The 57,671-nt window shown below is 45.2% G+C and carries 44 protein-coding genes and 1 tRNA gene (1 of these 45 running past the window's edge); 15 read left to right on the top strand and 30 right to left on the bottom strand.

Annotated features, from left to right (window positions below; genetic code table 11):
* Nucleotides 1-34: 34 nt before the first annotated feature.
* From urtC to urtA, 3 genes are all read right to left on the bottom strand, one after another.
* Nucleotides 35-1,177, bottom strand: coding sequence for an urea ABC transporter permease subunit UrtC (urtC, locus tag QUB25_RS01035; RefSeq protein WP_333181629.1), 1,143 nt, complete (start codon nucleotides 1,175-1,177; stop codon nucleotides 35-37).
* Nucleotides 1,178-1,204: 27 nt separating this feature from the next.
* Entirely contained in the window at nucleotides 1,205-2,359 is a 1,155-nt protein-coding gene (locus QUB25_RS01030) for an ABC transporter permease subunit (RefSeq protein ID WP_333181627.1), read from the bottom strand.
* A gap of 291 nt (nucleotides 2,360-2,650) precedes the next feature.
* Nucleotides 2,651-3,970: an urea ABC transporter substrate-binding protein gene (gene urtA / locus QUB25_RS01025; protein ID WP_333181625.1), complete on the bottom strand. Its 1,320-nt coding sequence runs from the start codon at nucleotides 3,968-3,970 to the stop codon at nucleotides 2,651-2,653.
* Between the two features lie 332 nt (nucleotides 3,971-4,302).
* On the opposite strand from urtA, the gene QUB25_RS01020 reads away from it, so the two are divergent.
* The gene (locus tag QUB25_RS01020) at nucleotides 4,303-4,479 is read left to right on the top strand and encodes a hypothetical protein (RefSeq protein WP_333062868.1); all 177 of its coding nucleotides are present in this window, start codon (nucleotides 4,303-4,305) and stop codon (nucleotides 4,477-4,479) included.
* A 16-nt stretch (nucleotides 4,480-4,495) separates the two neighbouring features.
* On the opposite strand, the gene QUB25_RS01015 is transcribed toward QUB25_RS01020, so the two are convergent.
* From QUB25_RS01015 to QUB25_RS00955, 13 genes are all read right to left on the bottom strand, one after another.
* Nucleotides 4,496-4,568: transfer RNA gene (locus QUB25_RS01015), tRNA-Ala, on the bottom strand.
* 120 nt (nucleotides 4,569-4,688) lie between these two features.
* Entirely contained in the window at nucleotides 4,689-5,417 is a 729-nt protein-coding gene (locus QUB25_RS01010; protein ID WP_333062870.1) for an HAD family phosphatase, read from the bottom strand.
* A 123-nt stretch (nucleotides 5,418-5,540) separates the two neighbouring features.
* Nucleotides 5,541-6,440 carry a methyltransferase domain-containing protein gene (locus QUB25_RS01005; protein ID WP_333062871.1) on the bottom strand — a complete coding sequence of 300 codons (900 nt, stop codon included), beginning with the start codon at nucleotides 6,438-6,440 and terminating at the stop codon, nucleotides 5,541-5,543.
* A 240-nt stretch (nucleotides 6,441-6,680) separates the two neighbouring features.
* Nucleotides 6,681-9,107: an ATP-binding protein gene (locus QUB25_RS01000; protein WP_333181623.1), complete on the bottom strand. Its 2,427-nt coding sequence runs from the start codon at nucleotides 9,105-9,107 to the stop codon at nucleotides 6,681-6,683.
* A 433-nt stretch (nucleotides 9,108-9,540) separates the two neighbouring features.
* The gene (locus QUB25_RS00995; RefSeq protein ID WP_333181621.1) at nucleotides 9,541-10,266 is read right to left on the bottom strand and encodes a TVP38/TMEM64 family protein; all 726 of its coding nucleotides are present in this window, start codon (nucleotides 10,264-10,266) and stop codon (nucleotides 9,541-9,543) included.
* Between the two features lie 99 nt (nucleotides 10,267-10,365).
* Entirely contained in the window at nucleotides 10,366-11,352 is a 987-nt protein-coding gene (arsS, locus tag QUB25_RS00990; protein WP_333181620.1) for an arsenosugar biosynthesis radical SAM (seleno)protein ArsS, read from the bottom strand.
* Between the two features lie 201 nt (nucleotides 11,353-11,553).
* Nucleotides 11,554-11,949 (bottom strand): arsenate reductase, glutathione/glutaredoxin type, encoded by a 396-nt coding sequence (arsC, locus tag QUB25_RS00985; protein ID WP_333181619.1) that lies wholly within the window; start codon nucleotides 11,947-11,949, stop codon nucleotides 11,554-11,556.
* 64 nt (nucleotides 11,950-12,013) lie between these two features.
* On the bottom strand, nucleotides 12,014-12,673 hold the full coding sequence (arsH, locus tag QUB25_RS00980) for an arsenical resistance protein ArsH (RefSeq protein WP_333181617.1): 660 nt from the start codon (nucleotides 12,671-12,673) through the stop codon (nucleotides 12,014-12,016).
* A 7-nt stretch (nucleotides 12,674-12,680) separates the two neighbouring features.
* Nucleotides 12,681-13,385: an MIP/aquaporin family protein gene (locus QUB25_RS00975; RefSeq protein ID WP_333181615.1), complete on the bottom strand. Its 705-nt coding sequence runs from the start codon at nucleotides 13,383-13,385 to the stop codon at nucleotides 12,681-12,683.
* Nucleotides 13,386-13,489: 104 nt separating this feature from the next.
* Entirely contained in the window at nucleotides 13,490-13,831 is a 342-nt protein-coding gene (locus QUB25_RS00970; RefSeq protein WP_333181613.1) for a metalloregulator ArsR/SmtB family transcription factor, read from the bottom strand.
* 139 nt (nucleotides 13,832-13,970) lie between these two features.
* Entirely contained in the window at nucleotides 13,971-15,086 is a 1,116-nt protein-coding gene (locus tag QUB25_RS00965; RefSeq protein WP_333181611.1) for an inorganic phosphate transporter, read from the bottom strand.
* A gap of 236 nt (nucleotides 15,087-15,322) precedes the next feature.
* The gene (locus QUB25_RS00960; protein WP_006633832.1) at nucleotides 15,323-15,577 is read right to left on the bottom strand and encodes a hypothetical protein; all 255 of its coding nucleotides are present in this window, start codon (nucleotides 15,575-15,577) and stop codon (nucleotides 15,323-15,325) included.
* 177 nt (nucleotides 15,578-15,754) lie between these two features.
* Nucleotides 15,755-16,429, bottom strand: a complete 675-nt coding sequence (locus tag QUB25_RS00955) for a HEAT repeat domain-containing protein (protein ID WP_333181610.1) — start codon at nucleotides 16,427-16,429, stop codon at nucleotides 15,755-15,757.
* A gap of 259 nt (nucleotides 16,430-16,688) precedes the next feature.
* Here QUB25_RS00955 and QUB25_RS00950 point away from each other — a divergent pair, with 259 nt between their 5' ends.
* Nucleotides 16,689-19,148 (top strand): CBS domain-containing protein, encoded by a 2,460-nt coding sequence (locus QUB25_RS00950; RefSeq protein ID WP_333181608.1) that lies wholly within the window; start codon nucleotides 16,689-16,691, stop codon nucleotides 19,146-19,148.
* Between the two features lie 223 nt (nucleotides 19,149-19,371).
* Here QUB25_RS00950 and QUB25_RS00945 read toward each other — a convergent pair whose 3' ends face one another.
* From QUB25_RS00945 to QUB25_RS00925, 5 genes are all read right to left on the bottom strand, one after another.
* The gene (locus tag QUB25_RS00945; protein ID WP_333181606.1) at nucleotides 19,372-21,729 is read right to left on the bottom strand and encodes a polysaccharide biosynthesis tyrosine autokinase; all 2,358 of its coding nucleotides are present in this window, start codon (nucleotides 21,727-21,729) and stop codon (nucleotides 19,372-19,374) included.
* A 1,040-nt stretch (nucleotides 21,730-22,769) separates the two neighbouring features.
* On the bottom strand, nucleotides 22,770-24,200 hold the full coding sequence (locus tag QUB25_RS00940; RefSeq protein WP_333181605.1) for an MFS transporter: 1,431 nt from the start codon (nucleotides 24,198-24,200) through the stop codon (nucleotides 22,770-22,772).
* A 213-nt stretch (nucleotides 24,201-24,413) separates the two neighbouring features.
* Complete coding sequence (locus QUB25_RS00935; protein WP_333181603.1) at nucleotides 24,414-24,971, bottom strand: Uma2 family endonuclease; 558 nt, start codon at nucleotides 24,969-24,971, stop codon at nucleotides 24,414-24,416.
* 59 nt (nucleotides 24,972-25,030) lie between these two features.
* Nucleotides 25,031-25,585: a hypothetical protein gene (locus QUB25_RS00930; RefSeq protein ID WP_333181602.1), complete on the bottom strand. Its 555-nt coding sequence runs from the start codon at nucleotides 25,583-25,585 to the stop codon at nucleotides 25,031-25,033.
* A gap of 110 nt (nucleotides 25,586-25,695) precedes the next feature.
* The gene (locus QUB25_RS00925; protein ID WP_333181600.1) at nucleotides 25,696-26,373 is read right to left on the bottom strand and encodes an ATP-dependent Zn protease; all 678 of its coding nucleotides are present in this window, start codon (nucleotides 26,371-26,373) and stop codon (nucleotides 25,696-25,698) included.
* A 57-nt stretch (nucleotides 26,374-26,430) separates the two neighbouring features.
* Between QUB25_RS00925 and QUB25_RS00920 the strand changes: the two genes are divergently transcribed.
* From QUB25_RS00920 to rpsN, 6 genes are all read left to right on the top strand, one after another.
* The gene (locus QUB25_RS00920) at nucleotides 26,431-26,592 is read left to right on the top strand and encodes a hypothetical protein (protein WP_333181598.1); all 162 of its coding nucleotides are present in this window, start codon (nucleotides 26,431-26,433) and stop codon (nucleotides 26,590-26,592) included.
* Nucleotides 26,593-26,627: 35 nt separating this feature from the next.
* A complete protein-coding gene (rseP, locus tag QUB25_RS00915) occupies nucleotides 26,628-27,722 on the top strand; it encodes an RIP metalloprotease RseP (RefSeq protein WP_333181596.1) in 1,095 nt (364 codons plus the stop codon).
* Between the two features lie 221 nt (nucleotides 27,723-27,943).
* Complete coding sequence (gene nth / locus QUB25_RS00910; protein WP_333181594.1) at nucleotides 27,944-28,621, top strand: endonuclease III; 678 nt, start codon at nucleotides 27,944-27,946, stop codon at nucleotides 28,619-28,621.
* Nucleotides 28,622-28,752: 131 nt separating this feature from the next.
* Nucleotides 28,753-29,004, top strand: coding sequence for a hypothetical protein (locus QUB25_RS00905; protein WP_333181592.1), 252 nt, complete (start codon nucleotides 28,753-28,755; stop codon nucleotides 29,002-29,004).
* Entirely contained in the window at nucleotides 29,004-29,195 is a 192-nt protein-coding gene (locus QUB25_RS00900) for a hypothetical protein (protein ID WP_333181591.1), read from the top strand. The genes QUB25_RS00905 and QUB25_RS00900 overlap by 1 nt, the downstream gene beginning before the upstream one ends.
* A 321-nt stretch (nucleotides 29,196-29,516) precedes the next feature.
* The gene (rpsN, locus tag QUB25_RS00895) at nucleotides 29,517-29,819 is read left to right on the top strand and encodes a 30S ribosomal protein S14 (RefSeq protein WP_333049990.1); all 303 of its coding nucleotides are present in this window, start codon (nucleotides 29,517-29,519) and stop codon (nucleotides 29,817-29,819) included.
* A gap of 117 nt (nucleotides 29,820-29,936) precedes the next feature.
* Here rpsN and QUB25_RS00890 read toward each other — a convergent pair whose 3' ends face one another.
* Nucleotides 29,937-30,266, bottom strand: coding sequence for a hypothetical protein (locus QUB25_RS00890; protein ID WP_333096388.1), 330 nt, complete (start codon nucleotides 30,264-30,266; stop codon nucleotides 29,937-29,939).
* A gap of 46 nt (nucleotides 30,267-30,312) precedes the next feature.
* Here QUB25_RS00890 and aat point away from each other — a divergent pair, with 46 nt between their 5' ends.
* The 3 genes from aat (at nucleotide 30,313) to leuS (ending at nucleotide 38,059) form a co-directional block, all read left to right on the top strand.
* On the top strand, nucleotides 30,313-30,909 hold the full coding sequence (aat, locus tag QUB25_RS00885) for a leucyl/phenylalanyl-tRNA--protein transferase (RefSeq protein ID WP_445251917.1): 597 nt from the start codon (nucleotides 30,313-30,315) through the stop codon (nucleotides 30,907-30,909).
* Nucleotides 30,910-31,176: 267 nt separating this feature from the next.
* Complete coding sequence (locus QUB25_RS00880; protein ID WP_333181588.1) at nucleotides 31,177-34,863, top strand: HEAT repeat domain-containing protein; 3,687 nt, start codon at nucleotides 31,177-31,179, stop codon at nucleotides 34,861-34,863.
* A 640-nt stretch (nucleotides 34,864-35,503) separates the two neighbouring features.
* Nucleotides 35,504-38,059 carry a leucine--tRNA ligase gene (leuS, locus tag QUB25_RS00875; protein ID WP_333061803.1) on the top strand — a complete coding sequence of 852 codons (2,556 nt, stop codon included), beginning with the start codon at nucleotides 35,504-35,506 and terminating at the stop codon, nucleotides 38,057-38,059.
* 82 nt (nucleotides 38,060-38,141) lie between these two features.
* On the opposite strand, the gene QUB25_RS00870 is transcribed toward leuS, so the two are convergent.
* Complete coding sequence (locus QUB25_RS00870) at nucleotides 38,142-38,945, bottom strand: helix-turn-helix domain-containing protein (RefSeq protein ID WP_333061804.1); 804 nt, start codon at nucleotides 38,943-38,945, stop codon at nucleotides 38,142-38,144.
* A 171-nt stretch (nucleotides 38,946-39,116) separates the two neighbouring features.
* Here QUB25_RS00870 and QUB25_RS00865 point away from each other — a divergent pair, with 171 nt between their 5' ends.
* Nucleotides 39,117-40,121 (top strand): site-specific DNA-methyltransferase, encoded by a 1,005-nt coding sequence (locus tag QUB25_RS00865; RefSeq protein WP_333061805.1) that lies wholly within the window; start codon nucleotides 39,117-39,119, stop codon nucleotides 40,119-40,121.
* A gap of 102 nt (nucleotides 40,122-40,223) precedes the next feature.
* Here QUB25_RS00865 and QUB25_RS00860 read toward each other — a convergent pair whose 3' ends face one another.
* Complete coding sequence (locus QUB25_RS00860) at nucleotides 40,224-41,033, bottom strand: SAM-dependent chlorinase/fluorinase (protein ID WP_333061807.1); 810 nt, start codon at nucleotides 41,031-41,033, stop codon at nucleotides 40,224-40,226.
* Nucleotides 41,034-41,051: 18 nt separating this feature from the next.
* Here QUB25_RS00860 and QUB25_RS00855 point away from each other — a divergent pair, with 18 nt between their 5' ends.
* Complete coding sequence (locus tag QUB25_RS00855) at nucleotides 41,052-41,900, top strand: DUF3598 family protein (RefSeq protein ID WP_333061808.1); 849 nt, start codon at nucleotides 41,052-41,054, stop codon at nucleotides 41,898-41,900.
* A gap of 98 nt (nucleotides 41,901-41,998) precedes the next feature.
* On the opposite strand, the gene QUB25_RS00850 is transcribed toward QUB25_RS00855, so the two are convergent.
* The 3 genes from QUB25_RS00850 to QUB25_RS00840 all read right to left on the bottom strand — a co-directional run bounded on the left by QUB25_RS00850 (nucleotide 41,999) and on the right by QUB25_RS00840 (nucleotide 44,702).
* Nucleotides 41,999-42,676, bottom strand: a complete 678-nt coding sequence (locus QUB25_RS00850) for a GIY-YIG nuclease family protein (protein WP_333061809.1) — start codon at nucleotides 42,674-42,676, stop codon at nucleotides 41,999-42,001.
* A 143-nt stretch (nucleotides 42,677-42,819) separates the two neighbouring features.
* The gene (locus QUB25_RS00845) at nucleotides 42,820-43,683 is read right to left on the bottom strand and encodes an aldo/keto reductase (RefSeq protein WP_333181584.1); all 864 of its coding nucleotides are present in this window, start codon (nucleotides 43,681-43,683) and stop codon (nucleotides 42,820-42,822) included.
* 224 nt (nucleotides 43,684-43,907) lie between these two features.
* On the bottom strand, nucleotides 43,908-44,702 hold the full coding sequence (locus QUB25_RS00840) for an ABC transporter permease (protein WP_445242199.1): 795 nt from the start codon (nucleotides 44,700-44,702) through the stop codon (nucleotides 43,908-43,910).
* A 448-nt stretch (nucleotides 44,703-45,150) separates the two neighbouring features.
* On the opposite strand from QUB25_RS00840, the gene QUB25_RS00835 reads away from it, so the two are divergent.
* Nucleotides 45,151-46,224 carry a radical SAM protein gene (locus QUB25_RS00835; protein ID WP_333181582.1) on the top strand — a complete coding sequence of 358 codons (1,074 nt, stop codon included), beginning with the start codon at nucleotides 45,151-45,153 and terminating at the stop codon, nucleotides 46,222-46,224.
* A gap of 868 nt (nucleotides 46,225-47,092) precedes the next feature.
* On the opposite strand, the gene QUB25_RS00830 is transcribed toward QUB25_RS00835, so the two are convergent.
* From QUB25_RS00830 to QUB25_RS00820, 3 genes are all read right to left on the bottom strand, one after another.
* Complete coding sequence (locus QUB25_RS00830; RefSeq protein ID WP_333036521.1) at nucleotides 47,093-48,682, bottom strand: glycoside hydrolase family 57 protein; 1,590 nt, start codon at nucleotides 48,680-48,682, stop codon at nucleotides 47,093-47,095.
* Between the two features lie 540 nt (nucleotides 48,683-49,222).
* A complete protein-coding gene (locus QUB25_RS00825) occupies nucleotides 49,223-52,432 on the bottom strand; it encodes an EAL domain-containing protein (protein WP_333181581.1) in 3,210 nt (1,069 codons plus the stop codon).
* A gap of 371 nt (nucleotides 52,433-52,803) precedes the next feature.
* A complete protein-coding gene (locus QUB25_RS00820) occupies nucleotides 52,804-56,079 on the bottom strand; it encodes a PAS domain S-box protein (protein ID WP_333181578.1) in 3,276 nt (1,091 codons plus the stop codon).
* 546 nt (nucleotides 56,080-56,625) lie between these two features.
* Here QUB25_RS00820 and gatB point away from each other — a divergent pair.
* Nucleotides 56,626-57,671 carry the 5' portion of an Asp-tRNA(Asn)/Glu-tRNA(Gln) amidotransferase subunit GatB gene (gene gatB / locus QUB25_RS00815; RefSeq protein ID WP_333181576.1) on the top strand. The gene runs 457 nt beyond the window's last position, so only the first 1,046 of its 1,503 coding nucleotides appear in the window; the start codon lies at nucleotides 56,626-56,628; its stop codon lies beyond the right edge, outside the window.

The following is a 57,671-nucleotide window of genomic DNA, read 5'->3' as shown; positions in this document are numbered from 1 at the left end:
CAGCCTACTTATAAATTACACAATCTTTTTGCACTCAATGTTCAAGTTCTTCTTTTTCGAGCTGCACTTGGGGGTCTTGTTCCAGGCTGGGGTAAGTAGATACGTACTTAGGTTTTCTGAACAGGGCGCGGATTTGGTCGAAACTTTGATCTTGCAGCCATCCGACTATGCCGTCGGGCAGGACGGTTACTACTATTAAGAATAGCGCGCCTTGGAAAAATAGCCACACTTCTGGAAATTGTTCGCTCAAGAAACTCTTGCCAAAGTTGACTAGCAGCGCTCCTAATATTGCTCCAGATAATGTGGCGCGACCTCCCACTGCGACCCAGATTACCATTTCAATTGAAAAGGCAATATCCATTGCTTTTGGCGAAATGATTCCGGTTTGTACGGTAAATAATGCGCCTGCAATCCCGGCTAAACCGGCGGAAATTGCAAAGACTAAAACTTTATATCCTGTGGGATTGTAACCTGAGAAACGCAGGCGCACTTCGTCGTCGCGAATGGCTACTAGCAGGCGGCCGAAACGCCCGCTGGTCAGCCATCGGCAGAGGGCGTAAGTTGCTGCTAGAAAGAGTATGGTGAGAATGTAGAAAATATATTGAGTATCTCGGTCATTTACTGTGGCTCCGAACAGGGTTTTAAAGTCGGTGAGTCCGTTGGTGCCGTTAATCAGTTTTTGCTGGCCGTTAAAGAAGTTGAAAAATACAATGGTTGCTGCTTGAGTGAGAATTGAAAAGTAAACGCCTCGAATTCGATTGCGGAAGACTAAATAACCTAAAAGTGCGCCCAAGATGGCGGGGATGAGAACTACTGCTAATGCTGAGAAAGGAAATGAATAAAATGGTTGCCAAAACCAGGGGAGTTCGGTAACGCCGTAGAGGTTCATAAATTCTGGCAATTGACTGCTGGCGGTTGGGGGAATTTGCAATTTTAGGTACATGGCGAAAGCGTAACCGCCGATCGCAAAAAACACCCCATGCCCTAAACTAAGTAAACCCGTGTATCCCCAAATCAAGTCTATGCCGAGGGCGGCAATTGCTAGTGCTAAAAATCGCCCCAATTGATTGAGCCGAACATCGGGGAGTATTCCTGGGATCAGTAAGATGAATGTGAGGGCGATCGCGCTGACAATTGCCGCTTCTTTTAGCCAGGGTTTTTGATGTTTGTTCTGCATTTTTCGCTACACTCGCAGTTGTAATTTTTAATTTTCTACCGTCCGCCCTTTTTGCGGGAAAATCCCTCCCGGCTTCACTTGCAGAAAAGCCATAATTAAGGCGAATACCATTACTTTTGCCATGCTGGTTGTGGCGAAAAATGTGAAGAAGTCGGCTAAAGGCTTGACGGGAGCGAACATTATTGCTAATGTTCCCGAACCAATCAGGTAATTTGCAGTGCCGATCGCGATCGCAGCAACTACACTCCCCACAATCTTGCCGACACCGCCCACAACCACCACCATAAACGTATCGACTATATAATTTTGTCCGGTATTTGACCCTACCGAACCAATCAAACTAATCGCGCACCCAGCGACACCTGCCAACCCCGAACCCAAAGCAAAAGTCAGCGCGTCTACTTGTTCGGTAGGAATTCCCAAACACGCACTCATGCTGCGATTTTGTGTCACGGATCTAATCCGCAATCCCCACACAGACTTTTGCAAAAATAGGTAAATTCCCGCCAAACAAATTCCGGTAAGGACAATAATAAAAATTCGGGCGTAGGGCAACTGAAAATTTCCCAGCGGTATGCCACCCCGCAACCATTGCGGTGCAGTTACATCCACGTTTTGAGCGCCAAACCAAGGTTGAGTTACTGCCAGTTTGTAAGTTTGCCCTAAAAAAGCGCTCACCGCCCAGGAAATACCCAAAGATAAAGGCAAAATTAGGGCGATAATTTTGCTGCGAATGCGATCGAAATCCAGGCGCGATTTCAGCAACCGCAAACCGCCAAAAAAAAGCAAACAAAACACCGCAATCCCAATTACCAGCACCCAACTAACGCTGCGGACAAACTGCTGCAAAATTAAACTTACACCCCAAGTTGCCAGCAGAGTTTCTAGCGGCCGCCCGTAAAGATAGCGAATCACTCCGCGTTCGAGAATCAATCCTACCAATGCAGCTACTAAAAAAGCTAGGGGAATTGCAAATAAAATATAGGTTTCAAAAGCAAATCCTCCGATACCTTTGAAGACATTTTGCACCACGAAAGTTGTATAAGCCCCCAGCATCATCAACTCGCCATGAGCCATATTAATCACGCCCATCAGCCCGAAAATAATCGCTAATCCCAGGGCTGCAATTAGTAAAACTGCGCCGATGCTAATGCCGTTAAATAAACCATCTAATATCGCCAATTTTGTTACTCCTGCATCAAGTCTGTTAACTTTGTTCGCGGATAATTAGGGGCGGATTTTACCCCGTTGGTGTCAACTTAAGCGTCAAGTTTTCTATAAATTATGCTTAGAGTGAGTCTCTCGATACCCCTAAATCTCCCTTAGTTAGGGGGACTTTGAAGACTCCAGTTCCCCCTGATTAAGGGGAGTAGGGGGTGACGCAAGAACGCTCTTGTCCCCCCCTTATTAAGGGGGGCTAGGGGGGATCGAAGATACGTTGCCAACGTTAAAAAAATTGGTATTACCTACTTATCAAGCTTTGAATTTGCCACCTTTTGCGGGGTCTGACCAATCGCAAGCAAAGCCTTTTGTTTCAGCGACAAATTGATTCCAAGGTACCGGCTTCACTGCTTCTGGTGTAGCAAAAGCGATGTTAAATAAACCGTCGTCTCTCACTTCGCCCAAGCGCACAAATTTAGAAAGGTGATGGTTAACATCCATCGTTACTGTGCCCCCCGGTGCGTCAAAGGTTTGACCCAAAGCTGCTGCCCGCACTTTTTCCAAATCGTCGGCTGTCCCTGCTTTTTCGACGGCTTGCTTCCACAGGTAAACCATAATATAAGCTGCTTCCATCGGGTCGTTAGTCACTCTATCGTTGCCGTATTTTGCTTTGAAAGCTTGCACAAATTTTGTATTAGCCGGAGATTCCACAGTCATGAAGTAATTCCAGGCGGCATAATGGCCTTTAAGATATTCTACGCCGATCGCCTTTACTTCTTCTTCAGCAATACTGACGGACATTGACGGATATTTGTCCGCGCCCAAACCTGCACCCTGCAACTGTTTGAAAAATGCTACGTTACTGTCGCCGTTGAGGGAATTGAAAATGACGCCGCCGTCTGGCAAAGCTGCCTTAATTTTAGTAATAATTGGCGTGACTTCTGTCCCGCCCAAAGGAATGTAATCTTCCCCAACTAATTCGCCGCCTTTGGCTGCTAGCTGTGCTTTGATAATGGTATTTGCCGTGCGGGGGAAAACGTAGTCAGACCCGACTAAGAAGAATTTTTTGCCTTTATTTTCTAGCAGCCAGTCAACTGCTGGTTCGATTTGCTGGTTCGGCGCCGCCCCGGTATAAAAGATGTTCTTGGAACACTCTTGACCCTCGTATTGTACGGGGTACCAGAGCATATGATTTTTTTCTTCAAATACCGGTAATACTGCTTTGCGACTAGCGGAAGTCCAGCATCCGAAGACGGTCACAACTTTATCTTGGTCGATCAATTTTTTGGCTTTTTCGGCAAAAGTCGGCCAGTCTGAGTTCCCATCTTCTACGACTGCTTCGATTTGTTTTCCGAGGACGCCACCAGCTTTATTAATTTCTTCGATCGCTAATTGTTCGGCATCGACAACGCTTTTTTCGCTGATTGACATCGTGCCGCTCAAGGAATGTAAAATTCCTACTTTGATCGTGTTTCCGCCCCCGGCTGCTGCTGGTGTAGTTCCTGTTGATGTGGGAGAAGCGGCGGGAGTTGCTGTTGGAGTTGGAGTTCTACAAGCTTTGAGAAATAAACTTGATGTTAGGGTAGCAGAACTGTATAAAATAAATTTCCGCCGATCGAATCGCTTTGTCATTTTTTCTTGTTACTCTTGAATAGATGAGTCAGATGATTGAGAATAATAACACATAGCGACTTGATATTAAGACTCGCTTCAGCAGACTGTTGTATTTTTAGCTACAAAACTTATTGTTTTTGAGAAAATGAATGTTTTGTGGGGATTGAGGGCAACTGCGGCCGAAACCGGAGTGATACCTTGTTAGATTTTAGATTGACTGATGACATCAGGGTGGGGATCACGGGCTTACCGGATTTTTTTGGGAAACCGGGTTTAGACACCAAAATACGTCTTTTCAGCAATTAGTCTGTAATTAGAAACTCGGTTTCTTTACATAAATTATCTTATTGATGCTACCAGTTAGGCAGCAACCGGGTCGATCGCACAAAATAGAAAGCGGGTTTCTCGCTCTCCACAGGTTATTGATGCTAAAACTTAGGCAGCAACTGAGTCGATCGCACACTCATAGGCGAGTATCAAAGCAGGTGACGATCGCACTTCGCTTTGAGTACGATCGTCACCTGTAGTAATGCCCCTGATTTATGGAGAATAGCGGACTCGAACCGCTGGCCTCTGCGGTGCGATCGCAGCGCTCTACCAACTGAGCTAATTCCCCTGATTGAGTTTTAATTTAGCATTTTAGATGCCGGATTGCCGAATCTAAAATGCTTACAGGTCTTGCTGGCTCTCACGTTCGCAGACCGTCACTTACACTACCACGTAACTGCTAAAAAGGTCAAGAGTTTTCTGCGGCCGGCTCAGTGGGGGCGATCGAGCAAAGTGCCGCCACTCTATCCAACTCTAAATCAGCAAAATAGTCCACCGTCCAATTAGCTTGGCGCTGGATCATGTGAAACGGGTAAGTGTGAGTCACACCCGCAACCTGAATCCCCGCTTTTTTCGCTGCTTCAATCCCCGCAAAAGTATCTTCCACCGCCAAACACTCGATCGGTTGCAGGTTAAAGTCGGGATATTTCTGGTTGAGAAGTTCCACAGCCAATAAATAGCAATCCGGTGCTGGTTTGCTCGCCGTCAAGTCGTCGCCTGCGACAATTAACTCAAAGTTTGCTGCCAAACCGGCCCGATCTAACACCAATTCTATATCCGATCGCATTGCCCCGCTAACTACGGCCATTTTCAGTCCGGCAACCCGAATTTTATCAATAAATTCTGCCAAACCGGGATAAATCGGCAGTTTCTCCAAAGTATCTATTTGAGCTTTGTAAGCTTCTGCCTTGCGCTGCAGCAGTCGATCGAGATATGTTTCTGTTAGATATCGTCCTCGGCGCTTGAGCAGTTCGGTAATGCAAGCGCGATCGCTCCTTCCCAAACAAACTTCTCGAAACTCCCCACGTTTGAGCTGGAGATTTTCATCGAGCATCAATTGAGCGATGATTTTCTCGTGAATCGGCTCGTCATTAACAATCACGCCATTAAAATCAAATAAAACAGCTTTTAGAGTCATTAGTTAGGAGTTAGGAGTTAGGAGTTAGGAGTTATTAGTTATTAGTTATTAGTTATTATTCAGTCCGCGAAGGCGGACTTTATTTGTGTAGCCCCGACTTCCAGTCGGTGGTTATTCTGTAAATCAAGCGGGAGCTGGAATGCCCGGTAAATCGCCATCAAAATCAGGAGTTCGATCGCCCCAATTCCACCCCCTCGCCACATTTGCCTGTTCCAAATCTTCCCCAGGCAAAGGTTTCACGCCCTGCGTCACCTGATTCACCCACCAGTGTTCGTGAGTTTGCACCGCCGCGAATCCAGCCGCCCCCGCCCAAGCATCGAGGCTGCCAGCCGCGTAAGACTTAATATAAGGCTCTTCAAAGATATCAGTCAGCCACTCTGTTTGCCGCAAAGTTTTTTGATTTCCGTCCAAAATTGCCACTTGTCCCCCAACCTTCAGCAGTCGGAAGCTTTCTCGCAAAATTGCCCGCGATACAGCAGGTGGCGTCTCGTGAAATAGCAAGGAAGCTGCGACTAAATCGAAGCTGGCATCGGGGAAAGCAACGCTTTCGGCATTTCCGTGCAACCACTGGATATTTAAGCCGGCTTTTTGCGCTTTCATGTCGGCAACTACCAGCATATAAGGCGACAAATCCAGCCCGACAACTTCCGCTGCGGGAAAAGCCTGCTTGAGCATGAGCGTTGTCGAACCGGTGCCGCATCCCAAATCGATAATTCGGCGCGGTTTCACCCGCACAGCGTCAATTAAGCCTTGCCTGACGACTGTTTCATGGGGAGGCAAAACATATTGCGTGATGGGATCGTAGGAAACGGCGGCACTGGGGTTGAGGTAGCCACGTTTAATGCCGTGAAAGTTTTGGCTGGTGTAATATTCGGGATAAACTAAATCGGGTTGTCGGTAGCGATCGCCCGCTGTTTCCCAGTCGATACCTTCGTATAGTCGTTTCAGTGCTTCTTCGTCGATAGCCAGTCGAACCAGGGGCGACAAAAAGCGCTCGAAAATTGTATCCTTGCCAACAGCCATAAAACACCTTTAACAAAAACTCTTCTAATTTTAGCCAACTGCCGTCAACTTAGGATTAATTAAAACTGTTTAGCCCCTCTTCCCTCTTCCTTCTAGCCCTTACCTCCGTTACAAAATCCGTGAGCTTCCTTTCCACTTCCTTCTTATACCAGTTTTTCCAAAAAATGCAACTATATACCAGCTTAAAAAGCTTGTTTTATCAGGCATTTGAAAATCTCAAATCTCAAATTTTAAATTGTATTACTTCTCGTTAGTAATAGGAATTTTTACCAAACACTCCGTACCCCCGCCAGGAGGTCGAGAAATTGTGATGCTGCCGCCGTGTCCATCTACTACAATTTTGTAGCTAATTGCCAACCCCAAACCCGTGCCTTTGCCCACCTCTTTAGTAGTAAAAAATGGGTTAAAAATTTGGTCTTTAACGCTGTCGGGAATGCCGGGGCCGTTGTCGGCGATCGCCACTTTCAGAAATTTAGCGCCATGTTCCCGAACTACTCCCGTGGAAATAGTAATAATTTTATCCAGGCGATCGATCTCGTTCAAGGCATCGATCGCATTACTCAGCAAGTTCATAAACACCTGATTGAGCTGAGAGGGATAGCACTCGACTGAAGGCACTTTTCCGTATTTCTTGACTATATAAATTCTATTTTTAATGCGGTTGGAGAGCAGCAGCAAGGTATTTTCTATACCTTCGTGAATGTCCGCTAGCTTTTTGTCAGATTCATCCAGGCGAGAAAAGTTTCGTAAAGAAAGAACTATGCTGCGAATGCGTTCGGTTCCTATTTTCATAGAATTCAATATATGCGGCAAATCTTCCTCGATAAATTCTAACTCGATTTCTTCGCTAAAATCTGCGATTTCCTGGGGAACCTCTGGGAAGGCTTCTTTGTATAAACTCACCAACTCTAATAAATCTTTAGTATATTTGCTGGTATGAGGCAAATTAGCTGAAATGAAGTTAACGGGGTTGTTGATTTCGTGCGCTATCCCAGCCACCATTTGACCGAGGGATGACATTTTTTCGTTCTGCACTAAATGAGTTTGAGTTTTTTTCAGTTCATTTAAGGCACTATTAAGCAGTTTTACTTGGTCTTGGGTTTGACTGTAAAGGTGAGCTTGAGTAATTGCGATCGCCAATTGGTCTGCTACAGCTTTTAACAGTTGGATTTCCTCCCTGCTCCAAAGCCAATGAGTAGCGTGGCTACAAATTAAATAACCCTGCGGTTGATTCTGAGTCTGGACAGGTACGGCTAAATAGCTATTAGCTTTAAGTTCGGGCGGTTGAGTTACACCCTTCGCCCAAGTGTCCATCGAAAGAATAATTGGTTCGCCTTGACCACTCCGTACTAACACATTTTCGAGAAAGTAAGGCTCAAACTTTATGCCTTGTGTCGGAGAATCAGATGGGCAACATTCCCACAGGATTTGTAACGTTTTTTCTTGCGGTTTGTACCAACCAAAAGCCGCCAGTTCTAGGTGCAGCAAACTTACTATTTCTTCGACTGTACTTTGCACAATTTGGTCTAATTCTAGGGAAGCGCGAATGCGTCCAGCAATCCGGTTGAGCATGGCTTCTCGCTCCGCTTGAGCGCGATTGTTTTCGGACGAGTAAATTAGCCAAATTGCTGCTAGCATTGCCGGGATGAGCAGTCCAGCGACTACGGAGGTCAGCAAATTTAATGCTTGCAGTTGGGATTCAATATTTTCACGGGGAATTACTAAAGCCATCGACCAGTTAACTTCCTTGAGTGGAGCATAGGCCACATACGCCCATTTGTTATCTATTTTTACCAGTTTGATGTTCGTCTGGCGGTCGATCATCTGCCGCGCAATTGTGGAGAGAGCGGGGTCTTTTGACTGTAAAAAGCTTGGCGCCTCCTGGTCGATATTTCCGATTAAGTTATTGTTGGGATGAACAATTGGCACTCCTTGTGAATTGAGCGCAAAAGCATAACTGTCGGAACCGTACAGCAAGCTGTTAGCGACAGATGTTACTCGGTCTAATTTAATGCTGCCTGAGAGGACTCCAATTACTTGATTGGGAGCAGGAGGTAAGGCCCAAATAGGAGCTGAAATAATAATCGTAGAAACTTTTGTACTGCGGCCGATCAGCGGGTCGGAAACGTTGAGCTGCCCGGCCATTGCTTTTTGAAAGTGTTGGCGGTCTTTGCTGTTCGCGCGGTGGCCTAAAGTGTTGATAAATAAGCCGTCGGGTTGAGTTAATGACAGGACGAAATACTCTTTTAATCTGTATATTTCTCCTTGTAACCGGGGCTCGACTAATTGCCAATTGAGAGTGCCAACCGTAGGATCGTAAGCAATGGTTTCTATTTCTGCTTTGCGGCTGCTGAGCCAGCGGTCGATTTCATCGGTGCCTTTTTCTAGTTTTAATAGTGCTATTTGCTTTAAATTGTCAAGAATTAGTCCGCGTACAAAAAAATAGCTGATGCAAGCAGTTGTGCTAATGGTTAAAGCGGTGGTGCCCAGAATTAGCAGGGTCAGCAAATGGCGGCGCTGCCGTCTGTGCTGCCAAAGACTGTGCGCTTGCTGCCACTGCGATTGAGCAGAATTGCTGATGTTGTCCCAAAAGTGGCGCAGCTTTTTTGTTTGGTGTGGCGGCGGCGCAGACACAGATCCGGCTTGATTTGCTGGGTTTTGCATCATCAAATGTTCTCTCCGAATCAAATTCATCAAACGGTAATGGTCATTCTGCAGAATTAATATCAGCCAAGTCGTGAGACCAGTTTCAGAAAAATAATGCAACTGTAGGCCGGTGATCCCAACCCTGGTAGGCATCAGTCATTCCAATCTCAAATCTCAAATCTCACATTTAAAATGGTATGACTTGCATTCCTGACTGCAAACAATTCTTATTCCGATCGCACGCTTGCCTTCTATTTTGGCATCAGCTTTATATTTTGACCTTCGGTTTACCTAATTGAGGTTACTGCTTTACGATATCTTTAATATCTATCTCGTTTGTATAACAAAATAATTATAAATAACACAGAGAAAACACGGAGTTTTTTAAATTACCCATGTATTATAAGGTATAGGTAAATACTTATTGACAATTTTACTAATTTGCGCTGTGGTTTCAAGGGGAAATTTTTTCGTCTAAAGCTTTTTTTGCCAAGCGGGTTGCATAAACGGTGAGGGCGATCGTTGCTACCAAACCAATGCCGTAGAGAGTCCACTCAGCATTAGTGCGCGATCGCCCGCTAGATCCGAGTGCAGCCAAACTCCCGGCCAGGGAACCGATGTAAACATACATCACAGTTCCAGGAATCATACCGATCCAAGATGCCAAAAAATAATCTTTTAAAGATACCTGCGTGACTCCAAAAGCATAGTTAAGCAAATTAAACGGAAAAATGGGAGAAAGTCGCGTCAGCAGCACAATTTTCCATCCTTCAGAGGCAACTGCGGAGTCGATCGCCTTAAATTTTTGATTGCCCTCTATCTGTTTGGAAACCCAGTCGCGAGTTAAATACCGCCCTACCAAAAAAGCGCAAGTTGCGCCTAAAATCGAGCCGATGGAAACACAAACCGAACCGCCAACGACTCCAAACAAAACCCCAGAACCGAGAGTCAGCAAAGAACCGGGGATAAATAGAACCGTTGCTACAATGTAAATTAGAATAAAAGCTGCCGGGCCCCAAGGGCCGAGACTCGCGATCGACTCCAAGGCATTTTTCAGAATTCCTTGGAAGTTAAAAAACCTGGTAGCTGCAATTAAAGCCACAGCTAAACCAATCCCTAAAATCAGCTTCCACCTGTTGGATGGCGGCGAATTTTCACCGGGCGATCGCGAATCATTCATTACCTAAACTCTCCATTCATTCATTGCATACACCGTAAGGTTTGTAGTTGCGCTTTAGCGCTAAAAAACTTTGTAATAAAGCGCAACTTTTCCCTTAAATTAAATCAAAGTACCGCCGCAGCTAGAACCGCAACCTGCCGTACATCCATAACAATAAGCAGCAGTTTGCACCTCTTGAATCACATCTAAACTACCAGATTCGAGCAACTTAGCAACAGTTATCTTTTCCCCGCTGCCAGTTTTCGCTGGCAGATTTTCCATTTGGTTAAAATCGCAGTCGTAGACATTGCCCAAATAGTCGATCGACAATTCGTTGCGGCACATTAAATGTTCCAGAGTACCGGGATTAAAATTATCCTCCAAAAACCCCAGATAAGGCTTGTGCAGTTTCTTATGTTCCAAATGAAACTTAGTCCGTCCCACCGGCAAATTAGTAATCGCGAACAATTGATTAAAACAAATCCCAAAATGTTCGGCTAAATAAATCTTGTAATCTTGCTCTAACTTGCCTTGTTCCGGTGTTAGCGAAAATTTTTCTGTAGCCGGCACTTGTGGATTGTACACCAAATCCAGAGTTAAATTTGGGTTTTTCCCGTATCCCAACTGATTTAGCTTTTGCAGCGCCCGAATCGAACTGTCAAAAACACCGTTGCCGCGCATTTTGTCCACATTGTCAGCTTGGTAGCAGGGAAGCGACGCCACAATTCTGAGTTGGTGCTGCGCGCAATATTCGGGAATATCTTCAAAACCTTTTTCAAAGTAAATCGTCAAATTAGAACGAACAATTACCTCTTTACCTGCCGCCCTGGCAGCTTCCGCTAGCGGTTTAAAACCGTAAAGCATTTCGGGAGCACCGCCGGTGAGGTCAACAGTTTTAATTTCAGGAAAGCGGCGAATAATTTCAATTAATTGGTCGCAAATTTCCGGGGCAAGTTCTTCTGTTCGTTTCGGGCTAGCTTCTACGTGGCAGTGAGTGCAAGCGAGGTTGCAGCGTTTGCCGAGATTAATTTGTAAAACTGTAATCTGCTTTTTAGTTAAAGCTGAGTTAATTTTGTTTTTGAAAGGCGTGACTGCTGTCTGAATCATGTGCTAACCTTTTGGTCTGTGCTCGCAACGAATGTAGAGGCGTTCCGGCGGAACGCCTCTCATAATTTAGCACTAATTCCAATAGTTCTGGACGCATCAAAACCCACGAAACCGGGTTTTGTGCCGTTTTTGCGGGATGTAAAGCGTCTTCTTAGAAAAAAACCCGATTTCTGACCACTCGTGCGTGTAGGACTATTAATCTTACTTTAGAGAGTCAACTAATGTTTCAACTCGTGCTTTAATTTCATCTCGAACGCGGTGAAAAGTTTCGAGGGGTTGTCCGTCGGGGTCGTCGAGTTGCCAATCTTCAAACACTTCTCGCAATACCCACGCTTCGGGTAAATTCACACCGCAGCCGCAGAGAGAAATTACTGCATCGTAGTCTTCTGCATTGAATTCGCTTAAGGGGTTTGATGTTTGATCTGTGATATCAATGCCGATTTCTGACATGACTTGAATTGCTGTCGGATGAACTCTGCTTGATTCTAAACCGGAACTGGTGACTCCAATCTTGCCGACTCCGATGGTTTTAGCAAATCCTTCTGCCATTTGCGATCGGCAGGAGTTTCTTTTGCAAACAAACATTACTTTTTTCATGGTTTTTTTTGGTTGTTAGTTGTTAGTTGTTGGTTATGGGTTGTTGTCGGGGTGTCGGCGGTTTCTAAGCGCCCGGTAATTCAAGGGCGCGATTTGCTAGGGCGATCGCCTCTTTAGCTGCTTGTTCCTTGCGTTCGCTGTAGCGATCGGTCAAATAGTCCGTTTGCTCCCGCAACAGCAGGGTAAACTTGTACAGTTCCTCCATCACGTCGATCGCGCGATCGCGATAAGGTGAATCCTTCATCGTCCCATTTTCATTAAATTCCTGATAAGCTTTCGCAACCGAAGACTGGTTCGGAATCGTAAACATCCGCATCCAGCGGCCCAAAATTCTCAAAGTATTGACAGCATTAAAAGACTGGGAACCACCGCTAACTTGCATCACCGCCAAAGTTCTGCCTTGAGTCGGTCTGACGGCCCCAATACTTAAAGGAATCCAGTCAATTTGATTTTTCATAATGCCGGTAATATTGCCGTGCATTTCTGGACTAGACCACACTTGACCCTCCGACCACAGGCTTAATTCCCGCAACTCTTGAACCTTCGGATGAGTATCGGGAACGCTACCGTAAATCGGCAATTCTAGAGGATTAAAGAACCTAATTTCTGCACCAAAATCCTCAATAATTCTCGCCGCTTCTTCCGCCAACAAGCGGCTGTAAGAACGCTCTCTCAAAGAGCCGTATAAAAACAGGATTCTCGGTTTGTGCGTAAAATTTGTCATGATACTTTCAATTAAAATCCCGAAATCCGTTAGACAGTTCTCGATAAACTGCCACTGCTAATTGTGATCCCCAGATAGGGGCAACCCAGTAAACCCAATGGTGGTTCCAAATACCCCCAATTAAAGCAGGACCGAGCGATCGTGCCGGATTCATGCTCGCTCCGGTAATCGGTCCCATAAATGCAGCTTCTAATCCTACAGTTAACCCAATTGCTATCCCGGCAAAGCCGATGTGAGCGCGTCTATCTAATCCCGAACCGAGGATAACAAACATTAAGATAAAGGTTAAAACAGTTTCTAAAATTAGAGACTGCAACCAATTACCATTGAGAGGGATAGTTGCACCGAGATTTGCTACGTCACCTAAAGTAATTAGCAGCACTTGAGAAGCTGCGACCGCGCCTGCACACTGCGCTAAAACGTAAGGCAAAACTTTGTATTTTGGGAAAAAACCGCTCGCCCAAAACCCTAAAGTTACGGCCGGATTAAAGTGTGCACCGCTGATGTGTCCTAGGGCGTAAATCAGGGCACAGACTACTGCACCAAATACAAAACTAACGCCTAAATGAGTTACGGAACCAGCGCTAGTTTTGTTAACCATCACGGCGCCCGTGCCAGCAAAAACCAAAATAAATGTACCTATAAATTCGGCGATCGCCTCTCGTCTGCAATCTGGCCGAGCACAACCTAACCTATGAGCTGTTGCATCCATCGCTCTCAACTAATTTGTTCCATCCCATCATATCAATAAAATTTGATATGTCAATTATCAAACAAGCGATATCAGTATCTGAGTGATTAAGAAATGTTGATGGGTTAACCTGCGTCGGAACAGGGGCGCGCCGGCAGGATCTGGCTGAAGCGGCGGTATTCGGCGAGGTACTGTTCGAGGGCGACAAACTGGGTCAAATTGAGGCTGTAGTAAATCCAGCGTCCTTCTTGGCGGCTGCGGACTAAAGCTGCATCCTTCAAGGCTTTGAGGTGAAAAGAGAGTTTAGACTGAGGAACAGAAAGTCGATCGCACAAATCGCACACGCACAACTCCTGTTCCCGCAGCAACTCCAAAATCTGAAGCCGCAAAGGATCGGAAAGAGCGTGAAAGCCAGCAGCGATCGATTTATCTGCAACAGGCGGCGCGATCGGAGAATTTTTAACCATAAATTACCCTTAAATTTTTATTCAAAAACTCCCGGCGCGATTTCTTGTTTTTACCGTTAGATTTGGTAAGGTTATCCTTTGATGGCAATCCCAAATCAACTGCGAACTCTTTCTATTCTAGGACTAACTATTAATTCTCTTAGCGATGCAACACCCAGTAAGCGCAGCCACTGATTGTAGCAGCAATTGGCAAGGTCAAAATCCATGATAGTAGAATCTGATAGAAAACGCGCACATTAGCTTTTTTTGAAATCAATCCAACACCAAAAATTGAACCTACCGAAACATGGGTAGTAGAAACTGGAAGCCCATAACGACTGGCAACAATAACTAAAAATCCAGTCACTAAGTTTGCCACCAGCCCTTGACCGGTATTCATTGCTGTCAGCTTTTTGCTCATGGTTTCGGCAACTTTTTTAGCATTCAATAAACCGCCGATAGCCATCCCCAAAGCTACTGCCAAACTTCCCCACTGAACTGATATTGATTGACCGACTAACATGAGGGAAACAATTTTCGGCGTATCGTTCAATCCTCTGGCAAAACTGACGATTCCCGCACTCATAAAATGGCAAACATCCACTAACTTTTGGCTGGGGATTTGTAAGAAATTCCCCAGGTACCTTTGCGTGCATTTATCTAAAGAATCGATCGCGACATCAGCGGTTGTGATGCACTTAAGTATGTTAGTTGCATCGGGCTGGGGAATGGGAATAATTTGTTGAATTTGACCAGCGCAAATACACCATTCTTTCTGGATTCCTAAATAAACTCGCAGGTAGCGAGACAGCGCATAAATTAAAGCTCCTAATATAATCGCAATCATGGGGCTCAGCAACAAAGGCATTAGAAAATTTTTTTGCAATGCAGTAAAATTAACTTGAGTACCAATTGCTACTAAACCTGCACCGCCCAAGGCACCTGTAAGACCGTGAGTTGTAGAAATAGGGAATCCAGTTAAGGTAGCAAGAATAACGGTTAAACCCGCAGCGATCGCGACTGCCAAATGAAAATCTGTGCCATTGGCGATCTCGTCTGGGACTAGCCCTTTTCCCGAAAAGCTTTTTACCAGCGTTTCTGCTAAAAAAATAGAAAATATTGAACCTGCAAATGTTGTGATAGTTGCCCAACCAATTGCTGTTTTATAGTTCGTCGTCTGACTGCCAAACAGTGTCGCCACGCCTTTAAAATTATCATTAGCACCATTGCAGTATGCTAAAAAAAACGTGGCGATAAATAGGGCAATAAGTAACATTGTCTTACTCAGAATAAGTGTGGTTTATTTAAAACTGTTTTTGACCCGGGCCGCTACAGCACCGAATTTGATTGTATAGACACAGGTGCATCAAAAAAAATAATGAAAATATTAAGATTTCTTTGGGACTAGGCGAGCGATCGCATCTTAATTTCGCGCCAGCAACAGGGGCACGATATTGAACGATATTATAATTAAGGCTCGGCGATCGCTTCAGGTACGCTCAACCCACCCATTCACTTAGGATTCTGTACCCTTGCCGGCACATCTGTCAGTCCCGCCTTCTGCATCAGCGAAATCACCCCTATAGACAGAATTCCCCCAATAATTGCCCCGACAACTACCAGGATAATAAAGACTTTTTGCAGAGTTTTTTTAGTTGCCGGGTGGTACTGTCTCGGCAATGCTTCACCTTGATCGTCAACTTCTTGCTCCAAGGGGTCTAGGGGATTGGAGGGATTTGAGTTAAAGGGATTGGGCGCTTGATTCATGATTAGTTTGAGTTAAAGGAGATTGACAACTATTTTAACTTGCGATTTAGCCTTGCAGCTTAAATAATACATTGTGGTTTTACTCACTACTCTATAAATTTTATTAAGATTGCTAAAATACGGATTAACCCGGTTTATTGAATAAACCGGGTTTTTCAACATACTAAAAGTTTTATGTCACGCTTCTGCTTTTGACAGGCGATCGAGAGAAATTGTTGCCGCCTTAGATACTTGAGAATTCCTATCTTTTTCTAAGTATTTCAAAGCCGAAACGCTCTTAACACTCGGCAAATTGCCCAAAGCTTCAGCCAGCCTCTGGCGAATCAGCCAATCTTCCGACTGAGCAAAATTGAGGATGCGATCGATCGCCCCAAGATCTTTAATTTCCCCCAAAGCCGAAATTGCCGCCTGCTGGATCACCACTTGCTCGCTGTCGAGAGCTTTCAGCAGCACGTCGCGAGCCCGGGGATCTTTGAGATTTCCCAAAGAAACAGCAGCACTGAAGCGCACCAGCCATTGAGTATCTTCGTAAAAAGCCCGCACCAAAGCATCAAAAGCTCTGATATCTTCCAGATAGCCCAAAGCGCCTGCAGCGTCAGCGCGAATGCCGTAATCCGGGTCTGTTTCTAGCAATTTGACTAGAATGGGATAGCACTCTGCTGTCGGTTTTACCCCGAGAGCAAACACAGCCATCGATCGCACCTGCAAACTTTCGTCGTTCAACACCTTTTTAATCAAAGGCACCGCCTCTGCAGCAGGCACATTCCGCAAGTTGGCCAAAGCCACCATTCGATCGGCGGAATTTTGGCTTTCTAACTTGGCTGCAATTTGCTCTAAGCTTAAAGTTGTCATTATGGATAAATCTTGTAGTAAAACTTTACATTCGGGTTATTTTGATTATAGGCGAGTCTCAGGGGAAAAGCAGGCAGTAAAAACCGCCCAAGGATTTGAGGTTCCGGATTAGTGACACCATTAATCTAAAGCTCAGATTGTATAGAAATAATCAATTAGAAAGTCTATTATTTAAATCCCAAGCACAGGCGAGGTGTTTCTGCCGTTCCCTAAGGCTTTGCCCGATAGTTAGCCGCCCTCTGACAACCTGCAATCAACTATGCCGTTCTACCACCCGCCCTTTTACTCCTCAGCCTTAGAACAAGCGATCGATCGCTACCCCCTCACTGCCGGGCCAGAAACTTCCTTAGCAGTGGCGATCGCCCTGATGAGTCAGTTGCAAAACACTTGTCCCCTAGTCAAAACACCTGTACCTGCAGACCGGGGGGCGATAACCGAAACATCCGCGCCGGAAAAGGTGCGGGCCAGCTGCGTGTTCGTCGTACAGAACCAGCAGACTATTACCACAGGCAACTTATCCGACAACCCCAGCCGCGGACTGTTAATCGGCATATTAACACCCGCCGACCTAGTGAGGCTGATAGCTGCAGGCACAATAGACAACCAGCACAAAGTAGCCCTGCACAAAATACCAATTTCCGAAGTGATGTCCCCGGTGTCGGTCTCCCTCACAGAATCCGATGACCAAGACGTGTTTACCGCTTTATCCTTATTTCGCCAGCACAAGATTCGCTATTTGCCGATCGTCAATCAATTTCGCCACTTGGTAGGAGTGCTGACACGGGAAAGAATTCGCCAAGTATTGCAGCCTTCAAACATTCTTAAATTGCGGCGGGTAGCAGAATTAATGACTACGCCAATTACAGCGCCCCACACCGCCTCGCTGCTGACCATAACCGAACTGATGTCAGAGCATCAAGTCAGTTGCGTAGTGATTACAAAAAACAAAGAATTAACAATGGAGAAGCCCAAAGATGACTATACCTCCATTTTTCACTATTCCTTTCACCAACCGCTGGGAATTGTTACCGAATATGACCTTGTGCAGGCACAGTTTCTCGAACTAAATTTCCAGCAAACCCCAGCTCAAAAAGTCATGAGAACTCCCCTGCAATTTCTTCAGCCTTCCGATTCCCTATGGACGGCGCACAAAGAAATGCAGCAGCAACAAGTGCAGCGGTTGGTCGTCTGCGGGGGGCGCGGAGAACTGTTGGGAATTATTACTCAGACCAGCTTGCTCAGAGTCCTCGATCCCACCGAAATGTACCGAGTTGTCAAACAGTTGCAGCAGTCGGTTTATCAACTGCAAGCGGAAAAAGTTGAACTGCTGCAAAGCCGCAACGCCAAACTGGAACAGCAGGTGCGGGAACGGACTGCCAAACTCCATGAACAATTGCAGCGCGATCGGCTGTTAACTCACATTTCCTTGCGGATTCACCAATCCTTAAACCTCGAAGAAATTCTCAACGCCAGCGTCGATGAAGTCCGCCAAGTTTTGCAAGCTGACCGAGTAGCAATCCTGCATTTAGAGTCCAGCAATTACGGCATTGTAGTGGCAGAATCCGTTGCCGATAATTGGCCTTCAATATTGGGAGAAATCATGCCAGATAATATTTGGCAAGAATCTGCTTCCGTGATCGAACAGGAAATTTATGCGGTTCCAGACCTCGACCAAGCCTGTTTGAGCGCCGAAAAATATGCCCGGTTCCAGCAAGCGCAAATCAAAGCTTATTTGATTGTACCAATTTTGCAAGACGGCAATTTATGGGGGATGATGTGTGTCCATCAGTGTTCCCAATCCCGTCAGTGGCAACCTTCGGAAGTGGATTTGCTGCTGCAACTGGCAACTCAAATCGCGATCGCCATTCAGCAAGCCCAACTCTATCAGCAAGTCCAAAATCTCAACACCGACCTCGAACGCCAAGTCCAAGAACGCACCGCCGAATTGCAGCAAAAAGTTCACGAGCTCCAGCATTTAAACGTCCTCAAAGATGAATTTCTCAGCACCGTTTCTCACGAACTGCGGACGCCTTTAGCTAATATAAAAATGGCTATTCATATGCTGAGAATTTCTCCCACACTAGATCGGCGCCAGATTTATCTAGAAATTTTAGAAACAGAATGTACTAGAGAAACTGATTTGATTAATGCTTTGCTAGATTTGCAGCGGCTCGAAGCAGCAACTTGTCCGATCGACCTCGAACCAGTAAACTTAGAAGTCTGGCTGCCTACTATTATCGACCCGTTTTACACCCGGGCCCACGACCGCCACCAAGATTTGCGAGTAGAGTGCGATCGCCACCTTCCCACGATCAGTTCCAACCGCGCTAGTTTGGGACGAATTTTAGCCGAGCTCCTCAACAATGCCTGCAAATATACTGCCAATGACGGCGAAATTTTTCTGAAAGTTGAGTGCAAAAACGGAGACTGGGAACAAGAAGGACAAAGGACAAATTCGCGACAAGCAAGTGCTGTGGCTTCAGAAATCCAATTTACACTCAGCAATCAATCGTCCATTTCCATAGAGGAATTGCCTCGAATTTTTGAGAAATTTTATCGCGTTCCCAACGCCGATCCTTGGAAACAAGGAGGTACAGGTTTGGGTTTAGCTTTGGTTCAAAAACTTGTCGAACAGTTGCAAGGAAAAATTGAGGTTGAAAGCAGGAATGGCTGGACTAATTTTATCGTCACATTTCCTACCAACCCGGATGAAAATTAATCCGCCATCAGTCAATTTTAGATTTTAGATTTTAGATTTTAGACTTCGGCCTCAGAGGTTCGGCGAGCGCGAGGGGCAAGTCGCGCTCAGTCGAACGATTTTAGATTTTCGATTTACTCCACAGACGCATCTAGGAGATTGAACAAGAGTCTAAAATTTTGGGAGTTCCATGACTCCTGTCGGGAGCTGGTATCCTTTTTTTTGGGGTCATCTTTGTTGGGTCTCACTCTTTTTTGGGAGCTAGTTTGCGGATACGAGACGGTGCTGGTGTCAAATTCAAATATTCATTTTTATCTTCAACAACTGATGATTTTGATGCTGGATACTTCTTTCGTTTAGGGGCATGATTCGCAACTGTGCCCAAGCATGGTATACCAAAATTTTCTAATTGACTGAAAACTTTTTTGACTTCAGAAAAAGGGACTTGGTGAATTGCTACAACCATCAGTATGCCATCGGTGCGCGCCGCTAAAAAATTCGTATCTTTACTGTCCGCCAGCGGCGGCGTATCGTAGATAACTAAGTCAAATTTTGCCTGAAGTTCTTCCATTAGATACTGCATCTGAGATGATGCCAGCCGTCTGGCAGTACCAGGATTCGGGAGACCGGCAGTTAATACAAAAAGATTATCTGCTAGATGCGATCGTTGGATAATTTCATTGGGTTCGTTTTTATTGTCGAGCAAGTTGCTCAATCCCTTGACATTAGGCAGTTCCAACAGCAAGTGCAGGCTGGGCGAATGTAAATTCCCGTCTACTAGCAGCACTCGCTGACCCGCCAGCGCTGCCACGTGAGCTAAGTTTAAAGCAACAGTAGATTTGCCTTCGCCAACTGTAGCCGAACCAATTGCCAAAGAGCTAATCGTTCGATTTGAAGAAAGAAAGCGGATATTAGTATAAAGAGAGTCAAAAGCTTCTATAAATTCCGCAGCATTTTTCTTATTACCCTCTTTTCCTTCAAGATAAGCATAGGCATTAGCAATAGAAGGCGGCAATTTTCTAGCATTTTTGTCCAGAGGAATTGCTCCCAATAAAGGTGCATCAACCGCATCTTTAACGTCATCAGCACAGTAGAAAATATTGCGGAACTTTTCAATGAGGATAGCAGCTCCCAGACCCAAAACTAGCGCTCCAACAACTGCCATCACTAATTTGTTTTTAGCTTTCGATGGAACTGTCATCAGCTCGCCCTTCTCATCTCGCGGTATCCGTGGTTCAGAAATTATTTCCCAAGGTACTTGGCTTTGAGCGGCTTGGACGCGCAGAGTTTCCCGCTGGCTTAAAAGTTGATCGCGGGTGCGGGCGGCTACTTCCAATTGCTGTTGCAGTTCGTTGTAGCGGCGGGCTATGGTGGGGAATTCAGTTGCTTGCCTGTTTAAATTGTTTTTAGTTTGGCTGATTGCCTGAAGGCGAGCTTCTAAGACTTCAACTTGGTTAGCAGTATCAACCAATTGTTTAATCAAGCCTATGCGAATAGAATTTTGAAAATTTTGAACTTTAGAATTAGCTTGGGTGCCTACTAAATTTTGCCCCAAAATTCGATCAGTTTGCTGGTTTAGCAAAGCGACTAAATTTGCCCGCTTGCGCTCTAAAGCTTCCACTATAGGGTTAGCAGATTTAAAACGAGCTGTTTCTACAGCAATCTGACCTTCTACTTCCTTAACCTTGGTCAGCAACTCTTTATATTGAGGTTCTTCGCTTAAAGCGGAAGCGGCAATAGCTTCATTTGGTGTAAAATCTAATTGTTTTTGCAAGTTAGCGTACAGTGTTTTCTGTTCTTGCAGTAGCCTTTGAGTTTCTAACTCTAAAGTTTCTACGGTACGAACTTGCTCCATTAATTGCGCGCCTTGTTCTTGAGGATTGGTAATCTTTTGCTGCTCCTGTATCACCTGTAACTCCGATTTCAGCTTGTTTACGCGCTTATTGAGTCCCGGAAGCTGGTCTTCAATAAATTTAACACCTTCACCAATCCGAGTCTTGCGTTCATCAAGACTGTACTTTAAATATTTCTTTTTAGTTTCTTGTAAAACGAACTCAACTAATTTAGGATCATTGCCCATGAAGCGCACTTCCAAAATTTTAGTCAGCGTCCTCTCATCTTCTCCTATCCGCAAAACGACTAATTCTTTTTGAAGAATTTTCTCGGTAACTTCTGGATATCGTTTTTGGACTTGTTTAACAATAGCCGACAGCATCTGAGGACTCTGGAGAATTTGAAGTTGAGTTGCGTAGTCTAAACTAAAAAAATCTCGATTAGGTACTCCTCCCCCCTCGCTGCGATTTGCTAGGGCAGAGGGGTCAGCAATTCTTGCCTCCGTTGTCACAGGTTCCACTAGCATCCGAAAATCGCCTTGATATGTTTTCTTGCCTCCCTTGATCTGATAAACAGCTCCAGCGCCTACTATACCTATAATCCCAATAATGATTAGGGCTTGTCGCTGAAAAGTCCTCAACAACGGCTTGAGATTCAATCCTTTCTGAGGCTGCGCGCTTAACTCTTCTCCCTCGTCAACGGAAAATTGCTGCACCTGTCGGCTCTGGTTGCTAATGGGTACGATATGAGCGTCCTGTTCTCTTTCCATGTTGACCTCTTTGATATTTTGTGGGTAAAATCAGCTTTCTTCTGCGAGCCTTCAGGTTGATACTTTAAGCATTGGCTTAAGGATATCACACGAAATTATTGGTTGGTCGAGCCCACTTCCTTCTAATAGTTCTCACTACTTTGACATAGTATACAAAAATAACTAAATCCCTATGCCATGCCGGCAGCAAAAGTTCTTTTACAACTGCTGGAGAGTTATATCAGACTGCATTTGGCTCTGCTGCGTTGTGCTTGTATTTCGGGTTTCCGGGGGACGAAGCCAACTTTTTGAGGTGTTGCTCCGCTTCGCGACAGGCGGTGCAATAACTTTACCAAACTTTTACAATTGACCGTAACACCTCAGCCGCCACTTGCGCTGGTATTGGTTTGTCCTCTATGCCTTTTTTCGGTTCAGAGTCAACTGCAGAAGCACTTGTTAACTTACGCGCTAACTGACCGGCTAAAAAGTTTTGCATTTTCCATGTAGATATAATTAGCCACATTCTGCAGATTTTTGGGAACGGCAACTAATCGAATCAATTTCCGAGAAAAATCTGTTTCTTCTTTTAATTATAAACTTTTTGAGGAGTTGGATGAGTGAGCAAGTTTATATACTTAGTTTATCGTCGTAATTATATCACAAACTCATCTCTTTAGTGCCCGACAGACATAAAATTTAATATTTTGTGTTCTCAACCTCGATCAACATCTCGAACAACTCAAGCATTCGGGGTTTGTCTAGCGGGGCGGATGGCGCGGCGCGATTTATGTATTTTCGTAAAAAAACTAGGTTTCTGCGTTCCGAGGCTATTACCCAAACTATCGCTTTGAGTCGCTCTCCGAGCAAACTATAGCAATCCTTTCGGGAAACGCGCAACGGGCTTTTTTTGAATTAACTGATGCAATCAGAAGATGACACATTGTTAAATAAAAAAAATAGTTCGCACAAGATGGGAGGATTGCTATTAATCTCGCTCGAATCAGCTATTGGTAGTGGTTATTTTTCGAGTTGACTAATGACCAACTACTCCTTATTAAGGCTTACTGATTTTGTGCTTTTCTTTCTCGCAGTTTCAACAATATTTCTGCATGAACTTCGCGGGTTATAGGATAAAAATATGTAAGAATCATGCCAGCAATTAAAGCAATTGTGGGCAGTGGCCCGATCGCAACTCGAATCGCAAACAGTGCAGACTCTGGCTGTACGGGTGCAGGCTGTCCCGGAACTGTAGATAGAAATCCAGCTCCTTCTAATGCTTGGCCTACCAACCACAAACCCCCTGCCAATCCGATTTTTTGCAGCAGTACCATAAACGAATAGAAAACGCCTTCGCGTCTTTCTCCTGTTTGCAGTTCGTCGAGTTCGATCACATCCGGTATCATCGACCAAGGTATTAGATAAGCCGTGGAAACTCCGACACCTGCCATGACTGCTAATAGGTACATCTGCAAGACTTGTCCGGGTTGGAGGAAAAACAGTCCGCCTTGGGCAATAATCCACAAACTCATGCCCATAAAATATACGGCTTTTTTGCCGTATCTCTCGCTGACTTTACTCCAAACAAATAGCATGATTAATGCAGTGCCTTGAACTGCGATCGCAACCAAGCTAAAAACGTACTGTGGCTGTTGCATCCAGTTAACAACAAAGTACGGAATAATAGTAGCAGTCAACTGCACTCCCAGCCAAGAAAAAAGATAAATTCCAATTACGTACAAAAAAGGGCGATTGCTAAATGCAATCTGCAACTGTTCTTTCAGTGGCAAGGATGTAGAATTATCAAGTTCTGCGTTTTCTAGTAGTTGAGCTGCGACGTGCTTGCGAGTTCCCAAAACGCACCAGTACAAAGGTAAGACAGAGATAACTGCAGAGATTGCACCTAAGACTAAATATTGTTGATTCGGGTTCTTGTCAAATACAGCAAAGATAATTAGAGCTAAAATTAATGAAAAGATGCTGCCGCCAATGGAGAAAGCAAATCGAAAACTATTAAGGCTAGTGCGTTCGTTGTAGTCTTGAGTAAGTTCTGGAGTCAGGGCGGTGTAGGGAAGATTGACAGCCGTGTAGGCAGTGTTGAACAAAATGCTGATCGCAACATAGTACCAAAATAACACTGTGTGATCTGTGCTAGGTACAATCCACTGCAATAAGAAGAATATACCGAAGGGAATTCCACCATATATTATCCAAGGATATCGGCGGCCCCAAGGGTGAGAAGTGCGATCGCTCAAAACCCCCACAATCGGGTCATTTATGGCATCCCAAACCTTGCCAACTACCAAAATATTGCTGGCTAAGCCGGCAGGTAAACCAGCGACATTGGTAAAGAAAACTAGGAGGTAAAATGCTAAAACATTAGCGGTAATTGCCGGGCCGAGGTCGCCGGCACCGTAAGCTAATTTTGTTGAAAAACTGAGTTTTTGTGTTGCGGGATTGTTGGCGGCTGGTTGAGGCGGGGAAGTGTTGCTCATAAACTTTGATTTCGGGATGTTTTTACAGTCACAGTCTTTCCAGTAGGAGTATAACTCACGCTACGCCCTAATACTAAGTTTTTTGTAGCGATCGGGACAAGCTTGAACATTTGGTAATTTATAATTGCGTAATTGGTAATTGATAGGTTGATGGGGGCAGGCTTACGAGATTATTTGTCTTAGGCAATTATTCTTAGTAAAACCTGTTCCAACTTAAGGAAACAATTGCGAAATCTGAACTTCTATTTCTGGAAATGCCAGCATTGACAAAACATCATCTTCATTAAATACTGTTTCTTGTCCGTAGTTTGCCTCGCCCGGTTCGCGAAAAACATAAGCTTGCCGCGTGTTAACATCAAGTATCCAATATTCATTAATTCCTGCCTTAGCATAAGCCGGTGCTTTTCGCTTGCGGTCTGTTTCTAAGGTGGTATCAGCTATTTCTACTAATAAGAAAATGTTGGCGGGTGCGGGATGAAAATCTTGGTACAGCCGGGGGTCGATTTGCACTACAGCAATATCCGGTTCAGGTTCTGAATTATAACTTAGAGCGATCGGGTCTTGAAGGCGAATTAAAGCAAGTCCTGCCAGCAGACTTTTTAGATAGTCGTCTGCACAGAGATTAGTTGCTGCGTGTGGAGGATTTTTTGCACTCATTGAAATAATTTGCCCGTCTATTAATTCGACTCGTTCATCGGGATTGAGAATCCCTGTTTCGGTCATGCGGCGATATTCCTCTACAGTCCACAAGCGTAAATCTGTTACAGTCATGGCACAATTTCCTGGGGCGATATTATCTATTCTCGATTCACATTCTAGTTTTTCTTAAATTACTCGGTCAACAATCTCGATTTAGCTGTAATTGCTCCCACACACCACAAAATGGCATTGACAATTTCCGATCGCTGAATATCTTCTGCGTCTAAAAAACTTGCAAACTCTTCCTCAATATTCAAATGGTCTGCAAAATCATAAAGTATGCGCTTGTATTCCGTTGGCATCGGTATTAAAGTAGCTTTCACTAAATCGAAAAGCGCGTTCAAACAGTTGAGGATAGTAGCTGACTCGTCAAAATCTTCGGCATCGAGCAAGTACAGCGTTTCTGCAATGTCGCAAATAGCGTCTATTTGTGTGGGTGGCTTTCCCACTTCGCTGACATCGATATTGCACAATTCGAGAGCGTTAATCGCTAGTTCTGGACGGGTAAAAAATACAAGTTGACCGCCGGCTACTAAGGGCGGCTCTTGTTCTCCATAGACAATTAGAGTATATAGATTTGGTGTTTCGGTGCCGGGGTCGATCCGGAAACCGAACAGCCACAACAATTTTTCTGTATTTGGGTTCGCTGTTTGCAGTGTTGTTGGGAAAGTTTTTGGTTCTGACATGAATTTTTAATCCTTATAATACGCTCTTAAACTCGGTTTATACGCAAGGTTTTTTAATAAAACTACAGAGAAACCGGGTTTATAAGGCAAGAGTGCGTAAATTTTTTATCCTATAAATTTTGCTGGATTATGTCGCAGCATTCGGCAACCGTTGCTCTTTCTTCCATTGCAGATACTAAGGCTTCGTAAGCTGATTTGTGGCTTTCGATCAGGTTTTTTGCTCGCAGCAAACCCCAGTTTTGTTTGAGTTGAATCTCGGAACTGGGACGGCGCAGTTGTGTTAATATTGCACTAATTTTGGTGCGGTCTTCTGCTCCTCCTTCTGCACTGCCGTAAACAAATTTTTCGGCGACTATTCCGGCCATCCACACGGTGCAGTATTGGTCTAGAAGTTGGGCGGAAAGAGTGCCAGTTTGGAGTTGAGATGCTAATTGTTCGTCTTCAAATCGGACGCCACCTTGGGCTGTTTGACCTTGTTTAAATGCTTCCCAAGCGTTGAGGGCGTAACTGGTTACGGGAATTCCCAACAGGTACGCGACTAAGAAGTGTCCGGCTTCGTGGTGAAGGATACGATCGCGCTTTTGTTTGGAAGTTCCCCCCAGCCAATCTAATAAAATAGTACCGCCTTGACCTTGCCACTGGAAACTGTCAAGGGTGGCTAGCCCCAACAGGCAAAAAGTGGCGATCGCAGGTACGGCTTCTGGCAAGTTGAATAGGGGCCCCAACAATATTGAAACGGTGATGGCAAAGATAGAAATAGCAATAATATTCAAAGAAGTGTCTTTCATAATGGGGAATTGGTAACTGGGAATTTGTAATGGGGAATTTGTAATAGGGAATTGGTAATGGGAATTGGTTTTAGAGGTAAACTCAGGTACGATCGCGCGATCGGTTTGGCAGCGTCGGGTCGATCGCAGCACCCGGGACTTCCGAGAAAAACACCACCTTCCAGTTTGACTGAAAATTGTCCCTCCGAAGCCACCGATATTAAAAAGATATTAAAATAAATCAAAGTCCAGTAAAAGTGTTAGTGGAATCCTTCATGTCAGTTTTGGCAGCGATCGCAGTTTTAGGTATCTTGATTGTCGTTCACGAACTCGGCCACTTCCTGGCGGCGAGACTTCAACACATCCACGTCAACCGCTTCTCTATCGGTTTCGGGCCCATCCTCTGGAAGTACCAAGGCCCGGAAACTGAATACGCCCTCCGCGCCTTTCCCCTGGGAGGTTTCGTGGGTTTCCCGGACGACGATCCCGAGAGTACAATTCCCCCAAATGACCCGAATTTGCTCAAAAATCGCCCCGTGCTCGATCGGGCGATCGTCATTAGTGCAGGGGTAATTGCCAACTTAATTTTTGCTTATTTCCTGCTGGTGGTGCAATTGACAACTGTCGGCGCTGCTGAAATGAACTACCTACCGGGAGTTAAAGTCCCGGTAGTCGCCGCAGAAGTCAGTTCGGCCGCGAAACAAGCGGGAATTCGATCGGGCGACGTTGTTCTGTCTGTTGACGGCAAGGAATTGGGCGCTTCCCGCGAAGCAATCAAATTATTGGTAACAGAAATCCAAGATCATCCCAACCAACCCCTAGCGTTGGAAATTCAGCGCCAAGAACAAAAATTTGTGGTGACAGTCACTCCCGAACAGTCCCCCGACGGCAAAGGTCGCATTGGCGTGCAGCTAACTTCTAACGGCACTGTCGTGCGGCAGAGGGCAGGAATTGTAGAGGCGTTTAGCAAGGCAGCCAAAGAATTTGAGCGGATTGTGCTGCTGACTGTTCAAGGTTTTGGGCAGTTACTTAGCAATTTCAGCCAAACTGCCGACAAGTTGTCCGGGCCTGTGGCGATTGTGGCGATTGGTGCAGGGATTGCCAAATCGGATGCTGCTAGTTTGTTTCAGTATGCTGTGCTAATTAGCATCAATTTGGCTGTGATTAATATCTTGCCTTTACCTGCTTTGGACGGCGGCCAGCTAGCTTTTTTGTTAATCGAAGGACTCCGGGGTAAACCTTTACCGAACCGGATTCAGGAAAATGTGATGCAGACGGGTTTGGTGTTGTTGCTGGGTTTGGGAATTTTCTTGATTATTCGGGATACAGCTAATTTGGCTGGGATAGATTTTCGATTTTTGAGGCAATAGTAAATGAAGAAAGAGGGAAGAGGTAAGAAGGAAGAAGGAAGAATTATGTCTGATTTTCCGTTGGCCTATTTTCCTATTTTTCCCTCTACTTTTTTTCCTACGCAAGCGAGGCAGAGCCTCTGGTTATGGGTTCCCCGGTCGTGCCTGGGAACCAGTTAAAAACAAATAACTAATGACTAATAACTAATAAATAATGACTAATGACTAATGACTAATGACTAATGACTAAAAAGTTAAGTTTAAAACAACGATCACTCGAAATTCTGATTCGCCTCAAACGCCTCTATCCAGAAGCTCCTTGTACTCTCAACTACGAAACTCCCGTGCAGTTGCTGGTGGCGACGATTCTCTCGGCTCAGTGTACGGACGATCGAGTAAATCTGGTAACGCCGGCTTTGTTTGAGCGTTTTCCCGATGCGGTTGCTTTGGCAAATGCTGATATAGAAGAACTCGAAAGTCTCGTGCGATCGACTGGTTTCTACCGCAATAAGTCTAAAAATATTAAAGGTGCTTGTCAGGCGATCGTCAATAAATTTAACAATCAAGTGCCGCAGCGGATGGAACTGCTGCTAGAATTGCCCGGAGTTGCCCGCAAAACGGCTAATGTCGTTCTCGCTCACGCTTTTGGTATTAATATGGGCGTGACGGTAGACACTCACGTCAAACGTTTGACTCAACGGTTGGGATTGACGGAACATACCGATCCTACAAGGATCGAGCGGGATTTGATGATATTGTTGCCGCAGCCGGATTGGGAAAATTGGTCGATTCGGTTGGTTTATCACGGCAGGGCAGTTTGTAATGCGAGGAATCCGGTTTGCAATATTTGTGAACTTGCAGATTTGTGCCCTTCTGCTAATATTACGCACGGGTGCGTCAGTGCCGAGGCTAGCAACTAGCATTAAAATATAGAATCTGACGCACCTTACAAGTGCTGAAATGAAGAGTTTATAAATGAACTCGATAGGTCGATCGTTTTTTGAGTTTGCTATAATTATTGTCAACAGCTTAATGCTAAGGAAGTAAGTATATGAGTATTGCGATTTCCCTCAGTCCAGAAATAGAGGCACTACTTCGTGAAAAAGCCACTCGGGAAGGACAAGATATTAGCCTTGTTGCTGCCCAATTGCTAACTCGGATATTAGAATGGGAAGCCCGAGACTCTGAAGAAGCTATTGAGGGTATTCAGCAGGGGTTAAATGATTTTGAGTTAGGATGGTTCCGTTCTTTTGATGAATTTGCTAAATCACAGCGCACCAAGTACAGTTTTCCAACAAACTGATGAGATATCTCATTGAAATTTCTAGCGTTGCAGAAGCACAAGCGGATAGTGCATTCCTGCTCTTATCTCAGATGACATCACCAGAGAAAGCAAGGGAGTGGTATGAGGGATTGTTGAAGGCGATCGAGTCTTTATCAGCGATGCCAAAACGCTGTCCTATCGCCAGGGAAAATCAATACTTCAGTAAATAAATTAGGCAGTTACTTTACGGTAAAGGGCGCAACTCATACCGCATTCTTTTCACTATTGCCGAAAGTGAAGATGTGTCCGCAGTTCGCATCCTCCACATTCGACACGCTGCACAACAAACTCTTGGCGAGAACCAAGAGTAGTTCCTAGGGTGCGTCAGCTCGAATTCGAGCAACTGTCGATCGCACAATATTAGCTGAGGCACTCTGCAAATGATATAAGTTGTTGGGTGTAAATAAAAATATTTAAAACTAAAGTTATCCAAAAAGACAAAAATATAGTAAAATAGTAGATTGTGATTAATCTAAGGATATCAACAGATTATGGCTAAGAAGAGCATGGTCGAGCGCGAGAAAAAGCGCCAGAGACTCGTAGACAAGTACGCCGACAAGCGGGAAGACCTGAAAGAGCAGTTTGACCAAGCTAACAATCAGATGGACAAAATGGCGATTCACCGCCAACTGCAACAGCTACCCCGCAGCAGTTCGCGGACTCGCTTGCGGAACCGCTGCTGGGCAACTGGACGGCCCAGAGGTTACTATCGTGACTTCGGACTGTCTCGCAACATGATGCGAGAAATGGCTCACGAAGGTCTTTTGCCCGGTGTTGTGAAGTCTAGCTGGTAGCACGAGAAAGAAGGAAGAAGGAAGAAGGAAGAAAAAAACTCACAATTAATCGGCAGGATTAGGTTTGGGGTTGATTTTTGTTTCAGACTTATGAGTTAAATTTTCCTCCTTCTTGCTTCACTGACCACAGCATTTATCGATGCCGAGACTTTCGAGTAACAAGTCGCTGACGGCGTTGGCGATCGCAAATTCGCCGTAGAAGCTTTTAGAAAAATCATAGGCCTGCATTTCGGTGACGATCGCAATTACGAGGCTGCCCAAGTCGTTTTCGCCTTCCATACGCTGGCGGACATAGATTTGGGCAGCTCTTTTAGCTATTTGCTGGTTGGCTGCTTCTGGGATAAACTCGGAGTCTAGCCATGCCAGCAGCGTTTGTTGGAGCCATTGGCCTTCTTGTTCGGGGTTTTGGGCGGGCGGTAAGGTAATAGGTTCGATGATTTCAGACATGATTATTCCTAATTGCTAATGTTGACTTTGAAAAGTTAACTGAGAAATGACAACTGATAAATATATGCAATATGATATACCGACAATTATACAAGGATACGCGCAAGGCTATTTCTTGATGGCAAATGACGGCGAGGAGAGTTTGGGGTGGTATTCGAGCCGGCAGCGGGCGCTGATTCCCCTGGATGAAAGATTTACCTATCCGAAATCCCTGCGTCGCCAAATCAATCAAAATCGATTTTCGGTGGCTGTGAACCGCGATTTTGGGGCGGTGGTTGAGGGTTGTGCCGATCGCGAAACGACTTGGATTTCTAAGGAGCTCAAGAAGATTTACTGGGGTTTGTATGAGGCCGGTTGGGCTTACAGCTTCGAGACTTGGTGCGGGGACGAATTGGCGGGCGGTATTTTAGGATTGTCTATCGGCGGTGCGTTTATTGGGGAGTCGATGTTTTACCGAATTCCCGAGGGTTCTAAGGTGGCGATGGTGAAGTTGGTGGAGAGATTGCGCGATCGATCTTATCTGCTTTTCGACGCTCAAATGAACAATCCGCACTTGGAAAGATTCGGCGCTTATACTGTTAAGGAAAAACTGTACAACACTCTTTGGCAAGCAGCTTTGAAGCGCCGCTGCTCGCTATTTTGAAAGCTTTGAGCTAATACCAAAAGGCCGCCAGGGAATGAATTGCATGGGACTTTTAGCTAAAGTCCTCGCTATGAGGACTAAATGAGTTCTTCAGTCCTCTTGAGAGGACTTTAGCTTTGAGGCAGGGAATTCATTCCCTGCCGGACTGCCGGACTCAATGAAAGACTGTTAAATTGGTACTAATGGACATTGCCATGTCCTTGCCCGTAGCTAAAATCTTCAGTCCCAGTATAATGTTTCTCAAGTATACAAATCGAGCAAAAAGCAATGGTAGATCCAGTCAGCGCGGGTGTGGTTTGGTTATTGGTCGGCCCTATTTTGCAAGACTTGGCTAAAGCAGCTTTAGACGACTACGTTAAAGATTTTTTTAAAGGTTGTATTAAAGATGTTGAAGGACTTGCAAAAAAGCCCTTCGCTCAAAATGCTGTTCGCGATGCCCTCAAAGCCTTTATTATATTGTTTGAGCAGGAATTAGAGCCATCGCACTTAGATAAAAAACAGATCCAGCAATACCTGCAACCGTTACGCCAATTTCTAAAACAACCTGATGTCAGGCAAGTTTTGGGAACTGCGTTTCAAGGCAATTGTAAATATTTAGACACTGGTATTTTAGCTCAGCACTGGCAAAATTTGCGCTTGCAACATCCGGTGCGACAGAATTTACCCACCTTCACTCGGATTGTACCGGCTAATCTTTTTCAGGGAAAACTGGTTTCCTCGCTTCCCGATACATTTAGTTGGGAACAAGTCGCAGAAAAGTATCTGAAAAGCGTTAAATTAATTATCCAGCAAAATGCCGAACTGCGACAAATTTTAAACACAAATCAATTTGCCAGCATGGAGCGCAGTCTCGCAACAATTGCTCCGATTCCCGCTGAATTTAACTTAGCAAGTTATCAACAAGGACTGCGAGAACTCTATGAATATTCGTTGAATTTAGACAAGTTAGATAATAGGTCTGGAGAATACGAAGAAAAAGTGACAATTAAAGAAATATTTATTCCCCAAAACGCGCGATCGTGTCAGGAATATTTGCCGAAAGATTATGAATTGCCCAAGGAGATTCAAAAGCGATTGCGGGAACGGGGGGACATAGCACCCGAAGTCCGTCCAGAAGATTTGGAACGCTACCAAAAAGCATATACTCAACAGCAAACTCGCTCAGTGCTTGACGTGATTGATGATGTCACTTACCGTTATCTAGTAATTCTAGGCGATCCGGGTTCTGGGAAATCTACGCTGTTAAAATATTTAGCGTTTCAGTGGGCAAAATTATCTGCCAATGACTTGTCATTGCACCCGATTCACTTACTGATTGAATTGCGGAAATACAATCGCAGTCAAGATGAAAAAAAATGCGATAATTTTCTAGAATTTATCGAGTGCGACTCTAGTCGGATCGACCATTTAGACAAAAATATCCTGCACGAATGGCTGCAAGCTGGCCGCGCTGTCGTCATGTTTGACGGGCTAGATGAAGTGTTTGAGTTGGAAAAACGCAATCGAATTGTTGACCAAATTCATAGCTTCACTCAAAAATATCCAAGGGTGAAAACCATCGTTACTTCTCGCGTTATTGGCTACCAGCAGCAGCGACTGAAAAATGCCGAATTTCATCACTTTATGCTGCAAGATTTTGAACCGGAACAGATTCAAGAGTTTATCCAGAAGTGGCACGATTTGACATTGATAGATCGCTTAAAAAAAGCGGCTCTTTTAGAACGCTTGCAGCAAGCGATTGCGGCCTCGAATTCAATTCGAGAATTAGCCGGAAATCCGCTGTTGCTGACAATGATGGCAATTCTCAATCGCAATCAGGAGTTACCGCGCTTTCGGGCGAAACTCTATGAAGAAGCATCAAAAGTGCTACTGCATACATGGGACTTTGAAGTGAAAGAAAAACTAAATAATGACAGAGTTGACCCTTATCTAATTGATGAAGAAGTTAAACAAAGTATCTGCGGGCGAATCGCCTACACAATGCAGTCTAGTAGCAAACAATTAGGAAATATTATTAGTCGCCAGGAGTTGCGGCAAACTATTACTGATTCATTGACCGGCTTGATGGGAACTGGGGCAACTGCTTGTGCTAAGTTGATGGTAGACCAACTGCGCGATCGCAATTTTATTTTGTGCTTCTTGGGTGGATACAATGAGGATTATTTTGCTTTTGTCCACCGTACCTTTTTGGAATATTTTTGTGCTTGGGAGTTTGTCCGGCAATTTGAAAAACAAAAAACGCTTGAGTTAGATGGTTTGATTGAAGTTTTTAGAGAGCATTGGCGAGATGAGTCTTGGCATGAAGTGTTGCGTTTAATGGCGGGAATGCTGGTTGCTAAATTTACAGGTTACATCCTGGAATATCTGATTGGTGAAAATGGGGAAGCAGACAAGTTTAGCAATCTCTTTTTGGCGGCGCAGTGTGTTTCCGAAGTCAAGAATAGAAATGAGATCGCTGCTATTGCTAGTCAATTGCGCGATCGAGTTAAAGAGTTAACTAAATACGGAAATATCACTGGTTTTACACCTCAAGAATATAACAGCCTAGTTTATCAAATTCGCAGACAAGCAGTAGCAGCAGTTGCATCTACTTGGAAAGATGACCCACAAACCTTACCTTGGCTCAAACAACGCGCTCAATCATACGATAATTCGGATGTGCGACGTGCAGCAGTAGAAGAATTAGCACGGGGGTGGAAAGATGACCCAGAAACCTTACCCATTCTCAAACAATTGGCTCAATCAGACTATGATTTGGATGTGCGACGTGCAGCAGTAGAAGAAATAGCACGGGGGTGGAAAAATGACCCAGAAACCTTACCTTGGCTCAAACAACAGGCTCAATCCGACCATGGTGTGACTATGCGAGAAGCAGCAGTAGAAGAAATAGCACGGGGGTGGAAAGATGACCCAGAAACCTTACCTTGGCTCAAACAAAGCGCTCAATCAGACTATGATTCGGATGTGCGACGTGCAGCAGTACAAGAATTAGCACAGGGGTGGAAAGATGACCCAGAAACCTTACCCATTCTCAAACAACTAACTCAATCAGACGATTATGCGACTGTGCGACTAGCAGCATTACAAGAATTAGTACGGGCGTGGAAAGATGACCCAGAAACCTTACCCATTCTCAAACAACTGGCTCAATCAGACGATGGTGCGACTGTGCGACTAGCAGCATTACAAGAATTAGTACGAGGGTGGAAAAATGACCCAGAAACCTTACCCATTCTTAAACAACGCGCTCAATCCGACGATAATTGGTATGTGCCACGTGTAGCAGTACAAGAAATAGCACGGGGGTGGAAAGATGACCCAGAAACCTTACCTTGGCTCAAACAACGCGCTCAATCAGACGATGATGCGAATGTGCGAGAAGCAGCAGTACAAGAATTAGTACGGGGGTGGAAAGATGACCCAGAAATCTTACCCATTTTCAAACAACTGGCTCAATCAGACGATAATTCGGCTGTGCGACAAGCAGCAGTACAAGAATTAGCACGGGGGTGGAAAGATGACCCAGAAACCTTACCCATTCTCAAACAACTGGCTCAATCAGACGATAATTCGGCTGTGCGACAAGCAGCAGTACAAGAATTAGCACGGGGGTGGAAAGATGACCCAGAAACCTTACCCATTCTCAAACAACGCGCTCAATCAGACGATGATTGGCCTGTGCGACAAGCAGCAGTACAAGAATTAGCACGGGGGTGGAAAGATGACCCAGAATTATTTGAGTTATTGTGCGAGGTTGCTATCAATGACCCCTTCGATCATCGCGGCAAGTACCGTTGGCGTAACCCGCGGCAAACAGCTCTTGCAGCTATGATTGAGTTATATCCCGATCGCCCTGAAACTTTAGAACTTGTGCGAGATCGCGCTCAGAATGATTCTGACGAATTTTTCCGCGAATTTGCCCAGAAAAAATTGGCAGAATTAGAACGCCAATGAGCGATATATTCGATCGCCGATCGCCATTTTTTCTAATTTTAGGAGTCCTTGGGTGGGGGCGGGTTTATGATATTATGGGTTTTAAACATAGATGGTTGGTAAAACCAGTCCAGACAAAATTATCAATTACCAATGATAAATTGCGGGTTGAACAATATCTATGTGAGGGCGGGTTTCACCAACAATAATTGCCTAAAACCAATAATCTGGTACACCCGCCCCCACCAGATGACAAATTAAAAGGTACATTGCTAAGCGCTCCCGATAGCATTTAAGCCGGAATAAATGCTAAGAAACCCGGTCGATCGTAGAAATCTGGTTTCGGGGAATTGGGGTTATTTATGCTTTTAGGACTTACGCATCAAGACCAAAGAAACCGGGTTTTTTGCCGTTTGGCCGACTGTAACGAAGTATGCTCGTAAAAACCCGGTTTCTGACCACCCGTGCGTAAGTCTTATTCTTTTCACGGCGAACGGGGATATTTGCTCGATCGCCCCCTGCTCAAATTACATATACTACAATATATAATACAGAGATTTGAGCCAAAATCCTTGGAGCTCAGAAAAATCAGAATCGAAGCCGCTTGAATGTGTAAAAATACTGAAGCAAACATTACTAAACCCTGCACGGAGCAATTGTTGTGGATTCCAGATATAACCCCCAATCCATAGAAGAAAAATGGCAGCAGACATGGGCTGAGCAAAACTTAGACCAGATGCCAGAAGATACCCAAAAGCCTAAATTTTATGCCTTATCCATGTTCCCCTACCCGTCGGGAAACCTGCACATGGGCCACGTCCGCAACTACACAATCATCGATGTAATTGCCAGACTCAAGCGAATGCAAGGTTATCGGGTATTGAATCCGATGGGATGGGACGCTTTTGGTTTGCCCGCAGAAAATGCAGCTATCGAGCGAGGAATTCCCCCTGCACAATGGACTTATCAAAACATTGCCCAAATGAAAGGCTTATTTCGCCGCCTGGGTATTTCTTTTGACTGGACAAAAGAAGTTACAACTTGTTCTCCCGATTATTATCGGTGGACTCAATGGATTTTCTTGCAATTTTTAGAAGCCGGATTAGCTTATCAAAAAGAAGCCGCAGTTAATTGGGACCCTATAGACCAAACAGTCTTAGCAAACGAACAAGTAGATAACGAAGGTCGTTCCTGGCGTTCCGGTGCCAAAGTCGAGCGCAAATTATTGCGGCAGTGGTTCCTCAAAATTACCGATTACGCCGAACAGTTATTAAACGACTTAGACAAATTGCCAGATTGGCCAGAAAGAGTCAAATTAATGCAAGCCAACTGGATCGGAAAATCAGTCGGCGCTTACTTAGAATTTCCGATTGTCGGAATGGATGAAAAAATCGCCGTTTTCACCACACGTCCCGATACAGTTTACGGCGTCAGTTACGTTGTTTTAGCACCGGAACATCCACTAACTCAGCGGGTGACAACCGAAGATAGAAAAACCGCCGTAGAAACCTTCATCAAAGAAGTCGCCGCCCAAAGCGAGATCGATCGCACAGCCGAAGACAAACCAAAGCGCGGCATCCCCACAGGCGGCAAAGCAATCAATCCTTTCAACGGCGAAGAAATTCCCATTTGGATAGCCGATTATGTGCTGTACGAATACGGCACCGGCGCAGTCATGGGAGTACCCGCCCACGACACGCGAGATTTCAAATTTGCCAATCAATATCAACTGCCAATTAAAGTAGTAATTGTTGATGATGATGAAGTTCCGCTGACGGAAGCTTACACAGAACCAGGAATTATGATTAATTCCGAAAGCTTCAACGGCATGGATTCAATTAAAGGCAAAGCAGCAATTATTCACCATGCCGAAAATGCAGGTTATGGCAAAGCCCGAATCCAATACCGCTTGAGAGATTGGTTGATTTCTAGACAGCGTTATTGGGGCGCTCCGATTCCCGTAATTCACTGTCCCACCTGCGGCACAGTACCCGTACCCCAATCGGATTTGCCCGTATTGTTGCCGGAAAATGTAGAATTTACGGGCAAAGGTTCGCCATTGGCAAAGATGGAAGAATGGGTAAACGTTCCTTGTCCGAGTTGTGGCACTCCCGCGAAGCGAGAAACAGATACGATGGATACTTTTATCGATTCTTCGTGGTATTTCTTGCGCTACCCCGATGCTCAAAATCAAGAGCAAGTCTTCGACACGGCGAAGACCAACGATTGGATGCCCGTAGACCAATATGTGGGCGGCATCGAACACGCAATCTTGCACTTACTGTATTCCCGGTTCTTTACCAAGGTTTTGCGCGATCGGGGTTTAATCAATTGTGACGAACCATTTAAACGCCTGTTAACTCAAGGCATGGTGCAAGCAATGGCATACAAAAATCCTGTTACTGGCAAATACGTTCCCCCAGCAGATATAGACCCCGCAAATCCAAAAGATCCTGAAACTGGTGAAGCTTTAGAAGTCTTCTATGAGAAGATGTCAAAATCCAAATATAACGGCGTTGACCCCTTGCAAGTTATGGGAAAATATGGGGTAGATACGGCGCGGATGTTTATTTTATTCAAAGCACCGCCAGAGAAAGATTTGGAGTGGGATGACGCTGATGTAGAAGGGCAATTTCGCTTTTTAAATCGCGTTTGGCGCGTGGTGACAGAGTTTGCTGCACGCCCCCCGGCGACCCCCGGTCAAGGGGTAGAAAATGCTGAATTAAGTAAAATTGAGAAGGATTTACGGCGGGCAATTCACACTGCAATTAAGGCAGTTAGCGAAGATTTGGAGGGCGATTATCAGTTCAACACTGCTGTTTCTGAAATGATGAAACTCAGCAATGCTTTGAATGATGCTAAGTGTAAAGACTCGCCAATTTATGCCGAAGGAATCAACACTTTGATTCGCTTGTTAGCGCCTTTTGCACCGCACATTGCTGATGAATTGTGGCACAATACTGGTAACAGTGAATCGGTGCATACGCAAACTTGGCCGACTGTCGATCCATCTGCATTAGTTACCGATGAAATTACGCTGGTAATTCAAGTTATGGGCAAGACTCGCGGCACAATTCAAGTGCCTTCTGGTGCTGATAAAGCTGCTTTGGAAAAGTTTGCTCGCGAGTCGGAATTGGCTAAGCGTCACCTGGAAGGTAAGGAGATTAAAAAGGTAATTGTGGTGCCTGGAAAGTTAGTTAATTTCGTGGTAGCTTGAGTGTAAAAATCGCTACCTGTAAGCAACTTATCGTTTAAACACAAACACAACCTAATCCCCTTTAAACACTATCGGGCAACTATTATTTACTGTAAGAGTAGACAAGTTGCCCTTTTTTTACTAGCTTTAAGGGAATTTTAGGATTGTTTAGGGGCTCGTTTCTTAGCCTCACTTTTTCTTCCCATTCTTTAAATTTAGGTTCCAGCATTTCAGGTGTAAGTTTATAAATCTCTTTGAGAGTTATGCCTTCATACAGTCCAATATACCAAGCTTCTACTCTGCGATATTTGTCAAGTATAATTTCATTCAAATGATGGTGAGTAGTCACCCCACCACTTCTATTGAGAGCAATATTGATTGTTTTAAGTTCGTATTCTTTTCCTTCAGCATCAATAGCATCGTTTCCTTCACGTCCAGGTGATATCCGCAGCCCTAAAAGGATTAATAACTGTAAAGTCTTTCCCCCGTTATCTTGAAAAATATCCGCAATACCATATTCACTAGCCAGATTTTGCAATTCTTGGATGCTTTTCATAGCATTTTCTAGCCGTTTAGCATCTGAAATGCGTTCTGCTTCCGTGGTAACAGCCTCTTCAACAGGCTCTACAACTGACGGAGAAACAGGTTCAGCTATTAGGGTGCTAATGAGAGCTGTACTCTCGCCACTTTGGCTAAAACTGATTAAATAAGTAGCGGGTACATCGAGCGCTTCAGCTAGAGCGAAAATAACTTCAAAGGATGGCGATCTTTCACCGCGTTCCAATAAGCTGATATAGTCAGTAGTCTTGTCTATGAGTTCTGCTAACTCGTCCTGTGTCATCCTTTTTTCTCTGCGTAACTGACTTACCTTGGCCGCAAATTGTTGTCTGGCTTCTTTGTAATTCATACCCCTCACAATTGATAAAAACGAACTGAAAGTTCGCTTTGTGAATGGTACGAAGAATTTATACACAAAACAACGTACTGACAGTACGGATTTAATCAGACTGAGAGTACGGATTTTGATATAATGACAGTAGGCTGTGTCTGTTGTACCTTAAACTAATCTAAATTAAGCATGAGTAACATTTTGCCTGCCCCAATTTACACCACCCAATACGGTCAATCTTATTTGGGAGATTCTCTTCATCTCCTGAATAGTCTTGCTAACAATTCTGTAGATTTGGTGATTACATCCCCTCCTTTTGCATTGCAACGCCAAAAGAGTTATGGAAATGAAGATCAAGATTTATATGTTGATTGGCTGCTGGGCTTTGCTCCGGAAATTAAAAGAGTTCTTAAGGATACTGGAAGTTTTGTTATAGACCTTGGAGGTGCTTATCAAAAAGGAATACCTGTACGCTCACTGTATAATTACCGCGTACTTATTAGGTTATGTGACGAATATGAATTTAAACTTGCTCAAGAATTTTTCTGGTTTAATCCTTCAAAACTTCCATCTCCTATAGAGTGGGTGAATAAAAAGAAAATCCGGGCTAAAGATTCTGTGAATACTGTTTGGTGGCTTTCCAAAACGAATCAGCCTCAAGCGAATATTAGTAAAGTCAAAGTAGAGTATTCTGAGAGAATGAAAAAACTTTTGAAAAATGCTGATGAATTTTACACGCCCAAAGAACGTCCTTCCGGTCACAATATTAGCGATCGATTTGCCAAAGATAATGGAGGTGCTATTCCATCTAATTTGCTAGAGATTTCTAATTCGGAAAGTAATTCTCAATACTTACGTTGGTGCAAAGAGTTTAATGTTAAGGCGCATCCGGCACGTTTTCCCCAAAGATTACCGTCATTTTTTATAAATTTTCTTACTGAGCCGGGAGACATGGTAGTAGATATTTTTTCTGGTTCTAATACTACGGGTCATGCAGCCGAAGAATTATCAAGAAACTGGATAAGTTTTGAAAAGGAAAAACAATATGTTGCTGCATCAATATTTAGATTTTTGCCTCAAGAATATTTTGGGCAAGCGGATACAATATACAACCAATTGTTAACTGAGGAAGCATCAGGATTGATTTTACCTCAAAATAGGCTACTTTTTGAAGTTAATAATTATTGTTTTTAATTGGGCTAAATAGTCAAAATTTTCTTTCAGATATGAAACTGTCTCTTGAAATCGCTTCTACACGCACAAATTCCCCGCAGAGAGCGACTGAAATAGATGATTTTAATTGTTAATTTCAAAAAGCAATTGCACGATCGCTCCGCATTCCAATTTTAAGACAGATTGAGCGCTGCCGCCATGAACGGCAACTTCTACCCAACCGTCAGAACCAGTTATGGCAATTAAATCGCCCGGTTCGCTGTCGCTGTAGGTTTTACCGCTGGGGATGCGAATTGCATCAGAACTATTGCTAATTGTTACTGACCAATTGTTACCTATAATGCAATTATTCGGGATATTAGTAATGAGATTGCCGAAGCGATCGACATATTGAACACACCCTTCTATACCTGTGGCTGTAACGGCACAATTTGGTATCTCTAACTGCACTAAACTTGCAGGGTCGAGATCCTCCCCCAACTCTTCCAAAGCCACCCCGTTGGCCAAGTGAGCAGCCGCAGCAGCGAAAATATCGCGACCGTGAAAAGTGCTGCTGGGTTGAGGTGTGCGCCAGTATTGCGAATTCGTGAGTTCGACACAGGCGATCGCACTTTCCCGACTTAACACCCCGCTAAACAACCCGTTATCCGGGCCGACAAGAAAGCAATTAGCACATTTAATCGCAACCCCACGTCTCTTGCTTCCCACCCCCGGATCGACGACAGCAACGTGTACGGTTTCCGGCGGAAAATAAGCAAAAGCAGTCATCAAACAAAACCTCGCCGCCGCAATATTTTGAGAGGGTATTTGGTGTGTAATGTCAATGACTTTTAACTGCGGGTTAATTTGGGCGATCGCACCTTTCATCACTCCCACATAAACATCGCTTAATCCAAAATCCGTCAGCAGAGTTATAATTCTATTTTTAGACATATATCCACAGGTAAGAATATGGTAGCGCAGTGGGAAAACTTTCTGCAAAATCTGGGAGAATGGCACGGTTCTTTTACCCAGTTATCGCCGCGAGGAGAGGTACTTCAAGATACTCCTAGCATTATTTCGCTCGAAGGTTTCAATGACAACAAAAATGTGCGATTGAAACTCCGTCGGTTTTCCCCAAATCCTAGCGGTGTCGGCGAACCAGAAGTGAGCGAACTTGTTAGGGAATATCACGGTTTGGGACGGGATATCCTATTTTTTGAGAATGGAGCTTTTTCTCAGGGTACTATTCAACTAGCGCCTTATTCTGAGTCTGGTGGCGAGTTTGGTTTTATCTACAATTATCGCCGGTTGCGCTTCGTTCAGCTATACAATACCGACGGCAATTTATCAAACCTTACCTTAATTCGGGAAAAACAGCCGGATAAAAATGTCCCCGAACGTCCGCCTTTAACTGTTGAGGCTTTGCTGGGAGAATGGCAGGGCGAGGCGGTGACAATGTATCCTGATTCGCGTTCTCCAGACTTTTATTCTACCAAACTGCAATTGCATTTGGAAAATAGCGATCGCCTAGTACACCAAATCACTTTTGGCAGTAATGCTAGTGTTATCAGTTCTAGCGCCCGCATTGACGGTTCAGTTCTGCACTTTAACGAAGGTGCTTCGCCGGTGCAAGTTGTACTGCTTCCTGACGGAGGTTCTTGCACTTTACCTGTCAAGATTGAACCCAGAAAACCTCTATTTTTCGAGGCAGGTTGGTTGGTAGAACCTGACTTGCGGTTTCGGATGATTCGCAGTTACAACGAGCGGGGTGAATGGGTAAGTTTGACTTTAGTTACTGAACGCAAAGTTAGTCATTGATTAATATGAGCTGGTGCACACACTCTTTAATTTCCACCCATAATCTACATAAACCCGCCCCCATTTAGGGCGGACAAAAGTTTATGTATCTGCGACTTTTATTCGCCGGACTTTGTTTCCTGGGTTTGCGATTGAATCACCGCACTCCAGTCATCATTGTTAACAGCAGCTTCCAAATCCTTAGCGCGTTCGCCGTCACTTTGGACTGCGGTTTCTAACTCTTTGCTAAGAGTAGAATCTGCCATTGCTTTGCGTAATTTTAGCTTCTTTTCCTCATAAGCTTTTTGTTCTTCCGCAGACATAGCAGCGCGGGCTGCTTGGCCTACTGTACTCGCCCACATTTCGCTGTCAGCACCGTTTCCAGGCGGAATGCTGCCAATTTCTGCTATCCAAGCATCCCGCAAACTTTCCATTTCTTCCCGCTTCGGGAATTTGAAAGTTTGCACGCGCAGGAAAGCACAATTTCCTGCGCCATTTTGGGCGATGTGACCGTTGATTGAAAGCAGGATATTTCGCGAATAACCGATAAACTGAGTGTTGCGGGCAGTGTCCATTACAGCGTAAACGCCGGCGACTTTCGCGTTAGTTGCCAAATCGCGCCATGTATCGATCGACATTACTTGCGTGCCGTCATTTTCTAATTCAGAAATAGCGGCTGCTGCGCTGTGTTCTGAGTCGGAACTGTATAAAAAGTTGTGCAGTCCTTCATGGGCGACTGGTACGTTTTGATGTTCAATTGCTACGTCTCTATCGGCATTCACTTGATTAGCTTCCATAAAACCCAATTCCTCAAAAAATGTCAACTTTACTCATTAAATCCCACTTTCAGGGGCGGGCTTTCCGGCCCACCCCACAATAAAGTTCTGTTTGTGGAACAGGCCGGAAAGCCTGTTCTATTGTTGTTTTTGCCCTTATATACTTAACTTACGGCAATTTGTTGCAATTCCTCGTCAGTCAATTTAACTTCGAGCGCCTGCACCGAGTCCTCAATACTCGATACTTTGGTCGCACCGGGAATCGGAACGATGCAGGGCGATTGTGCCATCAACCAAGCTAATACTATACAGTAAACTGAAACGTTTTTTTCTGCTGCTAATTTCGCGATCGCGGGCATATCTTGCAAGCTTGTGGCGCGGCGGCTTCCTCCCAAAGGACTCCAGGGAAAAAATGTCAGTTTTTCGGTTTCGCAATATTCCAGCACGCCGTCTGATTCGGGCTGTCTGTGCCAAGGATTATATTGATTCTGAACAGAGACAATTTCTACTGTATCGCGGGCGCGTTTGATCTGTTCTACAGAAAAGTTGGACACTCCAATAAATCGAATCATTCCTGCTTCTACTGCTTCTTTTGCAGGTGCTAGGGCTGCTTCGATGGTATAAGCGGGATCGGGCGAGTGATATTGCCAAAGGTCGATCGGTTTCTGGCCGCCCAATGCTTCAAAACTTTCCCGAATTGTCTTGCGTAAATGATGGGGGTTGCCATTGCGCGTCCACGCACCTTGAGGCCGCATTAAGCCGCCTTTAGTGGCCACAGTAACGGCCCTAACATCTCCGCTGTACTGTTGCAAAGCTTTGGCAATGAGGTTCTCGTTGTGGTGTTTGTCGGATTCATCTTGGCAGTAGGAATCTGCGGTGTCAATTAGGGTGACACCCAAATCGAGGGCGCGGTGAATTACCGCAATTGATTGCGATTCTGGCGGCCGGCCGCTTAAGGACATTGGCATACCTCCAAGACCGATCGCGCTGATAGTAAAATTACTGTTACCCAGTTTTTTTCTTTTCATTGGTTTGGCTTCGCTTGCGTAGTTTATTTCCAGTTTACATTTCCAGGATAGGTTGAAATCTTACATTTTTTTACCTATCTAAGTAAATAGAAAAAATATTTTTTAGATAAGCTGTTTGGCCTTGAAAGTGTATATTTCAATTCCCTATTCCCCACGTGTCAAATCCTCTCCCTCTCAAACATAATAGACAATCTAGATGTGCAGCAGCTTACCTACCTACTTAACTAGCTGGAAGCGCTGGTGTAAAAGCGGAGTGCAAAGTGCCAGAAGTAGCGGGAGAAAAATAACAGCCCGATCGCCAATATTCCCGCCCCTGCGATCCAAACGATTTCACCTCTCCCCAGCATGGCTTCTGCAGGCACAGTCGTCAAGAAGGCAACGGGAACTACGAAAGTGAAGAAAAATCGATAAGCTGCGGGATAAGCTGCCATTGGAAACCTACCGGCTTCTAACAATCCTTCGAGAACTTCGGTAACATTGTAAATTTTGACAAACCAAATGCTGGTTGCCCCTAACATAAACCATATACTGTAAAGAGTAATAGTTCCGAATAATAGCGGTATTGCTGTTAAAAAATAGTTGCCGATTGCTACTCCCAATTTGTTAGCAGCATACAGCAGCAATACGGTGCCCAAGATTAAATCTGGGATTCCCCAAGGCGAAACTGTGTTTGCAGATAGCCAGAATTGGGAACTGATGGGTTTGAGGAGTACGAAATCGAGAGTACCTTGCTGCACTCGATCGACAATACGGCTGAGATTAGGTGCTAGAAACGTTGACGAAAACCCCTGCAAAATCGTGAAAATACCGAGTACAACTAAAGCCTCTTCCCATTTCCACCCAGAAAACGTGTAACCGGTACGGTAGAACAAAAACAGCCCAAACAAGCTGCCCGCAAGATTTCCGAGGCTGCTGATGGCCGCGAGGACAAAGTTGATTCGGTATTCTAGTTCCGCTGCGATCGCCGCACCCCAGAACAATTTCAGTACGTGCAAATATCGTCCCATGTTTGTCGCCATTTTTTGCCGTTGAAATATTTAGATTTCATCCTATTGTAAAGCTTGTGTGAAGTTAACTGCTGTACGGCTGCTTATTTCACTATAATTTTAAATTATTTAGACCGCTTATTTAAGTAGTTTTATTGACAGGCAGTATTAAGTTATTTAACAAATTTTAATCAAAAAGTACAATTATTAAATTAAATCAATCTTAAGCCCATATATTTGGGGAATTATTAAGCCTGGTTCATGTTTTTACACAAAGCATCGCTTGATTGATTAGAAATCATAATATGTTACAACTCTTAATAATATAAATATTTGACAAACATCTAGCCATACCTAAACGCAACACTTAGGATGGGGCATACGTATTCAAAAGCAATACGTAATCAGCAATGCGTAATTATACGTACAAAAGAGGGATCGAGAAATTGACCTAGCTAACAACACGTAAGGAAAAAAAGACATGGATGCTTTAACATTATCGAGACTGGGCGTCAAGCACACCAAAAGTGCAGTGGCCGAATCGCTGCGAATCAATACAGGATACGACGTGACAAGCCCCGTCACTTTTTACGGGATTGTCAACGAGCGCTGCAATGTAAAATGCCGGCAGTGCGAGTATTGGCGGCTCAAAGAATATAAAGACGAAATGACGATCGAAGAATGGCAAAATGCCCTCTTGAGCGTCAAAGAATTTGTGGGCGAATTTTCAATCAACTTTAGTGGCGGCGAACCTTATATTAAAAAAGGTTTTCTAGACTTGCTGGCCTTTGCAAATAAAAATGGCATTCACGCCGGCGTCACCACAAACGGCTATTGCATGACTAGGGAAAACGCAGCCAAAACTGTGGCCGCTCGTCCTTTTAATGTGAATATCTCAGTTGACGGGCCGAATGCAGAACTGCACGATTATTTGCGAGGTCAACCGGGATTATTTGATCGGCTTTCTAAAGGAATCGGTTATCTGCGCGAAGAACAAGAAAAACAGAACGTTCTGTTTCCGATCAACATCAAACCGACAATGAACCGACTCAATTTCCGCCACCTCCCGGAAATAGTCACCTGGGCTCAGGGAATTGGCGCGACGACGGTGAACTTCCAACCAGTCAACCGCTGGACGCCAGAAACATACGAGGAATTGTGGATTGAAAAAGAAGACATCGAGGAATTAGCACAAGTAATCGAACGCCTAATTGAAATGAAGAACAACGGTGCTCCGATTATGAACAGCGATGAAGTGTTGCGATTGATGATTCCTCACTTTGCCGAAGAAAAAGCTCCTGATTCAACTCGTCCTTGTCGCGTGGGACTCCGCAATTACTGGATTGATACGCGCGGCGATGTGAAATTGTGCGATGAGTTCCCGGTAATTGGTAATGTAAAAAATGCCAGCGCCCGCGAAATTTGGTACGGCGAAAAAGCTCAGGAAGTCCGTCGCGATACTTTGAATTGCGGCAAGCTTTGTCTGATTACTTGTGTCTCACAAAAGACTATTTTGGACAAGGTGAAAATGGGGATGAAGTTATTGAAAAATTGAGGTTTTAGCCGTCGTGTTAACATTGCTTGTTTTCATGGTTGGTGACCGGGTTTGAGCAGAAACCCGGTTTTTTGTTTGATTAATTGTATTCCCTTCGGTTTTGCTAAAGGACATGGCAATGCCGTTTATTTACGAATACAATGTTTTGTATCAGTCTTGGCTAAATATATTATTGCCCCTTAAACAATAACCGATTGGTTGACGATACCTTATGTCAAGAATATTATAAATCTGTTGGAGCTTTAAGTGGGTTATCAAACGAACTCAAATGAGGGACAATTATTAAAATTAAAAATTTTCCCCTATTCAATAAATTAAATTATTTCCTGTACTTGTAAAAAAATGGATATGTCGCAACTACGGACAAGAATCAATCTACAACAAGTGATGTACACAAAGTGTGTGCCATTCGTTGGAATAACAACTAATTTCAGAGAGCTCAAGCAATTAACAAGAATATAGTCTTGGCAGTGTCGTAAAGCTCGGATTAAAATAAATCATGTTGCTTCTTGCGCTTTACTCGTGTAGGCTTTGCGCTAACAAGTTTAGCCGGTCAATCGGGTCAAACAATTTATCAAATTAAACACTCTAGTGCTGTCAAGTTATTTAATTTGTTAACTAAAACGTCCCAATGCTCATATGTTTATTGTCTAATGGTTTGGTGCAGGGTGCGAGGCTCACTTGGGACAGTTGCGTAAGTCCTGAATAGGTTTGACGCGCTACTTATCGGGGTAAGGCGCCCACTGCAAACCTGCAATATAGATGTTCTGCCCAAGTCTTGAACAACTGTATGAAAAAAAACCCGCCTACGCGGGTTTTTTTTGTGTCGCAAGTGGTTTGAAACTGTCGGGATTTGCTCGCAGTTTGCTTAAAGCGATCGATAAACGCGATAGTTAATTTCAGGGAAAATATTATCAATCTCCTCAACCTTCTCCAACCAACCCGAATCAACTTTCCCTTCTTTCACTTCATCGTACAGCTTGTGAAAGCGCATTAAGTGCGATCGAGTCCGCCGCACTGCATAGGGCACCATCGTCCCTGTACGCATGATAAATGCCCAGTCAGAAGATTGAGCTAGCAGCACTTCCCGCGCCGCCTGGTTCAAAGCCCGCCACTGCAATTCATCCGCAGGTTCCATGCTTCCCAACTCAATCATCCGTTCCGCAGCTTTGTGCAAGTGCGGGTAAATCCAAGCATTGGTATCGTTGAGCCAATACTCGTGGAAACCCCGGAAACCCCAGCTAGACTGAGACGGGCGGCACACTTGCTGAGTCGGATTGCCCCGCAAATAATCGGCTAAGTGCGTCATCTCGTAGGTATTTTGGTCGTACCAACTCTTGCGGAACAGGTAATCTAAGAACCAAGGCCCTTCGTACCACCAGTGACCGAAAAGTTCGGCGTCGTAAGGTGAAACAATAATCGGTGGACGCTGCATAATGCCGTTGAGGTGTTCGACTTGGCGTTCCCGGTTAAAAGCAAAGTTGCTGGCGTGTTCGGCTGCTTTTTCCCTTGCCCAGTAAGGATCGTACAACTGTTTATCGCCTAAACCCAATCCGCGACCGGTGATTTTGTGATATTTAATCCCGGTATTTTTCCGCTGGCCGTTGGGCATGATGTAGGGCTTAATGTAATCGTAGTCAGCTTCCCAGCCCAAATCTTTGTAGAATTCGCGGTATTCGGCAGCGCCTGGATAGCCGACTTCGGAAGACCAAACCTGCTGCGAGGATTCGTGATCCCGACCGAAGGCTGCTACTCCGCATTCGGTGAAAATTGGGGCGTAGCTGCCGTAGCGGGGACGTGGGCGGGCGTAGAGGATGCCGTGACCGTCTGTGAGAAAGTAGCGGAGGCCTGCGTCGGCTAACATCCGTTCTAAGCCTTCGTAGTAGGCGCATTCGGGCAGCCAAATTCCTTTTGGTCGGCGGCCGAAGTTTGCTTCGTAGTTGTCGCAAGCTACTTGAATTTGTGCCCAAACTGCTTCGGGGTACATTTTCATCAGCGGTAGGTAGCCGTGGGTGGCACCGCAGGTGATGATTTCGAGGTTGTTGGTGTCTTGGTGTTCTTTGAAGGCTTTGACTAAATCTCGATCGTACTTTTCCCAAAAGTTGCGGACTTGAGAGAAATGGGCGGCGTAATGTTCTGCCAAGTAGCGGAGGTGACCGTTGCCGCTGTTGTGTTCGATTTCGAGGTCCGCTAATTCTTCGAGTTTAGCCAAGTGGTCGTCGAAGCGGTCTTGCAGCAAGGGGTCGCGCAGCATGGCCACTAAGGGCGGCGTCATGCTCATGGTAATTTTAAAGTCGATGCCGTCGCGCTTGAGCCCTTCAAAGACTTGCAGCAGGGGAATATAGGTTTCCGCGATCGCCTCAAACAGCCATTCTTCTTCTAAAACGTAGTCGCTTTCGGGGTGGCGGACGAAAGGCAAGTGGGCGTGGAGAACGAGGGCGAGGTAGCCAATAGTCATAAAAAAATTCGGTAAGTGGGAAACTCAGCGTCTTTAGGGCTGAGAGGGAAACGGGTCGGCGGTTTGAACCGCCGTGAATTTTTCCATTACACGAGGATTGCTAGATGGGAGTGTACTTTTGTAATGTACTTTCAGTGGGACAATTACCACTTCCAACCTCGCAACCCGCGATCGCATAATGTTCGCTCCATAAGGAGCCTCTATGAGAGGGGTAATGTTAGCTTGCGCCTTAGTTAAGGGCCGATACTATATTTAGGACACTGATTTAACCCAATAAGTCTATTTAATCCTAAATTTCGCTTGGCAAGGAACTAGCTTCGCACTCCCTGGTAGGTCTTTAACTCTTACCGTTAACGTAGTACGCAGCTACACATCTGGTCAACTATCGTTTAAGTCTGAGGCTGAAAGCCCAGTATCTTTAGACATGGGTTGTTGACAGTGATTTGGATGCCGTAGTTATTAACTGACGCCAGTTAGGGACTGTTTTAAAATATTTTAAGATTTTATGCTGAAACGGGACTCACAAAATGCCGTGTTTTTTTAATGGCCTTTCTCTAACAAACTAAATGTCAGCAAATTCTGATTTTCTGCTTGCTGTCGGATTAGGGTTGCTGCTGTTTGAGAGTCTACTGCCTTTGAGAAAAAGAATCCCTGGGCGTACTCACATTTTAACCCTTTGAGTATAGATAGTTGCGAGGCTTCTTCGACTCCTTCGGCTACTACATCCATGCCTAAATTGTGGGACAAAGTAACGATCGACCGCACAATTTCGGTCGGGTCAATCCCTCCTTTACTGAAATCGAACTCCCCTCCCATCCTGCTAACAAAAGAGCGGTCTATTTTTAAGGTATTGGTGGGGAAGCGGTGCAGGTAGGAAAGCGATGAATAGCCGGTACCGAAGTCGTCAATACACAAGTGTATGTTTCGGGTTCTGAGCTGTACCAGCATTGCTGTTACTGATTCGGAATTTTCTATGAGTACGCTTTCGGTAATTTCTAGTTTTAAACTGCTGCCGTCGAGGTGAGTTTCTGCGAGAACTTGATCGATGTATTCGATTAAATCTGGCTGAGAAAACTGTTTGACAGAAATGTTGACGCTAACGCTTAAGGGGGGATTGCTGGGAAATAGCTGCTGCCACTGGCGGATTTGGTGGCAAGCTGTGCGGAGTACCCAGCGGCCCAGGGGTACGATCAAGCCGGTTTCTTCGGCGATGGTGATGAATTCACCGGGGGAAACTAAGCCGCGTTCTGGATGCTGCCAGCGCACTAGGGCCTCAAAACTGGTAATTGTGTTACTGGCGATCGACACGATCGGCTGGTAGTGAATAATAAACTGGGGCGCTGCGGATAAGGGAGGTAAGGCTGATTCGGGGGATGAGGGAAAGTCTTCTTCTCTGACCGACTCTCTAATTGATTCGATCGCCCGCCGTAGGTCGTTTTCTAGCTGCAACAGGCGCAAAGCGTGGGCGTGCATGGAACTGTTGAAAACTTCGTGTCGGGCTCTGCCAAGTTCTTTGGCGCGGTACATTGCTGTGTCGGCGTCGCGCAGCAGGGTTGTCGGTTCCAGGTATTCGCCAGAACTCAAAGCTATGCCGATGCTGGCGGTGATAAATACTTCGTGTCCGTCTAGAAGGAGAGGGGAGGTGATTTTCTTTTGCAGGCGGTTGACAATGGTGGTAGCTTCATTGATGCCCTCGATGTCTTCTAGCAACAGCACAAACTCGTCACCTCCGAGGCGGGCCACTGTATCTCCGACCCTCAGACAAGCTTCCAGACGCCGCGCGATCGAGACTAGCAGTTGATCGCCGATGGCGTGGCCGAGGGAATCGTTGACTACTTTAAATCTATCTAAATCGAGAAACAGTACGGCAAACAAGTAGTCTTTGCGCCGTTTTGCCAGCCTCAGAGCGTGTTCCAGCCGATCGGTAAATAGCGATCGGTTCGGCAATCCGGTGAGGGCGTCGTGAAAAGCATCGTGCAGCAGTTGTTCTTCGGCGAGTTTGCGCTGAGTGATGTCGTGACAGTTAATCACGATTCCCTCGACTGCGGGATCATACAGCAAGTTGGTGGCTACAGCTTCTACATAACACCAGGAACCGTTGCGGTGGCGGACTCGGTACTCAACTGGGCACTGGCTTCTTTTGGGGTTTTTAATGGCTTTGTGGAGGGTTTCGGTGATCGTGGCGCAGTCGTCGGGGTGAACTATTTCTAAGGCGCTGCGCCCGATCGCCTGGTGGGGCGCGTATCCTAAAATTCGCTTGACGGAAGGGCTGATGTAGCGGAAGATTCCTTCGGCGTCGAGAATGATCGTGATGTCTGTGGCGTTTTCAATCAGCGAGCGAAATCGCTGTTCGCTTTGGCGCAGGGCTGATTCTGCTTGTTTGCGATCGCTGATGTCGAGGGCTACTCCGTCTATAATTACGTCGCCGTTTTCGTTTTTGGAAAATTTAGCGCTGTCTTGCACCCACTTGATCTCCCCAGATCTCAGAACGATGCGGTACTGGCGATCGCACGGCAAAAGACTCGCTCTCGATGCTGCTACGTGGCTGTCAGACGAGCTTTTGTCCTCTGGATGGATGATTTCGGTCAAGAGTTCTGGGTGCGAAATCACTTCTTCGGCCCCGAACCCAGTAACTTCGCGCACGCCCGGACTGATGTAGGGCAGGGACATTGTGCCATCTGGATGCAGCACGGTGCGGTAGACTGAGCCGGGAATATTGGCTGCCATTGTGGCTAGCTGCTGCTGGATGCCGCAGACTGCTGCTTCGGCGCGCTTGCGTTCTGCAAGCTCGGTTTGGGCTTGTTGGTAGAGTTCGGCTTGGTGGATCGCGATCGCGCACTGATCGGCTATGGCTTTGAGTAGCGACAGTTCTTCGACGCTCCAAGAGCGCGCCCGATCGCACTGATAGAGGCTAATTCCTCCCAAAAATGACTGCTGGTAGAGCAGTGGCGCGATCGCGACGGAGCGAAACCCTACCAACCCTGCTGATTCTTGCAGGGACGGGCACAGTGTCGATAACTCGTCGATAATCAGGGTTTCCCCGGCCGCGAGCCCCGATCTGTAGTGCTCGGCTACTTTGCAATTTACCCCAACAAACCCTTCTCGGTCGGATGCTTTGCTGATGTAGCGAACTCTGATGCCGCCTTCAGCATCTGGCTGCAAGATGGCGCAGGCGCTGATGTCTAGAGCTTCGTGCAGTTGATCTGCGGTGGTTTGCAGCACTTCGTCGAGTACAAGGGTGAAGCGCATGGCTTGGAGGATGCGGTTGATGATCGCTTCTCGCTGAGCTTGCCGCTGAATTTGGGCGATCGCTTCTTGTTGCTGGCGCCGCATTTTGTATTCTTGGAGCGATCGTTCTAAGACTGTTGGCAACCTAAACAGTCGCCCTTTTAATACGTAATCGGTCATTCCGGCTTTGAGGCACTCAACTGCCGCTTCTTCTCCCAAACTTCCCGTTACTAAAATCAAGGGTATGTCTTGCCCTAATTCCTGCATTAATTTCAACACTTCTAAACCGTTGAAGCCAGGGAGGCGGTAATCTGATAGTACAGCATCGTACTTGTAATTTTCGAGCAGTTTTCTGCACTCTGTTGCTGTTTCGGCAGTGTCGCACTTAAAATTTACCCCCCCCGATTCTAAGGCGAGCACTATTAATTCCATATCTTCTGCCATGTCTTCGATAATCAACAAGTTTAATGTTGATTCCGCAACCATTTTTAGTAGATAGTTGGTCTGATTTATATCTAACATAATGTATTTGGGAGGTTTTCAATTGGTTATTCGTGTTTTTGCTAGTAATTTTTTAGACTGAGTTTTGTTGTTAATTTTATCTCTATATTTTTAGTTATTTTTAGCAAAATCAATTATCTACTCTACTCGGCAGACCTTGATTTAGCACCGGCAGTCGAGGGCTGACCGAACCGATTGGGGATCATCCCCATTTTTAAAAGAGCGTTTTTTAGGAGTACGAGCATCTTGGACAGCCTAGCCTAGATCTTTCGCTTCCATCCCTAACAGTGAACACTCCTGTCATACCAAAATTCTGATGCTCTCACCGATTGTGACTTATTTAAGTGTATAAGAGTTTTAAATTTTGAATTTAAAACTCTTATACACTTAACTTACGAATCTATACTACCGTTTGAGATTGTTTGCCCTAGTTTAAAGTAAAACGTGGCTCCTTGACTAGGTAGGCTTTCGGCCCAAACCGTGCCCCCGTGGCGGTGAATAATCCGCTGGACGATCGCCAAACCGATGCCCGTACCTTCAAATTCTCTCTGGGAGTGCAGCCTCTGAAAGGCTCCAAACAGGCGATCGGCATATTCCATTGGAAAACCCACGCCGTTATCCTTGACAAAAATCGTCCCATCCGGTAAACCCTCAATAACTATTGTAGCTGGAGTGCGTCCGCGACTGAACTTGACGGCGTTGCTAATCAAGTTGCTGAACACCTGTTGCAGCAAGGTTGGATCTCCCATTACAGTTGGCAAATCTCCGACGGTAAATTCAACGCTGTGGGGAGTTTGGGCCGGATCTGCGACAGTTGGTGGTTTAGTCAATTTAATCGCATTTTGTACCAAACGGCTCAGATCGATCGGAATTTGCCTCAACTCGGTGCGAGTCACCCGCGACAGGGCGAGCAAACCGTCAATCAACAGGCTCATTTTTTGGCTGCTTTCTTCAATTACTTCCATATAGTGAACTATTTTGCGATCGCTCAAAGCCTCAGTTAATTCTAGCCGCTGCTTCAACGCTTGTACAAAACCTGAAATGTGTCGCAAAGGTGCGCGCAAGTCGTGGGAAACTGAGTAAGAAAAAGATTCTAATTCTTGATTGGCAGCTTCTAATTGCTCTGTGCGTTCTGACAAAGCTTGTTTTGTCTCTACCAACTCAGTGATATCGCGAGCAGTGCCAATTAAAGCATAAACGTCGCCGTTGAGATTTCTCAGCGGAATTTTAAACGTGTCGAAGTAAGCATTGCCACCCGGCCTCACAAATTTTTCCTGGTAGTGCAGAGTTTTGCCCGATTCAAATACGTGCAAATTTTCCTGCCTAAATCGTTCTGTGAGTTCGCTGGGATAGCACTCAAAAATAGTTTTGCCCTGCATCTGCTGCCTGCTGTAGAAGCCGGAAAATTCTGCAAGGGGATGGTTGACAAAAGACAAGCGCATATTGTCCCGTTCTACAACATAAATGTAGTCCGGCAAAGCATCAAAAAAAGTCTCTAATTCTGCGGTACGCTGGGCAACTTGAGCTTCTAAAGTTTCGTTGAGTTCTTTAAGTTCAGATTCTACTCGTTTGCGTTCGGTGATATCTTGACCTATGCCGATACACCTGCCGTCGGAAAGACGAACATTTGCCCAAGAAGTGTCGATAATTCGCCCGTCTCTAACTTGTGTTTTGAAGTCGCTCCAGTTCTGATTTGCTGCTTGAATTTCATCCAAAACGTATTGACGGTATTCTGGCTGCGGATAAAATTCCGCCAAGATATCGCGGTCTTGGGTTTCCGCCAAACTCCAGCCGAGCACTTGTTCCCAGTGGCGGTTTACCCAGTTTACTTCACCGCTGCTTCCCAAGAATGCGAGCATGACCGGCACGTTGTCGAATATAGTTTGCAGCAGTTCTTTTTGCTGTTTTAATGATTCTTCGGCTTGTTTGCGATCGCTGATGTCGAGTACAGAACCGATAAATTGTACAATTTGTCCGTCTGGGGTTCTTTTAAAAATTTTAGAGCGATCGTGCACCCAGCGCCATTCCCCATTTTTGTGTTTTATTCTGTAGTCTATGTCATGCGTTTCATGGGTATTGCTGCTGTGTTTGAGCCGCTCCCTACCTGTAATTAGCTCTAACAAATCATCGGGATGAACCAACTTAGCCACAGCGTCTGTACCCAAATCTTGCAATTCTTGGGGAGTGTAACCCAGCATGGCTGTGACCGATTCATTTGCATAAATATTTTTGTTTTCTACTGCATCGTAAATGTAGAGAAAGTTAGGTATAGTTGTAACAATACTCTCTAAAAGTTGCTGATGTTTTTGCAGTTCCAATTCTGCCTGCTTGCGATCGCTTAAATCCAGCACAAAACTGACGCCTAACTGCTGCGTTCGTTCTAAAAATGTGCTGCCGAGCATCACCGGAGCGCGGCTCCCATCGGAGCGCATAAATTCTTTTTCAAAGGGAATAACGGTATTTCTAGCCCTCAGTTCGGCAACTTTTTCTGTGTCTAAACGCACGTATTCTGGCGGTGTCATTTCTTGCCAGTTAATTCTTCCGGCAAGCAAATCGTCCCGCGTATATTTTACCGTGTTTAAAAAAGCGGCGTTGGCATCTATAATGGGACCATTAATGTCCCAAAAAATTAGACCGATCATGTTAGAATCAACTATTGTTCTAAATTTAAATTCGCTTTGTCGTAACTGGGATTCCACTTGTTTTAGTTCAGTAATGTCCCGGGCTATGGATAAAACTGTTTCTACTGAATTGTCTTCAGTAAACTCGGGAATAACTCGACAGTGGTAATGTTTTATGCCCTCGGGAGTGGGAAACTCAAATTCTATGGTTTCTTGTTTTCCGGTGCCAAAAACTTTCAAAAAAGTGTCCTCCCACAGGTCGCACAAGTGTGGTGGCATTCCTGATTCTCTGTTGCTCTTGCCAATTAATTCGGCGGGGGTTTTTCCGGTTGCTAATTCTACTGCGTGGTTGATGTAAAGGTGGCGGAATTCTCTATCAAACCTGGCAATGATATCGGTCGCATTTTCCGCTAGGGTGCTGAAAGCTTGTTCGCGCCGGTGCAGTTCTTCTTGAATGCGGTGGCAATCGGTTATGTCTCTGCCAAAAGAAAGAATAGAAACTACTCTTCCCGATTCATCGAGGAGTGCAGAATTGTACCATTCGCAGTAAATTACCGAGCCATCTTTGGTATAGTTGCGGTTGCGGCAAATGTTGCGGGTTTCTCTGCTGTGTAACAGTTGATTTGTGACGCCGCACACTTGCTGGAAGTCTTCTTGATGAACTATTGACCATTCGTGCCAGTATTTGCCGATTACTTCTGCTGCACTCCAGCCAAATAGTTGTTCTGCCATTGGCGACCACCGCATTACCCGAAATTCGCTGTCCCACTCTACAACTGCCAGGGGCGAGTTTTCTAGATGAAATTCCCGCCGCGAGTTGGCTTTTTTTATTTGAGTTTGAAGTTGCTGCCGAAGTTGCTTCGCGCCGGCCAAGCGATCGCTAATTTCCTGTGTGTTTGCTGAGCCGGCGTTGGCAATGTGAGCAATGGTTTCTGCTGTTTGTTTTTCGAGTTCGTTCCAAGCGAGTTCGAGGGCTGATTCCGCCTGCTCTAGCTCAGTGATGCTGTTCTGAAACAGTGTGGCACTTTCTACTGGAATTTCAGGCATAGTTTTTACACTTAGGCAAGTGTTACTTTTAGAATTCAAAATTAAAGCTTAAAAATTAAAAATATGTAATTTCCTGTTAAATTATACATTTTTAATTTTTAGTCTGTCTGTGCGTGGAGCCGATCGTTGGAGGCGGCGGGCGTTATTAAATACTGCCAGTAAAAGGATTTGGGGTGTACATTGATCAGCAATTGTGGTGGATGGATCTAAAACTCTCCTGGGTAAGGGAAGGGTGCGGGCAGGAGCAGGCGCTAAGTATATTTTTGCACAGAGTTGTTGTTTGGGGGCGCTCAAAAGGAGATCTGCGTGGCTGCGGGCTTGGGTCGATCGCGAATCTGTAGCAGGGCGTTGCCTATGCAGATCCCCATTTGTCTCAACTAAACACGCTTTATCCAAGTCCGGCAGGGGTTTAAACCTGCTGAACTCAGGGTTTGACGCGCTTGTAGACACCAATGAAACCGCCCCTACCTACAAATACTCTCCAATCACTTTGGTCAATAAAAAGCTAAAATAAAATCTAAAGTTATTCAGTCTTTTAAATCGCTTATGACTGCTGCTGCACCCTCTTCGATAAAAAACCGAACTCAGTACGAAGCCATTATCGGTCTCGAAACTCATTGTCAATTGAGTACGAATACTAAAATTTTCTCCAGTTCTTCTACAGAATTTGGCAATGCTCCAAATACTAACATTGACCCAATTTGTATGGGAATGCCTGGAGTGTTGCCAGTATTAAATCAAAAAGTTCTGGAGTATGCGGTGAAAGCAGGGCTGGCTCTCAACTGCGAAATCGCACCTTACAGTAAGTTTGACCGCAAGCAATATTTCTATCCCGATTTGCCGAAAAATTATCAAATTTCTCAGTTCGATTTGCCGATCGCTACTAACGGTTGGCTAGAAATTGAACTGGTGGACGAGAAGGGAAATTCTACTAGAAAAAAAATCGGGATCACTCGCTTGCACATGGAGGAAGATGCCGGAAAATTGGTTCACGGCGGCAGCGATCGGCTGAGCGGTTCAACTTATTCAATGGTGGATTACAACCGCGCCGGTGTGCCTCTAATCGAAATTGTTTCGGAACCGGATTTGCGATCGGGCGCGGAAGCTGCCGAATACGGTCAAGAATTGCGCCGGATCGTGCGCTACATCGGTGTTGGCGACGGGAATATGCAGGAAGGTTCGCTCCGGTGCGACGTGAATATTTCGGTGCGCCCCGTGGGCAGAAAAGAGTTCGGCACGAAGGTGGAAATTAAAAATATGAACTCTTTTAATGCGATCGAACGGGCGATCGATTATGAGATCGAGCGGCAAATTCAAGCTGTGGAAAATGGGGAAACCATCGTCCAAGAAACCCGGCTGTGGGATGAAAACAAGCAGTGTACTTTCAGTATGCGGGTTAAGGAAGGCGCCAGCGATTACCGGTATTTCCCGGAACCGGATTTGCCTCCGATCAAAGTTTCGGCCGAGCAATTGCAGGATTGGAAAGCTCAACTGCCGGAATTGCCGGCCCAAAAGCGCAATCGCTACGAAACTGAGCTCGGTCTTTCTCCTTACGACGCGCGGGTGTTGACTGACGACAAAGCGGTGGCGGA

The sequence above is a fragment of the Microcoleus sp. B3-D7 genome (assembly GCF_036705305.1).
Lineage (GTDB): Bacteria > Cyanobacteriota > Cyanobacteriia > Cyanobacteriales > Microcoleaceae > Microcoleus.
Note: the sequence above shows the minus strand (reverse complement) of the source record. Positions and strands in the feature narration are given on the sequence as shown.

Excerpts from the sequence above, each read along its gene's own strand:
- QUB25_RS00940 (WP_333181605.1), bottom strand. The coding sequence starts at position 24,200 with ATGAGCAACACTTCCCCGCCTCAACCAGCCGCCAACAATCCCGCAACA.
- QUB25_RS00925 (WP_333181600.1), bottom strand. The coding sequence starts at position 26,373 with ATGAAAGACACTTCTTTGAATATTATTGCTATTTCTATCTTTGCCATC.
- rseP (WP_333181596.1), top strand. The coding sequence starts at position 26,628 with ATGTCAGTTTTGGCAGCGATCGCAGTTTTAGGTATCTTGATTGTCGTT.
- QUB25_RS01020 (WP_333062868.1), top strand. The coding sequence starts at position 4,303 with ATGCTACCAGTTAGGCAGCAACCGGGTCGATCGCACAAAATAGAAAGC.
- QUB25_RS00950 (WP_333181608.1), top strand. The coding sequence starts at position 16,689 with ATGCCGTTCTACCACCCGCCCTTTTACTCCTCAGCCTTAGAACAAGCG.
- QUB25_RS00970 (WP_333181613.1), bottom strand. The coding sequence starts at position 13,831 with ATGGTTAAAAATTCTCCGATCGCGCCGCCTGTTGCAGATAAATCGATC.
- arsS (WP_333181620.1), bottom strand. The coding sequence starts at position 11,352 with ATGATTCAGACAGCAGTCACGCCTTTCAAAAACAAAATTAACTCAGCT.
- QUB25_RS00855 (WP_333061808.1), top strand. The coding sequence starts at position 41,052 with ATGGTAGCGCAGTGGGAAAACTTTCTGCAAAATCTGGGAGAATGGCAC.
- QUB25_RS00960 (WP_006633832.1), bottom strand. The coding sequence starts at position 15,577 with ATGAATCAAGCGCCCAATCCCTTTAACTCAAATCCCTCCAATCCCCTA.
- QUB25_RS00905 (WP_333181592.1), top strand. The coding sequence starts at position 28,753 with ATGAGTATTGCGATTTCCCTCAGTCCAGAAATAGAGGCACTACTTCGT.
- QUB25_RS00890 (WP_333096388.1), bottom strand. The coding sequence starts at position 30,266 with ATGTCTGAAATCATCGAACCTATTACCTTACCGCCCGCCCAAAACCCC.
- QUB25_RS00965 (WP_333181611.1), bottom strand. The coding sequence starts at position 15,086 with ATGTTACTTATTGCCCTATTTATCGCCACGTTTTTTTTAGCATACTGC.
- arsH (WP_333181617.1), bottom strand. The coding sequence starts at position 12,673 with ATGACAAATTTTACGCACAAACCGAGAATCCTGTTTTTATACGGCTCT.
- QUB25_RS00865 (WP_333061805.1), top strand. The coding sequence starts at position 39,117 with ATGAGTAACATTTTGCCTGCCCCAATTTACACCACCCAATACGGTCAA.
- arsC (WP_333181619.1), bottom strand. The coding sequence starts at position 11,949 with ATGAAAAAAGTAATGTTTGTTTGCAAAAGAAACTCCTGCCGATCGCAA.
- QUB25_RS00880 (WP_333181588.1), top strand. The coding sequence starts at position 31,177 with ATGGTAGATCCAGTCAGCGCGGGTGTGGTTTGGTTATTGGTCGGCCCT.
- QUB25_RS01000 (WP_333181623.1), bottom strand. The coding sequence starts at position 9,107 with ATGATGCAAAACCCAGCAAATCAAGCCGGATCTGTGTCTGCGCCGCCG.
- urtC (WP_333181629.1), bottom strand. The coding sequence starts at position 1,177 with ATGCAGAACAAACATCAAAAACCCTGGCTAAAAGAAGCGGCAATTGTC.
- QUB25_RS00820 (WP_333181578.1), bottom strand. The coding sequence starts at position 56,079 with ATGCCTGAAATTCCAGTAGAAAGTGCCACACTGTTTCAGAACAGCATC.
- nth (WP_333181594.1), top strand. The coding sequence starts at position 27,944 with ATGACTAAAAAGTTAAGTTTAAAACAACGATCACTCGAAATTCTGATT.
- QUB25_RS00850 (WP_333061809.1), bottom strand. The coding sequence starts at position 42,676 with ATGGAAGCTAATCAAGTGAATGCCGATAGAGACGTAGCAATTGAACAT.
- QUB25_RS00935 (WP_333181603.1), bottom strand. The coding sequence starts at position 24,971 with ATGACTGTAACAGATTTACGCTTGTGGACTGTAGAGGAATATCGCCGC.
- QUB25_RS00860 (WP_333061807.1), bottom strand. The coding sequence starts at position 41,033 with ATGTCTAAAAATAGAATTATAACTCTGCTGACGGATTTTGGATTAAGC.
- QUB25_RS00840 (WP_445242199.1), bottom strand. The coding sequence starts at position 44,702 with ATGGCGACAAACATGGGACGATATTTGCACGTACTGAAATTGTTCTGG.
- QUB25_RS00830 (WP_333036521.1), bottom strand. The coding sequence starts at position 48,682 with ATGACTATTGGCTACCTCGCCCTCGTTCTCCACGCCCACTTGCCTTTC.
- QUB25_RS00835 (WP_333181582.1), top strand. The coding sequence starts at position 45,151 with ATGGATGCTTTAACATTATCGAGACTGGGCGTCAAGCACACCAAAAGT.
- QUB25_RS00920 (WP_333181598.1), top strand. The coding sequence starts at position 26,431 with ATGGGAATTGGTTTTAGAGGTAAACTCAGGTACGATCGCGCGATCGGT.
- QUB25_RS00900 (WP_333181591.1), top strand. The coding sequence starts at position 29,004 with ATGAGATATCTCATTGAAATTTCTAGCGTTGCAGAAGCACAAGCGGAT.
- QUB25_RS01005 (WP_333062871.1), bottom strand. The coding sequence starts at position 6,440 with ATGGCTGTTGGCAAGGATACAATTTTCGAGCGCTTTTTGTCGCCCCTG.
- aat (WP_445251917.1), top strand. The coding sequence starts at position 30,313 with ATGACAACTGATAAATATATGCAATATGATATACCGACAATTATACAA.
- QUB25_RS00825 (WP_333181581.1), bottom strand. The coding sequence starts at position 52,432 with ATGTTAGATATAAATCAGACCAACTATCTACTAAAAATGGTTGCGGAA.
- QUB25_RS00975 (WP_333181615.1), bottom strand. The coding sequence starts at position 13,385 with ATGGATGCAACAGCTCATAGGTTAGGTTGTGCTCGGCCAGATTGCAGA.
- rpsN (WP_333049990.1), top strand. The coding sequence starts at position 29,517 with ATGGCTAAGAAGAGCATGGTCGAGCGCGAGAAAAAGCGCCAGAGACTC.
- QUB25_RS00870 (WP_333061804.1), bottom strand. The coding sequence starts at position 38,945 with ATGAATTACAAAGAAGCCAGACAACAATTTGCGGCCAAGGTAAGTCAG.
- QUB25_RS00845 (WP_333181584.1), bottom strand. The coding sequence starts at position 43,683 with ATGAAAAGAAAAAAACTGGGTAACAGTAATTTTACTATCAGCGCGATC.
- urtA (WP_333181625.1), bottom strand. The coding sequence starts at position 3,970 with ATGACAAAGCGATTCGATCGGCGGAAATTTATTTTATACAGTTCTGCT.
- QUB25_RS00955 (WP_333181610.1), bottom strand. The coding sequence starts at position 16,429 with ATGACAACTTTAAGCTTAGAGCAAATTGCAGCCAAGTTAGAAAGCCAA.
- QUB25_RS00930 (WP_333181602.1), bottom strand. The coding sequence starts at position 25,585 with ATGTCAGAACCAAAAACTTTCCCAACAACACTGCAAACAGCGAACCCA.
- QUB25_RS00995 (WP_333181621.1), bottom strand. The coding sequence starts at position 10,266 with ATGAATGATTCGCGATCGCCCGGTGAAAATTCGCCGCCATCCAACAGG.
- QUB25_RS01010 (WP_333062870.1), bottom strand. The coding sequence starts at position 5,417 with ATGACTCTAAAAGCTGTTTTATTTGATTTTAATGGCGTGATTGTTAAT.
- QUB25_RS00945 (WP_333181606.1), bottom strand. The coding sequence starts at position 21,729 with ATGGAAAGAGAACAGGACGCTCATATCGTACCCATTAGCAACCAGAGC.